General features: G+C 63.4%; 54 protein-coding genes. 36 read left to right on the forward strand and 18 right to left on the reverse strand.

Annotation, left to right across the window (positions count from 1 at the left end):
* A partial coding sequence (locus tag CCR94_RS23290) for a transposase domain-containing protein (RefSeq protein WP_146089881.1) occupies positions 1 to 173 on the forward strand: 173 nt, incomplete at its 5' end.
* Between the two features lie 12 nt (positions 174 to 185).
* Here the strand turns inward: CCR94_RS23290 and CCR94_RS26750 are convergent.
* Positions 186 to 464 (reverse strand): transposase, encoded by a 279-nt coding sequence (locus CCR94_RS26750; protein WP_104510671.1) that lies wholly within the window; start codon positions 462 to 464, stop codon positions 186 to 188.
* A gap of 532 nt (positions 465 to 996) precedes the next feature.
* Between CCR94_RS26750 and CCR94_RS23300 the strand changes: the two genes are divergently transcribed.
* The 3 genes from CCR94_RS23300 to CCR94_RS23310 all read left to right on the forward strand — a co-directional run bounded on the left by CCR94_RS23300 (position 997) and on the right by CCR94_RS23310 (position 5,417).
* Complete coding sequence (locus tag CCR94_RS23300) at positions 997 to 2,409, forward strand: mannose-1-phosphate guanylyltransferase/mannose-6-phosphate isomerase (protein ID WP_104510672.1); 1,413 nt, start codon at positions 997 to 999, stop codon at positions 2,407 to 2,409.
* Positions 2,410 to 2,470: 61 nt separating this feature from the next.
* Positions 2,471 to 3,970 (forward strand): phosphomannomutase/phosphoglucomutase, encoded by a 1,500-nt coding sequence (locus CCR94_RS23305; RefSeq protein ID WP_104510673.1) that lies wholly within the window; start codon positions 2,471 to 2,473, stop codon positions 3,968 to 3,970.
* 142 nt (positions 3,971 to 4,112) lie between these two features.
* A complete protein-coding gene (locus tag CCR94_RS23310; RefSeq protein ID WP_104510756.1) occupies positions 4,113 to 5,417 on the forward strand; it encodes an Nramp family divalent metal transporter in 1,305 nt (434 codons plus the stop codon).
* A 7-nt stretch (positions 5,418 to 5,424) separates the two neighbouring features.
* Here the strand turns inward: CCR94_RS23310 and gor are convergent, their stop codons facing one another.
* From gor to CCR94_RS23335, 5 genes are all read right to left on the reverse strand, one after another.
* Positions 5,425 to 6,801: a glutathione-disulfide reductase gene (gene gor / locus CCR94_RS23315; protein ID WP_104510674.1), complete on the reverse strand. Its 1,377-nt coding sequence runs from the start codon at positions 6,799 to 6,801 to the stop codon at positions 5,425 to 5,427.
* 1 nt (position 6,802) lies between these two features.
* The gene (locus CCR94_RS23320) at positions 6,803 to 7,282 is read right to left on the reverse strand and encodes a DUF2059 domain-containing protein (protein ID WP_104510675.1); all 480 of its coding nucleotides are present in this window, start codon (positions 7,280 to 7,282) and stop codon (positions 6,803 to 6,805) included.
* 22 nt (positions 7,283 to 7,304) lie between these two features.
* Positions 7,305 to 8,018: a ribose-5-phosphate isomerase RpiA gene (gene rpiA / locus CCR94_RS23325; protein ID WP_104510757.1), complete on the reverse strand. Its 714-nt coding sequence runs from the start codon at positions 8,016 to 8,018 to the stop codon at positions 7,305 to 7,307.
* A gap of 62 nt (positions 8,019 to 8,080) precedes the next feature.
* The gene (locus tag CCR94_RS23330; RefSeq protein ID WP_244594205.1) at positions 8,081 to 9,970 is read right to left on the reverse strand and encodes an ABCB family ABC transporter ATP-binding protein/permease; all 1,890 of its coding nucleotides are present in this window, start codon (positions 9,968 to 9,970) and stop codon (positions 8,081 to 8,083) included.
* A 57-nt stretch (positions 9,971 to 10,027) separates the two neighbouring features.
* Positions 10,028 to 10,510 (reverse strand): hypothetical protein, encoded by a 483-nt coding sequence (locus CCR94_RS23335; RefSeq protein WP_104510676.1) that lies wholly within the window; start codon positions 10,508 to 10,510, stop codon positions 10,028 to 10,030.
* A gap of 217 nt (positions 10,511 to 10,727) precedes the next feature.
* Between CCR94_RS23335 and CCR94_RS23340 the strand changes: the two genes are divergently transcribed.
* The 3 genes from CCR94_RS23340 (at position 10,728) to ppa (ending at position 13,361) form a co-directional block, all read left to right on the forward strand.
* The gene (locus CCR94_RS23340) at positions 10,728 to 12,062 is read left to right on the forward strand and encodes a carbohydrate porin (RefSeq protein WP_146090169.1); all 1,335 of its coding nucleotides are present in this window, start codon (positions 10,728 to 10,730) and stop codon (positions 12,060 to 12,062) included.
* 162 nt (positions 12,063 to 12,224) lie between these two features.
* Positions 12,225 to 12,740 (forward strand): GNAT family N-acetyltransferase, encoded by a 516-nt coding sequence (locus CCR94_RS23345; protein ID WP_104510678.1) that lies wholly within the window; start codon positions 12,225 to 12,227, stop codon positions 12,738 to 12,740.
* An 84-nt stretch (positions 12,741 to 12,824) separates the two neighbouring features.
* Positions 12,825 to 13,361 carry an inorganic diphosphatase gene (gene ppa / locus CCR94_RS23350; RefSeq protein ID WP_104510679.1) on the forward strand — a complete coding sequence of 179 codons (537 nt, stop codon included), beginning with the start codon at positions 12,825 to 12,827 and terminating at the stop codon, positions 13,359 to 13,361.
* A gap of 57 nt (positions 13,362 to 13,418) precedes the next feature.
* Here the strand turns inward: ppa and glk are convergent, their stop codons facing one another.
* A complete protein-coding gene (gene glk, locus CCR94_RS23355) occupies positions 13,419 to 14,390 on the reverse strand; it encodes a glucokinase (protein WP_104510680.1) in 972 nt (323 codons plus the stop codon).
* Between the two features lie 160 nt (positions 14,391 to 14,550).
* On the opposite strand from glk, the gene CCR94_RS23360 reads away from it, so the two are divergent.
* The 3 genes from CCR94_RS23360 (at position 14,551) to leuB (ending at position 19,359) form a co-directional block, all read left to right on the forward strand.
* Positions 14,551 to 16,275, forward strand: coding sequence for a SulP family inorganic anion transporter (locus CCR94_RS23360; RefSeq protein ID WP_244594207.1), 1,725 nt, complete (start codon positions 14,551 to 14,553; stop codon positions 16,273 to 16,275).
* 284 nt (positions 16,276 to 16,559) lie between these two features.
* Entirely contained in the window at positions 16,560 to 18,098 is a 1,539-nt protein-coding gene (locus CCR94_RS23365; RefSeq protein ID WP_104510681.1) for a porin, read from the forward strand.
* Positions 18,099 to 18,252: 154 nt separating this feature from the next.
* Positions 18,253 to 19,359: a 3-isopropylmalate dehydrogenase gene (gene leuB / locus CCR94_RS23370; protein WP_104510760.1), complete on the forward strand. Its 1,107-nt coding sequence runs from the start codon at positions 18,253 to 18,255 to the stop codon at positions 19,357 to 19,359.
* 29 nt (positions 19,360 to 19,388) lie between these two features.
* On the opposite strand, the gene CCR94_RS23375 is transcribed toward leuB, so the two are convergent.
* Positions 19,389 to 20,036: a GyrI-like domain-containing protein gene (locus tag CCR94_RS23375; RefSeq protein WP_104510682.1), complete on the reverse strand. Its 648-nt coding sequence runs from the start codon at positions 20,034 to 20,036 to the stop codon at positions 19,389 to 19,391.
* Between the two features lie 106 nt (positions 20,037 to 20,142).
* Here CCR94_RS23375 and dapF point away from each other — a divergent pair, with 106 nt between their 5' ends.
* The 17 genes from dapF (at position 20,143) to trmB (ending at position 35,995) form a co-directional block, all read left to right on the forward strand.
* Positions 20,143 to 21,030, forward strand: a complete 888-nt coding sequence (gene dapF / locus CCR94_RS23380) for a diaminopimelate epimerase (RefSeq protein WP_244594208.1) — start codon at positions 20,143 to 20,145, stop codon at positions 21,028 to 21,030.
* The gene (mtaB, locus tag CCR94_RS23385) at positions 21,020 to 22,285 is read left to right on the forward strand and encodes a tRNA (N(6)-L-threonylcarbamoyladenosine(37)-C(2))-methylthiotransferase MtaB (protein ID WP_104510684.1); all 1,266 of its coding nucleotides are present in this window, start codon (positions 21,020 to 21,022) and stop codon (positions 22,283 to 22,285) included. The genes dapF and mtaB overlap by 11 nt, the downstream gene beginning before the upstream one ends.
* Positions 22,286 to 22,375: 90 nt before the next feature.
* Positions 22,376 to 23,503 (forward strand): hypothetical protein, encoded by a 1,128-nt coding sequence (locus CCR94_RS23390; RefSeq protein ID WP_104510685.1) that lies wholly within the window; start codon positions 22,376 to 22,378, stop codon positions 23,501 to 23,503.
* A gap of 67 nt (positions 23,504 to 23,570) precedes the next feature.
* Entirely contained in the window at positions 23,571 to 23,840 is a 270-nt protein-coding gene (locus CCR94_RS23395; RefSeq protein ID WP_104510686.1) for a hypothetical protein, read from the forward strand.
* A gap of 223 nt (positions 23,841 to 24,063) precedes the next feature.
* Positions 24,064 to 25,098 (forward strand): tryptophan--tRNA ligase, encoded by a 1,035-nt coding sequence (gene trpS / locus CCR94_RS23400; protein ID WP_104510687.1) that lies wholly within the window; start codon positions 24,064 to 24,066, stop codon positions 25,096 to 25,098.
* Positions 25,099 to 25,201: 103 nt separating this feature from the next.
* Complete coding sequence (locus tag CCR94_RS23405; protein ID WP_104510688.1) at positions 25,202 to 25,762, forward strand: NifU family protein; 561 nt, start codon at positions 25,202 to 25,204, stop codon at positions 25,760 to 25,762.
* A gap of 34 nt (positions 25,763 to 25,796) precedes the next feature.
* Complete coding sequence (gene tsaB, locus CCR94_RS23410) at positions 25,797 to 26,489, forward strand: tRNA (adenosine(37)-N6)-threonylcarbamoyltransferase complex dimerization subunit type 1 TsaB (protein WP_104510689.1); 693 nt, start codon at positions 25,797 to 25,799, stop codon at positions 26,487 to 26,489.
* Positions 26,486 to 26,971: a ribosomal protein S18-alanine N-acetyltransferase gene (gene rimI, locus CCR94_RS23415; RefSeq protein ID WP_104510690.1), complete on the forward strand. Its 486-nt coding sequence runs from the start codon at positions 26,486 to 26,488 to the stop codon at positions 26,969 to 26,971. The genes tsaB and rimI overlap by 4 nt, the downstream gene beginning before the upstream one ends.
* Before the next feature lie 75 nt (positions 26,972 to 27,046).
* Positions 27,047 to 27,802 carry a lysophospholipid acyltransferase family protein gene (locus CCR94_RS26250; protein ID WP_158254887.1) on the forward strand — a complete coding sequence of 252 codons (756 nt, stop codon included), beginning with the start codon at positions 27,047 to 27,049 and terminating at the stop codon, positions 27,800 to 27,802.
* A gap of 130 nt (positions 27,803 to 27,932) precedes the next feature.
* A complete protein-coding gene (miaB, locus tag CCR94_RS23425; RefSeq protein ID WP_275112841.1) occupies positions 27,933 to 29,303 on the forward strand; it encodes a tRNA (N6-isopentenyl adenosine(37)-C2)-methylthiotransferase MiaB in 1,371 nt (456 codons plus the stop codon).
* Complete coding sequence (locus tag CCR94_RS23430; RefSeq protein WP_104510693.1) at positions 29,304 to 30,332, forward strand: PhoH family protein; 1,029 nt, start codon at positions 29,304 to 29,306, stop codon at positions 30,330 to 30,332.
* On the forward strand, positions 30,329 to 30,817 hold the full coding sequence (ybeY, locus tag CCR94_RS23435) for an rRNA maturation RNase YbeY (RefSeq protein ID WP_184421370.1): 489 nt from the start codon (positions 30,329 to 30,331) through the stop codon (positions 30,815 to 30,817). Before CCR94_RS23430 ends, ybeY begins: the two co-directional genes overlap by 4 nt.
* 2 nt (positions 30,818 to 30,819) lie before the next feature.
* The gene (locus CCR94_RS23440; protein WP_104510694.1) at positions 30,820 to 31,830 is read left to right on the forward strand and encodes a hemolysin family protein; all 1,011 of its coding nucleotides are present in this window, start codon (positions 30,820 to 30,822) and stop codon (positions 31,828 to 31,830) included.
* Positions 31,831 to 31,903: 73 nt separating this feature from the next.
* Entirely contained in the window at positions 31,904 to 33,472 is a 1,569-nt protein-coding gene (gene lnt / locus CCR94_RS23445; RefSeq protein WP_104510695.1) for an apolipoprotein N-acyltransferase, read from the forward strand.
* Positions 33,473 to 33,526: 54 nt separating this feature from the next.
* Positions 33,527 to 33,937: a helix-turn-helix domain-containing protein gene (locus tag CCR94_RS23450; protein WP_104510696.1), complete on the forward strand. Its 411-nt coding sequence runs from the start codon at positions 33,527 to 33,529 to the stop codon at positions 33,935 to 33,937.
* 148 nt (positions 33,938 to 34,085) lie between these two features.
* Positions 34,086 to 35,282, forward strand: a complete 1,197-nt coding sequence (metK, locus tag CCR94_RS23455) for a methionine adenosyltransferase (protein WP_104510697.1) — start codon at positions 34,086 to 34,088, stop codon at positions 35,280 to 35,282.
* Between the two features lie 14 nt (positions 35,283 to 35,296).
* Positions 35,297 to 35,995 (forward strand): tRNA (guanine(46)-N(7))-methyltransferase TrmB, encoded by a 699-nt coding sequence (trmB, locus tag CCR94_RS23460; RefSeq protein WP_184421359.1) that lies wholly within the window; start codon positions 35,297 to 35,299, stop codon positions 35,993 to 35,995.
* 17 nt (positions 35,996 to 36,012) lie between these two features.
* Here the strand turns inward: trmB and CCR94_RS23465 are convergent, their stop codons facing one another.
* Both CCR94_RS23465 and mutM read right to left on the reverse strand, forming a co-directional pair.
* A complete protein-coding gene (locus CCR94_RS23465; RefSeq protein WP_104510762.1) occupies positions 36,013 to 36,816 on the reverse strand; it encodes a M48 family metallopeptidase in 804 nt (267 codons plus the stop codon).
* Positions 36,817 to 36,842: 26 nt separating this feature from the next.
* On the reverse strand, positions 36,843 to 37,691 hold the full coding sequence (gene mutM / locus CCR94_RS23470) for a bifunctional DNA-formamidopyrimidine glycosylase/DNA-(apurinic or apyrimidinic site) lyase (RefSeq protein ID WP_104510699.1): 849 nt from the start codon (positions 37,689 to 37,691) through the stop codon (positions 36,843 to 36,845).
* A gap of 87 nt (positions 37,692 to 37,778) precedes the next feature.
* Here mutM and ubiE point away from each other — a divergent pair, with 87 nt between their 5' ends.
* The 7 genes from ubiE (at position 37,779) to CCR94_RS23505 (ending at position 44,256) form a co-directional block, all read left to right on the forward strand.
* Positions 37,779 to 38,561 carry a bifunctional demethylmenaquinone methyltransferase/2-methoxy-6-polyprenyl-1,4-benzoquinol methylase UbiE gene (ubiE, locus tag CCR94_RS23475; RefSeq protein WP_104510700.1) on the forward strand — a complete coding sequence of 261 codons (783 nt, stop codon included), beginning with the start codon at positions 37,779 to 37,781 and terminating at the stop codon, positions 38,559 to 38,561.
* 13 nt (positions 38,562 to 38,574) lie between these two features.
* The gene (gene ubiB, locus CCR94_RS23480; protein WP_104510701.1) at positions 38,575 to 40,134 is read left to right on the forward strand and encodes a 2-polyprenylphenol 6-hydroxylase; all 1,560 of its coding nucleotides are present in this window, start codon (positions 38,575 to 38,577) and stop codon (positions 40,132 to 40,134) included.
* A 7-nt stretch (positions 40,135 to 40,141) separates the two neighbouring features.
* Complete coding sequence (gene coaBC / locus CCR94_RS23485; protein WP_104510702.1) at positions 40,142 to 41,374, forward strand: bifunctional phosphopantothenoylcysteine decarboxylase/phosphopantothenate--cysteine ligase CoaBC; 1,233 nt, start codon at positions 40,142 to 40,144, stop codon at positions 41,372 to 41,374.
* 130 nt (positions 41,375 to 41,504) lie between these two features.
* Positions 41,505 to 42,800, forward strand: a complete 1,296-nt coding sequence (gene hisD / locus CCR94_RS23490) for a histidinol dehydrogenase (protein WP_104510703.1) — start codon at positions 41,505 to 41,507, stop codon at positions 42,798 to 42,800.
* Positions 42,797 to 43,288 carry a UPF0262 family protein gene (locus tag CCR94_RS23495; protein ID WP_104510704.1) on the forward strand — a complete coding sequence of 164 codons (492 nt, stop codon included), beginning with the start codon at positions 42,797 to 42,799 and terminating at the stop codon, positions 43,286 to 43,288. Before hisD ends, CCR94_RS23495 begins: the two co-directional genes overlap by 4 nt.
* On the forward strand, positions 43,285 to 43,710 hold the full coding sequence (locus CCR94_RS23500) for an arsenate reductase ArsC (protein ID WP_275112839.1): 426 nt from the start codon (positions 43,285 to 43,287) through the stop codon (positions 43,708 to 43,710). Before CCR94_RS23495 ends, CCR94_RS23500 begins: the two co-directional genes overlap by 4 nt.
* A complete protein-coding gene (locus CCR94_RS23505; RefSeq protein ID WP_104510705.1) occupies positions 43,711 to 44,256 on the forward strand; it encodes a 4'-phosphopantetheinyl transferase family protein in 546 nt (181 codons plus the stop codon).
* On the opposite strand, the gene mtnA is transcribed toward CCR94_RS23505, so the two are convergent.
* From mtnA to CCR94_RS23520, 3 genes are all read right to left on the reverse strand, one after another.
* Positions 44,246 to 45,325 carry an S-methyl-5-thioribose-1-phosphate isomerase gene (gene mtnA / locus CCR94_RS23510; RefSeq protein WP_104510706.1) on the reverse strand — a complete coding sequence of 360 codons (1,080 nt, stop codon included), beginning with the start codon at positions 45,323 to 45,325 and terminating at the stop codon, positions 44,246 to 44,248. The genes CCR94_RS23505 and mtnA overlap by 11 nt on opposite strands.
* Entirely contained in the window at positions 45,319 to 46,140 is an 822-nt protein-coding gene (locus tag CCR94_RS23515) for a class II glutamine amidotransferase (RefSeq protein ID WP_104510707.1), read from the reverse strand. Before CCR94_RS23515 ends, mtnA begins: the two co-directional genes overlap by 7 nt.
* Positions 46,141 to 46,245: 105 nt before the next feature.
* Positions 46,246 to 48,051 carry an ABC-F family ATP-binding cassette domain-containing protein gene (locus CCR94_RS23520; RefSeq protein ID WP_104510708.1) on the reverse strand — a complete coding sequence of 602 codons (1,806 nt, stop codon included), beginning with the start codon at positions 48,049 to 48,051 and terminating at the stop codon, positions 46,246 to 46,248.
* A 119-nt stretch (positions 48,052 to 48,170) separates the two neighbouring features.
* Between CCR94_RS23520 and pgi the strand changes: the two genes are divergently transcribed.
* Positions 48,171 to 49,814 carry a glucose-6-phosphate isomerase gene (pgi, locus tag CCR94_RS23525; protein WP_104510709.1) on the forward strand — a complete coding sequence of 548 codons (1,644 nt, stop codon included), beginning with the start codon at positions 48,171 to 48,173 and terminating at the stop codon, positions 49,812 to 49,814.
* Here pgi and CCR94_RS23530 read toward each other — a convergent pair whose 3' ends face one another.
* The 5 genes from CCR94_RS23530 to CCR94_RS23550 form a co-directional block, all read right to left on the reverse strand.
* Positions 49,815 to 50,138 (reverse strand): HPr family phosphocarrier protein, encoded by a 324-nt coding sequence (locus CCR94_RS23530; RefSeq protein WP_104510710.1) that lies wholly within the window; start codon positions 50,136 to 50,138, stop codon positions 49,815 to 49,817.
* 5 nt (positions 50,139 to 50,143) lie between these two features.
* Positions 50,144 to 50,545, reverse strand: coding sequence for a PTS sugar transporter subunit IIA (locus CCR94_RS23535; RefSeq protein WP_104510711.1), 402 nt, complete (start codon positions 50,543 to 50,545; stop codon positions 50,144 to 50,146).
* 151 nt (positions 50,546 to 50,696) lie between these two features.
* The gene (locus CCR94_RS23540; protein WP_104510712.1) at positions 50,697 to 51,176 is read right to left on the reverse strand and encodes an HPr kinase/phosphorylase; all 480 of its coding nucleotides are present in this window, start codon (positions 51,174 to 51,176) and stop codon (positions 50,697 to 50,699) included.
* 3 nt (positions 51,177 to 51,179) lie between these two features.
* On the reverse strand, positions 51,180 to 52,952 hold the full coding sequence (locus CCR94_RS23545) for a stimulus-sensing domain-containing protein (RefSeq protein ID WP_104510764.1): 1,773 nt from the start codon (positions 52,950 to 52,952) through the stop codon (positions 51,180 to 51,182).
* A 55-nt stretch (positions 52,953 to 53,007) separates the two neighbouring features.
* Complete coding sequence (locus tag CCR94_RS23550) at positions 53,008 to 53,706, reverse strand: response regulator transcription factor (RefSeq protein ID WP_104510765.1); 699 nt, start codon at positions 53,704 to 53,706, stop codon at positions 53,008 to 53,010.
* Between the two features lie 491 nt (positions 53,707 to 54,197).
* On the opposite strand from CCR94_RS23550, the gene CCR94_RS23555 reads away from it, so the two are divergent.
* On the forward strand, positions 54,198 to 56,048 hold the full coding sequence (locus tag CCR94_RS23555; protein WP_104510713.1) for a phosphoenolpyruvate carboxykinase (GTP): 1,851 nt from the start codon (positions 54,198 to 54,200) through the stop codon (positions 56,046 to 56,048).
* Positions 56,049 to 56,548: the final 500 nt, after the last annotated feature.

Genomic DNA, 56,548 nt, shown 5'->3' on the forward strand with positions numbered 1-56,548 from the left:
GAGCCGCCGCCGTCTACACACTGGTCGAAACCTGCAAGCTCAACGATATTGACCCGCAGGCTTGGCTCGCCGATCTCCTCGCGCGCCTGCCGGATCATCCCGCCAAACAGATCGACGACCTGTTGCCTTGGAAGTGGAGAGAGCGCCAGCTCGCCGCCACTGTCGCCGCCTGATCGCTGAAGCGGTCAAATCCGAGGCTGCCTGCGGCGCCGGTCGGATGCGTACAAATCCGCCAAAGTCTTGGCGTTCATTCCGACCCCGCCGCACAGCCATTGAAACGCGACATGCTCCTCGCACAATCGCGCCACTTGCCGTGCGCTCGCCACGCCCTCGACCGTCGCGTAAAGCCACAGCGCCAAAAGAATGCGTGGATCGGCCGGCGGATGGCCGGGGCGGCCTTCCACAGCCTTTATGCCTGCAAGCAGCGACGTCAGGTCGAGCCCTTCGACAAATCGCCAGACCATGCGGACCCGATGGTCGTGCTGCACGAGTTCATCGAGACAGACAGCCCGCAAGGCTACCTGCCGTCGCTCCGCCGTGCGAAGCCGCGCCGCCGCCGCGCCGCCGCCGCGTTGGTGCGCTCCGGCGCAGTCTGATGCGGCAGACCGTCAAAAAGTTCTCTCTCGTCGGGTTCTGTCATCGGCCATGCCCGCAAAAATCTCGATCTCGGCGCCGATTCTAACCTCCGAGAGCCTTGGCGACTCCCTGATTGAACCAGAAATCGAAAGATTTTCAGCCTCTCAGGCCCCGTCTCCTGCCGTGGGCATCCCGAAGATCAGCGTCCCGGCCAAACCAGTGCGATCTCCTGTGCTCAAAATGGTTGACTGCGAACATGAGAACAGCCCATGTCCGCCGGAAGCCTTCGGCGGTCAATTGGCTGTGTGTCGGCATGATCGCAGCAGGTGCGACGCTGGTGGTGTACGTTAATGGTTCGGCGTATTTTGCCGGCCAATGGTGAGGCCGGATTAGAGACATGCAGACCGAGCTGAGGAGAGCATGAAGAAAATCATTCCTGTGATCATGTGCGGCGGCTCGGGTACCCGCGTTTGGCCTGCCTCGCGCGAGACCATGCCCAAGCAGTTCATCGCTTTGCTCGGCGAGCGGTCCACCTTTCAGAACACGCTGCTGCGGCTGAACGCCGCAATTTTCGACGAACCGGTGATTGTCACCAACCACGATTACCGTTTTCTCGTGCAGGAACAGATGGAGGAGATCGGCGTTCACGGCCAGATCGTGCTTGAGCCGGAGCGCCGCGATTCCGCCGCCGCCGTCGCCATCGCCTGCGAAATCGCCGCCGCCCGCGCGCCCGACGCATTGGTCGCGGTCTTCGCGGCTGACCATGTCGTGCAAAAGGTCGAGGCGTTCCGGGCTTTGTGCATCAAGGCGGGCGAGGCGGCGGCGCTGGGCCATATCGTCACGCTCGGCATCACGCCCACCGGACCGGCGACGGGTTACGGCTACATCCGGCCGGGCGCCATCGCCGTGGCGGAGTCCGGCGTCGCCAAGGTCGAGGCTTTCGTCGAAAAGCCCGACGCCGAGACCGCCGAAAGATATATCGCGCAGGGCTATCTCTGGAACTCCGGCAATTTCTTCTTCCGCGCCGACGTGATGCGCGGCGAACTCGCCGCCTTCGAGCCGGAAATCGCCGCAGCGGCCGCTGAAGCCTTCGCCAGCGCCAGGACGGACCTCGGCTTCCTCGCGTTGGACAAGGCGGCTTTCGGCAAGGCGCCGAAAACCTCCATCGACTATGCGGTGATGGAGCGCACCTCGCACGCCGCCGTCATCCCCGCCGACATCGGCTGGTCGGACGTCGGCAACTGGCAGGCGGTGTGGGAGCTGTCGGACAAGGACGACCATGGCAACGCCATTCGCGGCCATGGCGTCGTGGTCGATGGCGAGAATTGCTACGTTCGCGCCGATGACACGCTGACCGCCGTGCTCGGCGTGAAGGACGTGATCGTCGTCACCACCGACGACGCCGTGCTGGTGGTCGGCGCGCAATATGGCGACAGGGTCAAGAATCTTGTCGATGAGCTGAAACGCCGCAAGCGCAAGGAAGCGCGGGAGCATCGCCGCGTCTATCGCCCCTGGGGTTATTACCAGTCCATCGACAGCGGCGAGCGGCACCAGGTCAAGCGCATCGTGGTCAAGCCCGGCCACAAGCTGTCGCTGCAAAAGCATCATCACCGCGCCGAGCATTGGATCGTCGTGTGCGGCGCGGCGGAAGTCACCCGCGACGCCGAAACCGTGATGGTGCACGAGAATGAGTCCATCTACCTGCCGATCGGCAGCGTCCACCGTCTGGTCAATCCCGGCAAGATCGATCTGGAACTCATCGAGGTGCAGACCGGCTCCTATCTCGGCGAGGACGACATCGTCCGCATCGAGGACGTCTATCACCGCGCGTGATCTTCTCTTCCTCTCGGCCCCCGGCGCCTGTGCATGGCGGCCTTTTCCTTGCGAGTCCAACATGCTGCCCAAGCCCGTCGCCGTCCTTGAGCCCAACACGTTCGAATATGAGCGCCTGCCTCTGGTGAAGCCGACCGGCTTTCGCGAGTATGACGCGCGCTGGCTGTTCGGCGCGGAGCTGAACCTGATGGGCGTGCAGGCGCTCGGTCTCGGCCTCGCCACGCTGCTGCACGAAATGGGGGTCAAGCCGCGCCTCGCCACCGGGCATGATTTCCGCTCCTATTCGGCCTCGATCAAGCAGGCTTTGATGTGCGGCCTGATGGCTGGCGGCGTCGAGGTGGTGGATATCGGTCTGGCCCTGTCGCCCATGGCCTATTTCGCCCAATTCGCGCTGGATTGCCCGGCCGTGGCCATGGTCACGGCGTCGCACAACGACAATGGCTGGACCGGCGTCAAAATGGGCGCGCAGCGTCCGGTGACCTTTGGCCCGGATGAAATGGGGCGGCTGCGCGACATCGTGCTGGAAGGCCGGTTCCAGAGCCGCTCAGGCGGCGGCTACGAATATGTCGAGAACTTCGGCCGGATCTATCTGGACGATCTCGCGTCGGGCAAGAAACTGAACCGCAAGCTCAAGGTGGTCGCCGCCTGCGGCAATGGCACGGCGGGCGCCTTCGCCCCGCAACTCCTGGAGCGTCTCGGCTGCGAAATGGTTCCGCTCGACGTGACGCCGGACTACACGTTCCCGCGCTATAACCCCAATCCCGAAGACATGGCGATGCTGCACGCCATGGCCGCCAAGGTGCGCGAAACCGGCGCCGACGTCGGCCTGGGTTTCGATGGCGACGGCGACCGCTGCGGCGTGGTGGACAATCACGGCGACGAGATTTTCGCCGACAAGATCGGCGTCATGCTCGCCCGCGACCTGTCAAAACTTCATCGCGGCGCAACCTTCGTGGTCGATGTGAAATCCACCGGCCTGTTCGCCAGCGATCCCGTTTTGAAGGCGCACGGGGTCAAGGCCGACTACTGGAAGACCGGGCACAGCCACATCAAGCGCCGCGTCAACGAGTTGAATGCGCTGGCGGGGTTTGAAAAATCCGGCCATTTCTTCTTCAACACGCCGGTCGGGCGCGGCTATGACGATGGCCTGCTGACGGCGGTTCATGTGCTGGAAATGCTCGACCGCAATCCGGACAAGAGCATGGCCGACCTTTATGCCGACCTGCCGATGACCTGGGGTTCCCCGACCATGTCGCCGCATTGCGCCGACGAGGTGAAATATGGCGTGGTGGACAAGGTGATCGCGCGGTTCGAGGCCATGCAGGCGGCAGGCGACCGGATCATCGGCCAGAACATCGAAAGCCTCGTCACGGTCAATGGGGTGCGCGTCACCGTCGAGGACGGCACCTGGGGGCTGGTGCGCGCCTCCTCCAACAAGCCCGAACTGGTCGTGGTGATCGAAAGCCCCGCCTCCAAGGAAAATCTCTACGCCATGTTCAAGGCGGTGGACGCCGTGCTGCGCGAAAATCCGGAAGTCGGCGCGTACAACCAGACCATCTGATCCTGAGGCCCGGAACCATCCGGGTCTTCTGTTCTTTATTATCGAAAAAAACGATCACAAAAACGTGTTTTGTTCGTTTGCGCCAAACCAACTGTTTGGCGCATTGTTGTGCGTGACACCAGCAATCTGTTTGGATCGCGCCATGAACACACGCGTTGTCGCCGACCCCCGGAGTCTGACCGAACAATCGCAGGCCGCCACGCGCGCGGTCCTGAACGGCGAGCGCAAGGATTGGCGCGCGGCGCTGGCTTTCGCGGGGCCGGCGGTCATCGCCTCCATCGCCTATATGGACCCCGGCAATTTCGCGACCAACATCCAGGCCGGCGCCAAATACGGTTACGGTTTGTTGTGGGTCGTGCTTCTGGCCAATGGCGTCGCCATGGTTTTCCAGGCGCTGTCGGCCAGGCTGGGCATAGTCACCGGCAGGAATCTCGCGGAATTATGCCGCGACCATTTCTCGAAACCCGTGGTCTACCTGTTGTGGGGCGTGAGCGAAATCGCCGCCATGGCGACGGATCTGGCGGAATTCCTGGGCGGGGCGATCGGCTTTTCCCTGCTGCTCAATGTGCCGCTGATGGTGGGCATGGCCATTACCGCGATTCTGTCCTACGGCCTGCTCAGCTTCGAGCGCTTCGGCTTCCGCCCGCTGGAACTGGCGATCGGCTTGCTGGTCGCGATCATCGGCGCGTCTTACATCATTGAACTTTGTGTCGCGTCGGTCGACTGGGCGGGCGCCGCCGGCGGACTGCTCACGCCAAGAATCGTCGACTCGGGCGCGCTGACCATCGCCGTCGGGATCATCGGCGCCACAATCATGCCGCACGCCTTGTTTCTGCACTCCGCGCTGACGCAAAACCGCACGCCTTCGCACGGCGCGGCGGAAAAGCGCATGCTGATCCGCTTCTCCAACCGGGAAACTTTTGTCGCGCTGGCCTTCGCGGGTTTCGTCAATATGGCGATGGTCGCGGTGGCCGCCGCCGCCTTTCATGCCGGCGCCAGCGACGTCGCGGAGATCGAGACCGCCTACAAGACGTTGACGCCTTTGTTGGGCGGCGCGGCGGCGAGCGTGTTCCTGCTGGCGCTGATCGCCTCCGGCTTGTCCTCCTCGACGGTCGGAACCATGGCCGGGCAAATGATCATGCAGGGTTTTGTCGGTTTTCGCATCCCGGTACTGCTGCGCCGCCTGATCACCATGATTCCCGCCTTTGTCGTCGTCGCGCTGGGCTGCGACGCCACCCATGCGCTGGTCGCAAGTCAGGTGGTGCTGAGCGTGGCGCTGCCCGCGCCGATGATCGCGCTGCTGATCTTCACCGGGCGGGCGGACATTATGGGGCCGTTCGTCAATGGCAGAGCCGTGCAATGGGGCGGCGGTCTGGCGGCGGCGGCGATTCTGGCGTTGAACGCGGTGCTGATCGCGCAAAGTCTGGGTTACGAAATCGTCTCCTGACAAAAGGTTAACGCGTGTAACGCGCCGTTCGCGTCCGCAGCGTGACCAGTTCTTCGGACGCGGAAGGGTGCAGCGCCATGGTCGCGTCGAAATCGGCCTTTTTCGCGCCCAGACGCAGCGAGATGGCCAGCACTTGAACCATTTCCGCGGCGGCGTCGCCGAGAATGTGAACGCCGAGCACGCGATCGCTGTCGCCATCGACGACAATCTTCATCCGCACCCGGTCGGCGCCGCCGGCAATGGTCGCCCGCATCGGGCGGAAGGAGGTTTGGTAAATATCCAAGGTCGCGCAACGTTCCCGCGCCTCGGCCTCGGTCAGGCCGACCACGCCAATTTCCGGCGTGGTGAAGACCGCGCTGGGAATGCAGTCGTAATCGACCGTCTGCGTCCCCCCGCCGAACAGACGTTCCGCCAGCAGATGGCCTTCGCGAATCGCCACCGGGGTCAGATTGACCCGGTTGGTGACATCGCCCACCGCGTGGATCGACGGGATAGTCGTGCGGTTTTCGGCATCGACAGCGATCGCGCCGTCTCGATCCGTGGCGACGCCGGTCTTCTCCAGCCCCAGCCCTTGGGTGTGCGGCGCGCGGCCGGTCGCCACCAGAATCTGGTCGGCCACCAGCGACTGGCCGTTCGACAGTTTCACGCACAGACCGGCGGCGGTCTTTTCCAGCGCCGTCGGCAGGACGCCTGGCATTTGCCGCACCCCGGTCGCTGTCAGGGCCTCGCTCAGACCCTCGCGCATAAAATCGTCGAAGCCGCGCAAAATCCGGTCGGCGCGGAAGAGAAGCGTGACCTCCGCGCCGAGGCGGGCGAAAATGCTGGCGAATTCGACGGCGATATAGCCGCTGCCGACAATGACCAGTCGGCGGGGAAACTCGGGAAGGTCGAAAACTTCGTTCGAGGAAATGGCGTGTTCGATCCCCGGTATAACCGGATGCATCCGCGGCGCGCCGCCGGTGGCGACGAGGATGTGTCGCGCTGTGACCCGGCGCCCGGAAGCGACCAGCCGCACCGCGTTCGGCCCCTCGATTTCGGCGCGCTGCTGGACGATTTCGACATTGACCTTGGCGAGATTGGCTTGGTAGAGGCCTGACAGACGGCTGATTTCGGCCTCTTTCGCAGCGACGAGCTTGCGCCAGTCGAATTCGGGTTTGCCGGGCAGGCGCCAGCCAAAACTTTCGGCCGCCGCGAAATCGTCGGCGAAGCGCGAGGCGTAAACATAGAGTTTTTTCGGCACGCAGCCGCGAATGACGCAGGTTCCGCCAATGCGGAACTCCTCGGCGATCATGACGCGCGCGCCATGGCCCGCCGCGATGCGCGCCGCGCGCACGCCGCCGGACCCGGCGCCGATGACGAAGAGATCGACGTCGAAGGCGGTCATGTCAAAAATCCTTGCCTTTGGCGCGCAGTTTTTCGCGCAATCGGGTCATCAGCGTCACGGAAGCCGCGCGCCGCCAGTCCGTCACCGCCGCGCCCAGATCGCCCATCAGCGCCGGCTGCGCCGCGACATAGGCCTTGCCGGACGCTCCGGCGAAGAACACGGCGCAATCCGCCAGTTCGCGGCGCGAGAGTTTTTGCGCATAGAGCGCGGCGGCCTTGGCCGTCATGGCGTCCGCCTGGGCGTCGAAATCCGGCTGAATGTCGGCAAGCGCGGCGTTGAGGTCGGTGGCGAGGTCCGGCCGCGTCGTCGCAACGCGCGACATGTCCTGGCGCATGGCTTCCGTCAGGCCGTGGAACGAGCGCGCGAGGCCCGAGCTTTCGACGACAAGCCGCGCCAGCCGAAGGGAATCCGGGTCCACGTCCTCGGCATGGACGGGAAAGGCGAGGGCGGCGATCAGCAGCGAGGCGAACAGACGGCGCATGGAGCTTCTCAGACTTTACCTCTCAGGCCTGGAGATCGCCAAGCACGCGAATGCCGGCGGGATCGGCGATGATCACGGCGGTGGCCATGCCGATGAACAGGCCGTGTTCGATCACGCCGGGGATGGCGTTGAGGGCCGCGGCGAGCGCGTCGGCGTCGGGAATGGAGCCGAAATCGCAATCGAAAATGGCGTTGCCGCCATCGGTGAGAAAGCGCTCGCCGCTCGTCGTCTTGCGCAGGACGACGGGGCCGGAGCAGCCATGCGCCTTCGCCGCGCGCGCGATCTTGTGGGCGGTCGCGGTGAGGCCAAACAGATCGGCCTCGACGGGCAGCTTGAATTTGCCGAGACGCGCCACTTCCTTGGAGGGGTCCGTGATCACCACCATGCGCTTCGAGGACGCCGCAACGATCTTCTCGCGCAAAAGGGCGCCGCCGCCGCCCTTGATCATCCGCAGCGCGGGATCGAATTCGTCGGCGCCGTCCACGGTGAGATCAAGTTCAGGGATTTCGTCGAGCGTCGTGAGTCTTATGGCCCAGCCCTCCGCCTGGAGGCGGGTGCGTTCCGACGTCGGCACGCAGACCACATCAAGCCCGTCCCGGACCTTTTCGCCGAGGCAATCGACGAAATGGGCCGCCGTCGAACCCGTGCCGAGGCCAAGCTTCATTCCGGAACGCACCAGAGCGCCGGCGCGTTCGGCGGCCTGCCGTTTCAATTGTTCGACTGGAGAAAGAGACAAGGGCGCGACCTCCTGCTGGAATTTTACGCCTAAAGGCTCGGGGCGCGAAAGGCAATCGGCGCTCAAATTTCCGCCGCGCCGAACAGCAGTTCGTCGTCGCGTTTTTCCCTCGGGGTTTCCGTTTCAGGCTGGTCCGGCGTCTCCGCGTGTTGTTCCGCGCGCTGGCGGTTCCACAGCGCGGCATAAACCCCGCCCTGGGCGAGCAGGCTATCGTGATCGCCGCGCTCGACGATCGCCCCGTTGTCGATCACCAGGATTTCATCGGCCTTGACGATGGTGGACAGGCGGTGGGCGATGACGATGGTGGCGCCTTTGCGCGGCAGGTCTTCCAGCGTCTCCTGGATTTCGCGCTCGGTCAGCGTGTCGAGCGCGCTGGTGGCCTCGTCGAGCACCAGAATGGAAGGATTTTTCAGCAGGGTCCGCGCGATGGCGACGCGCTGCTTCTCGCCGCCGGACAATTTCAGGCCGCGTTCGCCGACCTGCGCTTCAAAACCGCCGGGCGCCACCTCCACGAATTTGTCGATCCGCGCCAGAGCCGCCGCCGCCCGCATTTCGTCTTCGGTCGCATCGGGGCGGCCATAGAGGATGTTGTAGCGGATGGTGTCGTTGAACAGCACATTGTCCTGCGCCGCCATGCCGAGACAGGCGCGCAGGGACACCAGCGAGACTTTCGAGATGTCTTGCCCGTCGATGAGGATGCGGCCCTGCTGCGGCTGGTAGAAGCGGAAGATCAGCCTCGATATGGTGGATTTGCCGGCCCCGGACGGCCCGACGATCGCCAGCGTTTTCCCGGCGGGCGCCTCGAAACTCAAGCCGCGCAGGATCGGGCGCGCCGGGTCATAGGCGAAATGGACGTCGTCGAACCGCAAGGCGCCCGCGCTCACGATCAGGGCCGGGGCGTCCGGCGCATCCGAGATTTCGTTCGGCTGTTTCAGGATATCGAACATGGCGCTGATGTCGATCAGCGCCTGCTTGATCTCGCGATAGACCATGCCCATGAAATTCAGCGGCTGGTAAAGCTGGATCATCATGGCGTTGAGCAGCACGAAATCGCCGACGCTGTTGCGTCCGGCCTGAATTCCGGTGACGCACAATGTCATCAGCGCGATCATGCCGATGGTGAAGATCACGGCCTGGCCGAAGTTCAGCACGGTGAGCGACACATAGCTCTTGACGCTGTTTTGCTCGTAGCGCGCCATGGTGCGGTCGTAACGCTCGGCCTCGCGTTTTTCCGCGCCGAAATATTTGACCGTTTCGTAATTGAACAGCGAGTCGATGGCCTTGGCGTTGGCGTCGGAATCGCTCTCGTTCATCGAGCGGCGAATGGCGATGCGCCAGTTGGTGGCGACATAGGTGTAGCCGAGATAGACGATCACCGTGATCACCACGATGGCCACGTAGCGCGCGTCGAACTGGAACAACAGCACGCCGAGGACAAGAGCCAGTTCGAAGATGGTGGGAACGCCGGTGAGCATGATCAGGCGGGTCAACGTCTCGATGGCGTTGCGGCCGCGCTCCAGCACGCGCGTCAGCGCGCCGGTCTTGCGCTCGAGATGGAAGCGTAGCGGCAGGGCGTGCAGATGAACGAACACGTCGAGCGCGAGCCGGCGCACCGCGTTCATCGCCACTTCGGCGAACAGCGCGTCGCGCGCCTGGGTGAAGCCGACCATGGCGACCCGCAGCGCGCCATAAAGCGCGGTGAGCGCGATGGGGCCGGCAAACATTGCCGCAGCGGGAGCCTCGCCCTTGGAAATGTCGGTCAGGGCGTCGGTCGCCCATTTGAACGCATAGGGCATGGCGACCGTCGCCAGCTTGGCGAAAATCAGCAGGGCGAAGGAGATGACGATGCGAAATTTGAGATCGCCGCGCCGGCTTGGCCAGACATAGGGCGAAAGTTCCAGCAGGACGGACCACAGGGGGGCCGGCCGGCGATCGGGGATTTGTTGGTTCAAGGCGTTGCTCGCTTGTGTCAGCCGTGGATATGGGGGCGACGGAGTCGGCGACAAGCTTTACACATGCAATCCCACCTCTTCGCCGCGCTCGGGCACGCGTTGCGCGCGAGGTTTTCGCCGACCGAATTGTCCCTTGAAAGCGGCTTTCCAGATCGCAACCGCCTCATCCTCGCTGGCGGCGGTGACGAATTGCGGCGGCGTGGCTGGCCGACCGTCGCGTTCGCAACATGCGACCATGAACAGGGCCAAATGTTTGGGATTGTTCGACTTGGCCTGTTTGAGCAGGTCGCCGGCGTCGCAGATGGCGTCCTGCAACTGGATCAGTTCCTCGCGAACTTCGGGCGCGGCGGCTTCGATCGCTTCCGCCCACAGGCGCAATCCCGCCGCCTGGTGGAGGTCGCTGGCGAGTTTTCGCGCGCGTGACAGCGGCAGGGTCAGCGCCAGCTTGCTGGAGACGCGCTTTTTCTGTTTTATGACGACGACAGGCTTGTCGGAAGTTGCGGGCGCGACAGGCGCCCGAGTCTTGCTTTTCTTGGCCATTGCTAAAAGCGTGCTTTCATTTCGGCGGTTCCGCGCACCTTAACGGAAAATCGACGCCGTGGAATGATCGGTGTCCGAGTTGCGTCGGGCGCGCGCAAGCTTGATCGGTTATCATAGATCGGAATCGATCCAAATCGCAGCCTTGAACCTTGCCAAATCGGCCGGGATTGTCGATTCCAAGGCGACGATTGCTCCCGGTGAATCAGAGAGGGACAAGATGGAAAACGCCTATCGGAAATCCGGTCTTGTGGCCTTCGCTCTCGCCGCCTCCGCGATTTGCGCGGGTTCGGCGCGCGCCGACGACGCGCCGCCTTCCATCATCGATTCGGTCCCGGCGCTGGCGCCGATCGGCGATTTCAAGAAGTCGCTGGCCGATCATGGTCTGACCTTGCAGATGACCTATATCGGCGAAGTCTTGGGCAATCCGACCGGCGGCGCGCGCCAGGGCGTGGTTTACGACGGGCGTCTCGACGCCGTGCTCGAAGCGGACATGGGCAAGGTCGCCAATCTGGACGGCGGGACCATCCATGTCGAAGGGTTTTGGACGCATGGGACCAGCCTGTCGCACAATTATCTGACCAATCTGCTGGCCGAGAGCTACATCGAGGCCCTTCCCACCATCCGCCTCTATGAGCTTTGGTACGAGCAGAAACTGTTCAACGACAAGCTGTCGGTGCGGTTCGGCCAACTCGGCGCCGACACCGATTTCGTCGCCTCGAAATATGCGGCGCTGTTCGCGAATTCGACCACGGGATGGCCTGGCGTTCTCGTCTCGGACCTTCCAAGCGGCGGTCCCGCCTATCCCTTCGCCTCGCCCGGCATGCGCGCCAAATATGACTTCAACGACAATTTCACTTACGTCATCGGCATTTATGACGGCGATCCGGCCGGCCCCGGCAGCAACGATCCGCAGCTTCGCAACCGCTACGGCGTCAACTTCCGCCTGAGCGATCCGCCGCTGATCATGCAGGAAGCGCAGATCAAGTACAATCAGGACAAGGACTCGCCCGGCCTTGCCGGAACGGTCAAGCTCGGCGCCTGGCAGCATGTCGGCGCGTTCAAGGATTTGCGTTACGACGTGACCGGCCAGCCCTTGACGAGCGGCTTGCCGGCGGCGCTGCATGGCGGCGATTATGGCTTTTATGGCATGATCGACCAGCAGTTGGTGAAGGCGCCAAGCGATCCGACCAAAGGCCTGGGCGCTTTCCTGCGCGTGTTCGGCGCGCCGGGCGATCGCAACGTTTCGGATTTCTACTTCGACACGGGCCTCAATCTCTCGGGTTTCGTTCCAGGCCGGGCCAATGACGTTGCGGGCGTCTCATTCGCTTACATGCACATCTCCGACAGCGCGGCGGCGGCGGCGATCGACGCGGGGTCGCCGGTGCGACCGGACTACGAAGCCTTGCTCGAAGCGACCTATCAGACGCAGATCGCTCCCGGCTTCGGCGTGCAGCCGGTGCTGGAATATGTCTTCCATCCGGGCGCGCGGCTGAACGGCGCGGCGACGCGCAACGCCCTGGTGCTCGGCGTCCGCAGCACGATCAATTTCTAGCATGATCCCAAAGCGGGGATCGCCGAACCGGGCGACGTCGTAAAGCATTCCGGTCTCATATCTGTTTTGTGACAAACAGGTGAAGCGCTGGCGGCGGCGCAATAAGCCTTTCGCGCGGAACCTTCTTGCCAGCTGGCGACGCTTGGTCGTAACATCTCGCTCATGTCGCAGGCGCTCATCACCATCAGACGCGCAATGCCCGGCGATGCCGACCAGATCGCCGCCGTGCATGACTCGGCTTGGCGCGAGGCCTATCGCGGCCTGATCCCCGGCCGGGAGCTGGAGCGGCTGATCGCGCGGCGTGGCCCGGAGTGGTGGCGACGCGCGGTGTTGCAGGGCAGCCGTCTGCTGGTGCTGTCCATGCGCGGGCGGGTGGGCGGCTATGTGTCCTATGGGCGCAACCGGGCGCCGTCGCTCGAATACGAAGGCGAGATTTTCGAACTCTATCTCGCGCCGGAATATCAGGGGCTTGGCTTTGGGCGGCGTCTGTTCCTGGGCGGTCGCGAAGATTTGGCCGCCAACGGCATCGACCGGGTTCTGATCTGGTCGCTCGCCGACAACGCGCGCGCGATCGACTTCTACCGGGGGCTCGGCGGCAAGGAAATTCGTCGGGCGAGCGAACTGTTCGGCGGAGTCCGGCTGGGACGCATCGCCTTCGGTTTCGAGGGCGTCGCCTGATCGGAAAGGGTAGCGGAAAGTTCCGGTTGCGATTGTCGAGGCAATGACTAAACAAGGGCCTCAGTTCAATCATTGGAGAGCCCAATGCGTCTCGACGCCATAAGTATCGGCCGGAATTGCCCGGAAGACATCAATGTCGTGGTCGAAGTTCCGATTGGCGGCGAGCCGATCAAATATGAAATGGACAAGCCGTCCGGCGCGCTGATGGTGGACCGTTTCCTCTACACGCCCATGCGATATCCCGGCAATTACGGCTTCATCCCGCACACGCTCTCGGAAGACGGCGATCCCTGCGACGTGCTGGTGGCCAACACCCGCCCGATCATTCCCGGCGCCATCATCAACGTCCGCCCGATCGGCGTGCTGAAAATGACCGACGAAGGCGGGGGCGACGAGAAAATCCTGGCCGTGCCGAGCCCCAAGCTCACACAGCGTTATGAGAAGGTGCTGAACTATACCGATCTGCCGGAGATCACGTGGAGGCAGATCGAGCATTTCTTCTGCCATTACAAGGATCTGGAACCCGGCAAGTGGGTCAAGTTCGCCGGCTGGGGCGACGCGGCGGAGGCCAAGCGCGTCATCCTGGAAGCCGTCGAGCGCGCCAAGATCGAGAAAAAGTAAACGTCTTTACGGGCAATGGAGAGGGCGCGGGCCAAAAGAAAAGGCCACGCCCTTTTTTTACGGCTGGAAGGCCGCCGCCGCCCCGAACAGGCCGGGTTGCGGGTGAGCGATCATCCAGACGGGGATGTTGGTCATCATCTCGCGATAGCGGCCCTTGGCCCGGAACCTGTCGGCGAAGCCGAGGGCGGTGAGCATGGACGCGATGCGCGGCGCCAGGCCGCCGGCGAGGATCACCGCTTCGGCGCCGTGGACGAGAGCGAGGTCGCCCGCGACCGCGCCCAGGCAGAGGCAGAATTTTTGCAGCGCCGCGCGCGCGAGCGCGTCGGCTCCGGAGATGGCCGCCGCCCACAGCGCGGGATCCGCCGGCCGTTGCGCGGGCGCGCCCGGAAGCGCCAACAGGATTTCCGCGAGGCCCGGTCCCGACAGCACGCGCTCGACCGAGACGCGGCCGAATTTCTCGCGCAGCCGCGCCAGCAGTCCGTCCTCGAAAGCGTCGTGCGGCGCGAAGTCGATATGGCCGCCCTCGGTCTCGACCACTCGATAGGCGGCGCCGTCCCGGATCAGTTGCACGACGCCCAGGCCGGTGCCCGGACCCAGGATCGAAATCACGCCGGCGCGCGGCGGCGGGCGATTCGGCCCGCAGATATGCGTGAAATTCGACAGGTCGGCCTTGGCGGCGGCATGCGCCACGGCGCCGAAATCGTTGAGCAGCCGAACTTCATCGAGCCCGAGGTCCGCCGCGAGCGTCGCCGGCCGCAAGGTCCAGGGATTGTTGGTGAATTTCAGTGTTTCGCCGCGAATCGGGCAGGCCAGGGCGAAGCTGCCGCGCTTGGGGCGCGCGCCGTCGAGGCCGCCGATAAAAGCGGCAAAAGCGGAGGCGAGATCGGGAAAATCGGCGGTGCGCAGCACGACGGGTTGACCGAGTTCCGGGCTGGCGTCGCGCCCAACACGGGCCAGCGCGAAGCGCGCATTGGTTCCGCCAATATCGGCGACGGCGATGATTTCTTCGTTTGAGCCGTTGGCGATCATGTGAAGTCCTCCAATGAGCCCGAGCCGGCATAATGCTAGCGCAAATCGGGCAAAGTGGCTCCCTCGGATTGGATCATGATCAAAACAGCGCGGGAGATCGCCGAACGCGCTCTTCCCTTGGCGTGCGGCGTCGGACAAATTGCGTCCGGAGGAAGCGCGCATGAACGGGATGGGAAATAGCCGGTTGGTCTTTGGCGCCTTGCGCGGGGCCGCGCTGACGTGGCGCGCCGATCTGCTGGCGGGCCTGACCCTCGCCGCAATCGCCGCGCCGGAGCAGATGGCGACGGCGCGTCTGGGCGGATTCGCGCCCTCCATCGGGTTCTATGCGTTCATCGCGGGCGCGCTGGGTTTCGCCTTGCTCGGCGCCAACCGCCAGATGTCGGTTGGGGCGGATTCGACGATCACGCCGATCTTCGCGGCTTCGCTGGCCTTGATCGCGCCCGTGGGCGGCCCGCAATATGCGGCGCTCGCCGCCCTGCTGGCGCTTCTCGTCGGCCTGTTCATGTCCGGGGCCGGGCTGTTTCGCGCCGGCTGGGTCGCCAATCTGCTGTCCACGCCCGTGCTGACCGGCTTTCTCGCGGGCATAGCCGTCCACATCGCCCTGTCGCAACTGCCGGCGCTGTTGGGGCTGCCGGCCGGTTCTGGAGATACTTTGCAGCGCGTGGCCCAGATCGCGGCGCAGATCGGCGAAATCAAGGCGCTGGCCCTGTCCGTCGGCCTGGTTTGCCTGGTCTCGATCCTGGTGATCGAGACCTATGCGCCCCGGCTGCCAGGGGCGCTGCTGGCGGTCGGCGGCGCCACTTTGGGCGCGCTGCTGCTCAAGGTCGATCCGTCGGCGCTTCCCGTCATCGGCGCCTTTCCCGTCGAATGGCCGCAATTGGCCGCGCCCGAAGCCAGCGTCGAGCAAGTCTTCAAGCTTGTGGGTCTGGCGGTGATCCTCACGCTGGTGATCATGGTGCAGAGCGCCGCCACCTCGCGCGCCTATCCCGGTTCGTCGGGCGAGGAGCCCGACATCAACCGCGATTTCCTTGGCGTCGGCGCCGGCGGCGTGCTGGCGGGGCTGTTTGGAGCCTTTCCCGTCAACGCCAGTCCGCCAAGAACGGCCATGGTCGCGGCCAGCGGCGGCAAGACCCAGATTTCAGGATTGACGGCGGCTTTGGCTCTGGGGCTTCTCGCCGCATTCGGCGAAAATTTCTTGAGTCACGCGCCGGAGACCTCGCTGGCGGCGACTTTGTTGTTTGTCGCCGGCCGCATTTTCAGGCTGGGCGACATGCGGGACATCTGTCGGCGTTCGCGGCCGGAATTCCTGCTGATGGCGATCACGACAGCCGCCGTGGTGCTGCTCCCGGTGCAAACCGGCGTGACCTTGGCGATCATACTGTCGCTGATCCACGGCGCCTGGGCCACGACGCAGACCGATTTGCAGACCTTGGAGCGGCTGCCGGGCGAAACCGTCTGGTGGCCGCGCAATCCCCTGGTTGAGGGCGAAACCCTGGCGGGCGTCGCCGTGGTCAGTTTTCAGGCGCCGCTGTCGTTTCTCAACGCCGACCGGTGCCGGCTACAGTTGCAGCGCGCCGCCGAGCAACCGCAAATGCGACTCATCGTGCTTGAAGCATCGGCGGTCGTCTCGATCGATTACACGGCGGCGCGGGCGTTGGCTGCCGCAATAGATCATTGTCATGCGCGCGGCTGCGATTTCGCGATCGCGCGGCTGGAATCCGTTCGGGCCCAAGCAGCCATGAAGACTTTCGGCGTGCTCGACGCCCTCGGCGCGACCGATTCTATTGGGGAGCGATTGTTCTACAGTGTGGACGACGCTTTGCGACGTCTCGGAGCGCAAGCATTCGTGAGGACGGGTGCGGCTGCGGATGGAAACGTTTCGTGACGCTTTTATGAATAAATCCAGATGCGGCGCCGCATAACGTCATCGCGGCGGCTCAACTATAGTCTAGCAGCGCCAGGACGCTGCCGTTGAGCTATGGTAGAAAAGCAACACCGCGTGTCTTTCGCTGGCCGGGCCGGCTGAAACACGTCTGTGGCGATTGTAAAAAATCAAGGCGCAATTTAAGCATTTAGGTGTCGGGAGGGGGGCTTCGCTCTCCATCGGAAATTCTTAAGGCGGTTCGGTGAGACGCCTATGGCCTGAAGGCCAAAAATCTGGAGTGTGGGATGAAGACCAAGTTCATGACCGCCGTGGCGCTCGTCGCCCTGGCCACCGCCGCCGGCGCCGTGTCCGCCGAAGCGAAGACCAAGAAGGTCAAGCACGTCAAGGCGCATCATGCCGACGTCGCCGGTCCGGCCGTCAAGGGCCCGGCCGTTGAGGGGCCGAGCCGCTTCAACAACCTTCTCGCCATCCTCGGCGGAGGGATCAGCAACGACGCCGTGGTGGGCTTTCTCTCCGATCCGCGCGACATCTCCTACATGGGCTTGACCGTTTTCGGCGCCGTGGACCTCGGCGCCGGCTGGCAGTCGCACGGCTCGCAGATTGACGGCGGCTACCCCTATGGCGTGCCTTACGGCATCCAGAAATTCTCCAACCACCCCCACCTCGGCGCCGCTCCGGGCGGCCTCGGCTACAGCAATGTCGGCATCAAGGGGTCTTGGGATACGGGATTTTATGGCTTCAAAGTGGTCGCCGACGCCGAGACCAACTTCGACGTCGCGACGGCCTCGCTGCTCGACGGCCCGAACTCGCTCTACCGCATGGCTGGCAAGACGGCCGCCTACCAGGGCGCCAACGGCGATTCCTCGCGTGGCGGTCAGGCCTTCAACAACCAGTACTGGGGTGGTTTCAAGCATGACGTCCTCGGTCAGTTGACCTACGGTCGTCACACCACCTTCATCACCGACGAACTCAGCGCTTTCGACCCGCTCAAGGGCGCGCCGGCCTTCTCGCTGCTCGGCTTCTCCGGTTCGCTCGCGGGCGGCACCACCGAGGCCGGTCGTCTGGACAACAGCTTGAAGTACAAGGTCGCCTACGGCCCGATCTACGGCGGCGCCATCGTCAAGCTCGCCGACTCGCAGGGCGTCATGGCCGGCAAGGGTGAGTCCTACGGCTTCAACCTCGGCGGCACCTATGCCGGCTTCACGTTGGACGGCACCTATCATTACACCAAGGACGCGATCTCCCTCGGCGGCCTCAGCTCGATCACCGGCATCTATACGACGGCCTACAACAATGGCTGGCGCACCGTCGCGACTCTTTCGAACAACGAGGAAATCTCTGTCGCCGGCAAGTACGTCTGGAACCAGTTCACCTTCGCCGGCGGTTACGAACACATCCGCATGACCAATGCTTCGGATATGCCGACGGCCGGTTATTCCGCCGCGAACCTGGTGTCCTACTACGATCCGAACGACTATCGTTACATCGTGACCAACACCAACCCGTTCCCGAATCAGAAAATCCTCGAGGTGTTCTGGGGCGGCGCGGCCTGGGCCTACAACGACAAGCTGACCCTCTCCGGCTCGTATTACCACCTCGAACAGAATTCTTTCGCCACCGCCGCGAGGAAGTGCTCGAACGCCTCCAATTCGAACTGTTCCGGACAGGAAGATGCTTTCGGCGTGATGGCCCAGTATGCTTTCAACAAGCGCTTCCAGGTTTACGGTGGCGTGCAATACACGGTCGTCACCAATGGCCTGGCGAACGGCTATCTCTATACCGTCAACTGGGCTCCGTCCGTCGGCGCCCGTTGGACCTTCTGATCTCGCTTCAAGCGAATTCGGGAAAATTCCTGTCCCGCGAGCCTCGGCTCGCGGGATTTTCTTTTGCGCGGCGCGCCAAAGCCATTCTTGCCAAGCGGGGCGCGCGGGTTTAGCAAGGCCGCCAATCCCCAAACGATCCGCAAAGAGGCTTATGATGGCGAGCTATAATATCTTCCTGCTTCCCGGCGATGGCATCGGGCCGGAAGTGACGGCGGAAGTGGAAAAGGTCGCTCACGTCATCTCCGGCGCGGGTCTCGCCAAGTTCGAGTTCGAAAAGGGTCTGGTTGGCGGTTCGGCCTATGACGCGCACGGACAAGCCATTTCCGAGGCGGATATGGCGCGCGCGCAGGCCGCCGACGCCGTGCTGCTCGCCGCCGTGGGCGGCCCCAAATGGGCCGATGTCCCCTACGAGGTGCGCCCGGAAGCGGGCCTGCTGCGGTTGCGAAAAGATTTGGGGCTGTTCGCCAATCTGCGGCCCGCGCTGTGCTATCGGGCGCTCGCCGAGGCCTCCTCGCTCAAGCGCGAGTTGGTCGAAGGCCTCGACATCATGATCGTGCGCGAACTGACCGGCGGCGTCTATTTCGGCGAGCCGAAGGAGATCACCAATCTGCCCAACGGCCAGAAGCGCGCCGTCGACACCCAGGTCTACGAGACCTACGAGATCGAACGCATCGCGGCGGTCGCTTTCGAAATGGCGCGCAAGCGCGGCAACAAGGTCACGTCCTCCGAAAAGAACAATGTGATGAAGTCCGGCGTGCTGTGGAAGGAAGTGGTCACCGACGTCCACAAGAAATCCTACCCCGACGTGCAACTCGAACACATGCTGGCGGATGCGCTGGGCATGCAGCTCGTGCGCTACCCCAAGCAGTTCGACGTGATCGTCACCGACAATCTGTTCGGCGACCTGCTGTCGGATGTCGCCTCCATGCTCACGGGATCGCTGGGCATGCTGCCCTCGGCCTCGCTGGGCGCGGCCGACGCCAGCGGCAAGCGCAAGGCGATGTATGAGCCCGTGCACGGCTCGGCCCCGGATATCGCCGGGAAGGGGATCGCCAACCCGATCGCCATGATCGGCTCGTTCGGCATGGCGCTGCGTTATTCCTTCGGCCTGATCGAAGCCGCCGACCTCATCGAAAAAGCCATTTCCGATGTGCTCGCCGCCGGCCTGCGCACCGCCGACATCAAGGGCGACGCGACATCGAGTGTTTCAACCTCGGCGATGGGCGACGCGATCGCCAACGCGCTGAAAAAGGCGCTTTGAAAATCCGGCGGCGCGAAAGCGCCGCCTTTTTATTTCAGGAAAACGTAGATATCGACCTTGAGCGCCTGATCGCCGGCGTCCTTGCCTTCAGTCAGATAGTCCTCGAGATAGACGTTGGTCGCCTCCAGGCCCTTCTCGTCGAGATAGGCGGTGATGGCGTCGTAGGTGGTGTCGATGTCGTCATAGCTGCCGGTGTGGGTGAACTTGATCGCCTTTCCGGCCGGCGTTGCGCCGAGCAGCGCGCCATTTATCAGATCGGGCTTGCCCGATGGGGCCTCGACCGGCAGCAGCGCGTCGAACTTGAACCCGGCGTCGTCGGTTTCGGTGAAAGCGGCCATGGCGTGGTTAACGGGTTTCAACCCGGCCTTTTGCGCCGCCGCGCGCAGCTTTTCGAGGCCGTCCTTGATTTTGGCGTAGCCTTCCTCCCAATTCGCCGAACTGTGAAGCACCAGCGCGGGACGCGCCGCGATGTCGGAAGGTTTCAGCGATTCTTCGGGCGGGACGGCGGCGGGCGGCTCCGTGACCGCGGGTTTGGGGACTGAAGCGCCTGCGGGCGGCGTGGCTGGGGGCGTGGCCGGCGGCGTTGGCGTCTGCGCCGCGCTCGAAACGGTCGCGACGGCCAGCGCCAACATGCCGAACAGTGGCGCGCCGCAGAAACCAAAAAAGCCGTTCTTCATGGCAAGCTCCAACGGAAAAATCCAGATGGGTTCAGCAGGCCGCGGTGGCCCCGCGCCGGCTTTTCTCTTATATACCGCCTAAACCGGACATGAACGGCGGGCAAGCATGGACATGGGGCTCTCTGGCGCTTTTGCGCAAAATCCTTTGGTCGGGCGCGAGGTTCACAAGATGAACGGCGCTGGCAACGCCATCCTCGTGCTGGACTTGCGCGGCGCCGGTTTCCTGCCCCGGCCGGAGGACGCCCGCGCCCTGGCGCGCGCGCCGGGTCTCGCCTATGACCAGTTGATGGTGCTCGGCGACGCCGCCGCGCGCGACGAGACCGCGTTCATGACCATTTTCAACCAGGACGGTTCGCGGTCGGCGTCCTGCGGCAATGGCACGCGCTGCGTCGCGCATTATCTTGCGGAGCAAACCGGCGCCACCGAGTTGCGGCTCGCCACCTCCGCCGGCAAGCTGAAAGTGTCGCGCGAAGGACCGCTGGCCTATACGGTCGACATGGGTCCGCCGCGTCTCGGCTGGCGCGACATTCCGCTGGCGCGCGAGGTCGACACGGCCTCGGTCGAACTTGGCCATTTCGGCCTGCCGTCGGCGTCTTGCGTCAGCATGGGCAATCCCCATGCGATCTTCTTCGTCGAGGAAATCGACGCCTTCAATCTGGAAGTGATCGGCCCGAAACTCGAATTCGATCCGATGTTTCCGCAACGGGCCAACATCTCGCTGGCGCAGCCTCTGGCGTCGGACCATATCCGGCTGAAAGTTTGGGAGCGGGGGACGGGCCTGACTCTGGCTTGCGGCACCGCCGCCTGCGCCACCGGCGTCGCCGCCGCGCGCGCGGGGCTGGCGGGGCGTTTCGCAAGGATTTCGCTGCCGGGCGGCGATCTGCTCATCCATTGGCGCGAGGCCGACGATCACGTCGAAATGACCGGCCCGGTCGAGGTGGAATTCAGCCGTGTGCTCGATGCGGCGGTTTTTTCGGGCCAAGATGAAAGCTGAACCCGACGCGAGTCCGGAAGTCGTCACGTTCGGCTGCCGGCTCAACATGGTCGAGTCGGAGGTGATGCGCGCCCTCGCCGAACAGGGGCTTGAAAAGAACCTGGTGATCGTCAACACCTGCGCCGTCACCGCCGAGGCGACGCGGCAGGCGCGGCAGGCGATCCGCCGCATCGCCCGCGAAAGACCGGAGAGCCGCATCGTCGTCACCGGCTGCGCGGCGCAGATCGCCCCGGAGACCTTTGTCGCCATGCCCGAAGTGGCGCATGTCCTGGGCAATGCCGAAAAGACCGTGGCCACGAGCTGGGACCATTTCGCCTCCCGGGAAAACGTCGCGCCTATCGCGCGGGCGCGGCGCGGCAATGCGCCGGCGCCGCTGCTTTCCGCGCTCGAAGGCCACACGCGCGCCTTCCTCGCTGTCCAGAATGGTTGCGACCATTGCTGCACCTTTTGCGTCATCCCTCAGGGGCGCGGCCCGTCGCGCTCCGTCGCGGAAGACGAAGTTCTGGCGCAGGCGCGCCGCTTCGTCGAGACAGGGCACAAGGAGCTTGTGCTCACCGGCGTCGATCTGACCTCGTGGGGCGGCGATCTCGTCGGGGCGCCGAGACTTGGCCGTCTCGTGCGGCTTCTGCTGCGCGAATTGCCGAAACTGCCGCGTCTGCGGCTGTCGTCGATCGACTGCATCGAGGCTGATGACGATCTGGTCGCCGCCTTCGCTCATGAAGAGCGATTGACGCCCTATCTGCACCTTTCGCTGCAATCGGGCGACGATCTCATTCTCAAGCGGATGAAACGGCGCCACAGCCGCGCCCAAGCGGTGGATTTCTGCGCGAGCTTGCGTGAAAAACGCCCGGACATGGCTTTCGGCGCCGATCTGATCGCCGGATTTCCCACGGAAGACGAGGAGGCCGCGGCGCGCAGCCGCGCATTGGTTAGGGAGTGCGGCCTCGCCTTTCTCCACGTATTCCCGTTTTCCGCGCGCCCGGAAACGCCGGCGGCGCGGATGAAGCCGGTCGCCGCCGCGACCGTCAAGGCGCGCGCCGCCGCCCTGCGCGCGGAGGGCGATCTGGCCCTGGAGCGCCATCTCGCCCGGCAGGTCGGGCGTCGCGTGCAAATCCTCGCCGAGCGTGGCGGCATGGGGCGATCGGCCGATTTCACGCCGGCGAAAACCTTTGGCTTTCCGCCCGGCGCCCTGTTCGAGGCCGATGTCTTGGGGGTTTCCGCCGGTTCGCTCGACATAACCGCCGATTCATCATGAATTCAAAAGCCTCGCGTTCGGTAACGTCGCCGCCGTCAATTTGAGGCAAATTGTCGGAGTTTCGGAGCGTGTCGGGGGAACGCGAGGGGAATGGCGGACAGCACGACATTTGACGGCGGGGGCGACGTCCCGCTTTTTGTCGCGGAGACGCCGCCGCGTCGCGTGTCCAATGAGCGCGCCAACATTGACGCGCTGCGCGAAAAGGTGCGCGAACTCGGCCTCGATCTCAAACGCAACTGGAGCGAGGCTTCCGAGCGTTCGGTGGAAGCTCCGTCTCCCGTCGCCGAACCGCCCGCCCAACAACCCGCGCGAACAGAGCCGGCCCGAAAAGAATGGCTTGACCGGCTCTCAGACGAATATCGTGAGGATTTTCTCGCCCAACCGCCTGCGAATCCCACGGCGGCGGTTTCGGAAGGCGAGGAGCGCCATCCCCTGGCCAATCGCGCCTATGCGTTGGGACGGCTGGCCTTCGCGCTGGAAAGCGCGATCAAACCCCCGGTCGCCGCTCTGTTCGGCTTTGCGTCCGCATATGGCGGCCTTGTGCTCAAGACCCTGCTCGGGGTCTTGCTGCTGCTGGCGGCGCAGGGCCTGTTGCGCGATTGGCCCAAACCCGTGCAGCCGGCGCCGCCGTCCGTCGCGCCCATCGCCTGGATCGAAATCGCCAAGCCCTATCCGCTGTTTGATCTGTCGGCGCCCATTCTTGGCCGCGCGCAGCCGCTTTACAGCGCGCGCCGTCACGTGGCGGGCGGCGGTCGCGAAGACGTGATGACCTTCGGTCAGTTCGCTGGCCCGAAGCCTTTCCTGCGTGTCGGCGTCTATCGTCACGGAACCGAGGACGCCTCCGATCCCGGCTATTTCGTCGATATGGCGCGGCGCGCCTCCGCGACCGGGCTTGGCGTTACCGAAGCCGATCTGCCGCAGGCGCTGCAAACGCGATTCGGCGATTTCGAGTCGGGGGCCTTGCAGCTTTCCGGCGCGGCCGGCGTCAAGCGTGGGAATTGTCGCGGCTTTCGGGTCGAGGTCGCGGCGCCGGCCCTGACGATGGGCGGCTTGATGTGCGGCGGCGGTGACGAAAAGGTCAGCGCGACCGACCTGGCCTGCGTCATCGATCGGCTGGACCTGCTTGCCGCCGGCCAGGATCGCGCGCTCAGCGATTTCTTCGGCGCGGCGGGGACCCGGAAAAGCCGGGCCTGCGCCGAGGCGACCCGAAGAAAATAGACGGGCGAGCGGCTATCGCGGACCCGTCCAAAGCGTTAGAATCGAAGAATCTCAGCAGGAGTGTCCCATGCGCCGCATTTCCGTTTTAATTCTGGCGATCGCCGCCGCTGGTCTGGGGGCTTCCTCCGCCTTTGCTCAAAGCCACGAAATCGAGGTCAAGAAGCATCGCAGCTTCCTGGACTCGGGCAATGTCGTTCCGGTGGGAACGGAGAATCGCTATGTGGTGGACAGCGCCCGGCTGAACTACGGCGCGCCCGGCGGCGCGGCGCGGCGCGACGATCTCCACCAGGGGCTTCTGCCCAGTCCAGGCGAACCCGTGGGCGAATCGCCCCGCTGACGCGGAAAAGAGATTTGGGTCGGGCTACGGATGTTCGACCGGGTTAGGGATGTTGGACGAGGAGTGGCGTGATCGCCGCTCCTCTGGCGTGCGCTTGAGCAATCGTTGAGGGTCGTCGGGGGCGTCCTAATCGGTTCGGCGGCGGGTTTTCAAACCAAGTCCCCCTTGCCAGCCGAGGCGCCGGAAGCCATAAGACCGCAAGTTAAAAACTGTGCGGTCTCCCATGACGAACTTTCCAGAACGCGTCTTTTCCGGCATCCAGCCGACCGGTAATCTGCATCTCGGCAATTATCTGGGCGCAATCGTCAAGTTCGTGGCCTTGCAGGAGACCCACGAGTGCCTGTTCTGCGTGGTCGATTTGCACGCGATCACCATGCCGCAGGCGCCCGACGAATTGCGCCAGGCCATACGCAGGATCGCCGCGGCCTATATCGCTTCGGGCATCGATCCCGTCAGGAACATCATCTTCAATCAGAGCCAGGTTTCGGAGCATTCGGAGCTTGCCTGGGTGTTCAATTGCGTCGCCCGCATGGGCTGGCTCAACCGCATGACCCAATTCAAGGACAAGGCCGGCAAGGACCGGGAGAACGTCTCCATCGGCCTGTTCGCCTACCCGACCCTGATGGCGGCGGACATCCTGCTCTATCGCGCCACGCATGTGCCGGTCGGCGAGGATCAGAAGCAGCATGTCGAACTCACGCGCGACGTCGCGCAGAAGTTCAACAATGACTACAGCGAGTCGATCGCGGCGCGTGGCCACACGGCGGGCTTCTTCCCTCTGCCCGAGCCGCTGATCCAGGGGCCGGCGGCGCGAGTCATGAGCCTGCGCGACGGCTCGAAGAAAATGTCGAAATCCGATGCTTCCGAGTTTTCGCGCCTCAATCTTTCCGACGACGCCGACGCGATCAACCAGAAGATCCGCAAGGCCAAGACCGACCCGGAACCGCTTCCCACCGAACTGGAAGGCTTGAAAGGCCGCCCCGAAGCGGAAAACCTGATCGGGATTTTTTCGGCGCTGTCCGGCGTCACGCCCGAAAAGGTGCTCGCCGATTTCGGCGGGGCGCAGTTTTCCTCCTTCAAGCAGTCGCTTGCCGATCTCGCCATTCACAAGCTCGGCCCGATCGGCGCGGAAATGCGGCGGCTGGAAGGCGATCCCGGCTATATCGATCAGATCCTGCGCGATGGCGCGGTGCGCGCGCGCGCGATCGCGCAGCCGATCATGAATGAGGTCAAGGACATCGTCGGCCTGCTGCGCTGACGTTGCGGCCAAACGAAATTTTCCCTTCCCTTGGCCTGCATTGCCCCTATCTTAGCAGCATCCCCATCGCCGGCCTTGAACCGGCTGATTTCGGAGTGACGACATGTTCATCCAGACCGAGTCTACCCCCAATCCCGCGACCTTGAAATTTCTGCCCGGCGCTTCCGTGGCGCAGGAGGGCGTGTGGGACCTGCGCTCGCCCGACGAGGCCAGCGTGTCGCCCCTGGCGCAGGCGATCTTCTCGATCGAGGGCGTGAGCGGCGTGTTTCTCGGTTCGGACTTCATTTCGGTCACCAAGGCCGATGGGGAGTGGCAGAACCTTAAGCCGGCCATTCTCGGCGCCATCATGGAGCACTTTATGTCCGGGCGGCCGGTTCTGTCCGCCGACGCCAACGCCTCCGGCCAGACGTCGCTGGAGCAGTTCGCGCCCGAGGACGCGGAGACCGTCGCGGCCATCAAGGATCTGCTGGAAACGCGCGTTCGTCCCGCCCTTGCGGGCGACGGCGGCGACATTGTGTTTCGCGGATTCAAGGACGGCATCGTCTATTTGCAGTTGAAGGGCGCCTGCTCCGGCTGTCCGTCCTCGACCGCGACCCTCAAGCGCGGCATTCAGAACCTGATCTGCCACTTCCTGCCGCAGGTCACGTCGGTCGAGGAAGTCTGATCATCCGCAATTTGCGAACTCCGGTCGCCCGATCATGCGCATACTCGCGATAGATACGTCGCTGCCGGCCGTCTCCGTCGGCGTTTTCGACAGCGAGGCGCAACAGGTGGTGGTCCGCGAGACCTTGCCCATGCAAAAGGGCCACGCGGAAGCCTTGATGCCGATGCTCGAACGCGTGGTCGCGCAGGTGAGCGGCGGCTTCGCCTCGCTCGACCGCGTCGCGGTGACGGTTGGTCCGGGGTCGTTCACCGGCATACGCATCGGCGTGGCCGCCGCGCGGGGTATCGCCCTGGCCCTCGGGATCGAGGCGGTTGGCGTTTCGACCCTTGCCGCCTTGGCGACGCCGCTGCTGTTTTCGCAGGACGCACAGGTCGTCGTCGCCGCAATCGACGCCCTGCACGGGAATATCTATTTCTCGGCTTGTGGCTCCAGCGGTCGAATCCTGACCTCGCCGCGAATCGCTCCGATTACCGAGGCATGCCGCCTGTTGGGCGCCGGGCGGGTCGTGGCCGTCGGCAGCGGCGCGGATGCGCTTAGCGAAGCGGCGAAGGCGTTGGGCCACGAAATTAGCGTTGCCGGACAGGAGCCTTGGCCGGATATCGTCGCTGTCGCCAAATTGGGGGTCGTCGCCGATCCCCAGACGGCTCCGGCGCGCCCCGTTTATCTCAAGGCGCCCGATGTCACTCTTCCCGCCAAGTCTTCGGGTCTTCCGCGCGCAGTCCAATGAAAATTCCAGAACTCTTGCGAAAAAAACCGGAGTTCAGTCTGCCGCGACTGCTGAAAGTCGGCGACGCCAGCGATTGTTCAAGTCTCCACGCAACCGGCTTCGCGCATCCGTGGAGCGCCAGCGAGTTTGAGGCGCTGCTGGCCGATCCGTCATGCCTGAGCGTGGGCGTGGCGTTGAAATCGGAACTCGCGGGTTATCTGATGTCGCGCGTCGCCAGCGACGAGGCCGAGGTCTTGACCATCGTCGTCGCTCCGACCCTGCGGACGTTTGGCTGCGCGCAGCGTTTGCTGCTGGATCATTTGTCACGTTTGGCGGCGCGCGGCGTCACCGTTGTGTTTCTTGAGGTCGACGCCGAGAACGAAGCCGCAATGGCCCTCTATCGGCGCAATGGTTTTGTCGAGGTTGGCCGACGCAAGGCCTATTACGCGCGAGCGGAAGGCGCCCGGGGCGATGCGCTGGTGATGCGAAGAAATCTGGGTTGATTCGGGCTGCTGTCATAAAATTGTGATCTTTGGCGCCTAACCGGCGCTATGCCCTATCTTCGCGCATTCCTTCTTGTGATCGCTCTCATCGGCTTCTACCTCCTGGCGACGCCGCTGCAACGGTTGGCGCGCCGTCGCGGATGGCGGCTGGCCGAGAAGATTCCTCCCTTTTTCGCCAGAACCGTCTGTTTTCTGCTTGGTCTGCGCGTCGTTTTCGATGGGGCGGCTCTCGGCCCAAAACCGCGCATGATCGTCTCCAACCATGTGTCCTGGAGCGACATTCTCGTTTTCGCCAGCCGCGAGACCCCCTGTTTCGTCGCCAAGAGCGAAGTGGCGGATTGGCCTGTCTTCGGCGCCTTCGCGCGCGCGCAGGATACGATTTTCGTGAAACGGGACAGCCGTTCCGACGTCGCGCGCGTCAATGCGGCCATGGCGGAAAAGATGCGGGCGGGCGAAGACGTCCTGCTCTACGGCGAAGGCACCTCCAGCGACGGCGCCGATGTTCTGGCGTTCAAGCCGTCGCTTTTCGCCGCCGCGCGCGACCTGTTGCGGCTCTATCCGGAGGTCGCGGCCGTCACCATCCAGCCGGCCGCCATCGCCTATGTCGCGTCGCGCGGCAAAAAGCTCGACGCGGAAGGTCGCCGCGTCCTGGCCTGGTTCGGCGACGCGGAGCTTGCGCCGCATATCTGGACCTTGCTCAAGCACGCGCCGGTCGATTGCCGCGTGCGCTTTGGCGAAGCTCTGGCATACGGCGCCGAGACCGACCGAAAGGCGATCGCGGCGGAGACGGAGGCGCGGGTCAGGCGTCTGGCCGCAGCGCTGGTCGCCTGAAACTCCAGCAACAAATTGCGTCGCGCTTCTTATCGGCAAACGCGAAATCGGCTATAAAGAGCCTACGTCTCCCTTCCGAGGACATTTCGCGATTTTGAAACCTGCATCCGAGCGCAACGAGTCCGCCGCAATCGAGGCGCGCGCGCCCAAAAAGCTGTTCATAAAGTCCTTCGGCTGCCAGATGAACGTCTACGACGCCACGCGCATGGCGGATGTCCTGGCGCCCGAGGGATATGAAGAGACCGCGCAGCCCGAGCAAGCCGATCTCATCGTCCTGAACACATGCCACATCCGCGAAAGGGCCTCCGAAAAGGTGTTTTCGGAACTCGGCAAGCTGCGCGAACTCAAGGAAGACCGCAAGGCTCGGGGACAAACCACGCGCATCGCCGTCGCCGGCTGCGTCGCCCAGGCGGAAGGCGCCGAGATCCTGCGCAAGCAGCGCGCCGTCGATCTGGTCGTCGGCCCTCAGAATTATCACCGCTTGCCCGATCTGGTGCGCGAAAGCTTTATGGCCCCCGTCGTCGACACGGAATTTCCAGTCGAGGACAAGTTTGATTATCTGACGCCCCCGAGCGAAGAAAAAATCCGTGAGCGCGGCGTCTCCGCCTTTCTGACGGTGCAGGAAGGTTGCGACAAATTCTGTACGTTCTGCGTGGTGCCTTACACGCGTGGCGCCGAGGTTTCGCGTCCGGCGGCGAAAATCGTGGCGGAAGCCGAGGCTTTGGCGCGCGCGGGCGTTCGCGAGATCACCCTGCTCGGACAGAATGTCGACGCCTATCATGGGATGGGGGAAGACGGCGCGACCTGGTCGCTGGCGCGACTGCTGCGGCGTCTCGCGCGGATCGAGGGCGTTTTGCGGCTGCGGTTTACCACCAGCCATCCCAATGACATGACGGATGACCTGATCGAGGCGTTCGCGGACCTGCCCGCCCTCATGCCGTTCCTGCATCTGCCGGTGCAGTCGGGATCGGATGCGATCCTCCGGGCGATGAATCGCGGCCACGGCGCCCGCGATTACACCAGCCTCATCGAAAAAATCCGCCGCGCGCGCCCGGATCTCGCCCTGTCCTCGGACTTCATCGTCGGCTTTCCCGGCGAGACGGAGGCCGATTTCCAGGCCACGCTCGATCTGATCGCCGAGGTTCGGTTCGCTTCGAATTTCTCATTCAAATATTCGCCTCGGCCGGGGACGCCGGGCGCCGAACTCGCGGACCAGGTGGACGAGGCCGTCAAGACCGAACGTCTGCATCGCCTTCAGGCGCTGGTCGAGAGCCAGCGTCAGCACTTCAACGCCAGTCTGGTCGGTCGGATCACGCCGGTGCTGTTCGAGAAGCCGGGGCGTCACGAGGGGCAGGTCGCCGGCAAGTCGCCTTACCTGCAACCGGTTCAAATCGATGGAAGCGTGGATTTGATCGGGCGGGAGGTTCTCGTCGAAATCATGCGGTGCGGGTCGAACTCCCTGTTTGGCCGCCTCGTCGAAACCCCGGAAAGGGCGATCTGAATGACGGCTTCGCCAGATCGGGTCGCGGAGGCCGAACAGACGGTTTCGCTGGACGACAACCGCACGGCGTCAATGGTGTTCGGCCATTACGATCAAAATCTCGCGCGCATCGAGCGGCGGTTGAACGTTTCCCTTAACGCCAACGGCAATCATGTCGTCATCAAGGGCGCGACCGAAGCGGTCGGTCACGCGCAGCGTGTGCTGCAAATTCTGTTCGAGCGCGCGCGCGCCGGGCAGCCGGCGACGCTTGGCGACGTTGACGGCGCGATGGAGGAATGCGCGTTGCAAGGTAGCCTGTTTCCCGGCGAAACGCCGGGGTCGCGCTCCAATTTCGAGCAGATCGCGACGCGCAAGAAAGGGGTGCGCGCGCGAACGAGCGCGCAGGATTTTTACATTCGCGAATTGAGACAACGCGAACTGGTGTTCGCGGCGGGGCCTGCCGGCACCGGGAAAACCTGGCTTGCGGTCGGACATGCGGTGTCCCTGCTCGAACAGGGCGCGGTGGAGCGCCTGATTCTGTCGCGTCCCGCCGTCGAGGCCGGCGAGAGGCTGGGCTTTCTTCCGGGCGACATGCGCGAAAAGGTCGATCCCTATCTGCGGCCGATCTACGACGCCCTGCAGGACTTCATGGACCCGCGCATGGTCGAGCGCGGCATGCAGACGGGCATGATCGAGGTCGCGCCGCTCGCCTTCATGCGTGGCCGCACTCTGTCCAACGCCTGCGTTCTGCTGGATGAGGCGCAAAATGCGACGACCATGCAGATGAAAATGTTCCTGACCCGCCTTGGCGAGGGGTCGCGCATGATCGTCACCGGCGATCCCAGCCAGACCGACCTGCCCGTGGGCCAGAAGTCCGGCTTGAGCGAGGCGATCACGCTGTTGTCGGGCCTTGAGGGCATTGGCCACGTGACCTTCACCGAGGCCGATGTGGTCCGCCATGATCTGGTGCGACGTATCGTCGCTGCTTACGAAGGCGCCGACCGGCAGGCGAAGACGCCAAATCGCGGCTCCAAGGATTGGTCGTTATGAACCTGTCCGTCGAAACCAGCGTGGAATGCGACAGTTGGCGGTCAATCGCCAATCTCGATGCGTTGATCGGGCAATGCCTCGCGGCGGCTCTGGCCGAAACCGATGAGCGCTTGCGCGAGGGCGCCGAGGTCAGCCTGCTGTTTTGCGACGATGCGCGAATCCGCGCGCTGAACGCCCAGTTCAGGGGAATGGACAAACCGACCAATGTCTTGTCCTTTCCCGGGCCTGAACCGCTGGAGACCGCGCATGTGCTGGGCGACATCGCCATCGCCTACGAGACGGTGGCGCGTGAGGCTGTGGAACAGGGCAAGGCGCTGCCGGACCACTTGTGTCATCTGATCGTTCACGGCTTTCTCCATCTTCTCGGCTACGACCACGAAACCGATGAGGAGGCCGAAGCCATGGAGGCCGATGAGGCGCGCGCGCTGCAAAGCATGGGAATCGCCGATCCTTACCGCGAACCTCCAACTCCTGAAGGCCATTGACCATGGGCGCGCCGGAACGCGACAGCGACGAATCCAATTTAGCCGAGCGAAGTTCGAGCCGCGGGTCGATTGTCGAACGCCTGCGCGCGATGTTCGGCCTTTCGGGCGCCTCCATCCGCGACGATATCGAGGACGCGTTGGAGGACGACGCGATTTCCGAGGATTTCAGCCCCTATGAACGGGAGATGCTGAAGAACGTCCTGGCGTTGCACGATCTCAAGGTCAGCGACGTCATGGTGCCGCGCGCGGACATTATTGCGATCCCCATCGAGTTGCAGTTGAGCGAGGTCCTCGCGACGTTTCGCACCGCCGGCCATTCCCGCCTGCCGGTTCATGGCGAAACGCTGGACGATCCGCGCGGCATGGTTCACATCCGCGATTTCGTGGATTTTGTCGCCTCTTCGGCGGAAAAGGCCCTGTTGGCGCCGCAGGGACAGGCGCAAGGCGAAGAGCGCGCCGCTTCCGGGCCGCGGTTCGTGCGCGTCGATCTTTCGGTTCGACTTGAGACCGCCGGAATCCTTCGGCCCGTTCTCTATGCGCCGCCCTCGATGCCCGCGCTCGACCTGCTCGTCAAGATGCAGGCGACGCGAACCCATATGGCCCTGGTCATCGACGAATACGGCGGCACCGACGGGCTGGTTTCCATTGAAGACATTGTCGAAATGATCGTCGGCGACATCGAGGACGAGCATGATCTCGACGAAAATCCAAAAATCGAATCTGTCGCGCCCGGCGTCTATGTCGCGGATGCGCGCGTTGGGCTGGAGGATGCGGCCGAGATCACGGGACTCGATCTCACCAGATATGGCGAACAGGAAGAGGTCGATACGATCGGCGGGTTGGCGACGGCTTTCGCCGGAAGGGTTCCCATCCGTGGGGAGGTTGTGGCCAGTCCGGACAAGTCGTTCGAATTCGACATTCTCGACGCCGACCCGCGCCGGCTGAAAAAGCTCAAGATCCGCGCCATCGTGATGGACGCCGCGCGAAACCAGAAGGGCGAGGGCGAATCGTAAAGCTCTTTTGCAAAACGCCCTGCTTTTTGCATTAGTGTCTCACCTGATTCGACCCCCTCGCCCCAGGAGCGCAATGCTCTCTCTCTCGCAAAAGGTCATCCTTGCCGAAGGTTGGACGCGACGTCTGATCGCCTTCTTCGGCGGCGCCATTGGCGTGCTGGCGTTGGCGCCTTTCTCATTTTTCCCGGCGTTCTTCGTTCCCATGACCTTGGCCGTCTGGCTGATCGACGGCTCCTCGGGCGAAAGCCTCTGGGCCAGCCTGCGCCGCGCGGCGGGAGCCGGATGGTGGCTGGGATTCGGATATTTCGTCGCCGGACTGTGGTGGCTTGGCGTCGCCTTCCTGACGGATGCGGACCGGTTCGCCTGGGCCTTGCCGCTGGGCGTCGTCGGCCTTCCCGCCGGTCTGGCGATTTTCACAGGCCTGGGTTTTGCGCTGGCGCGTCTGCTTTGGTCTCCCGGCGCGGCGCGGATTTTCGCCCTGGCCGCCGGACTGTCGGCCGCCGAATGGATCCGGGGTCACGTCCTGACGGGTTTTCCCTGGAACGACTTCGGCATGGCGCTCGGCGCCAACCCGGTGTTCGCGCAATTTGCGTCCGTCGGCGGGCTCTACAGCCTGACGGTCTTGTCCGTCCTGCTGTTTTCCACGCCAGCCCTGTTTGGCGCGGGCAAATCCAGTCGGCGCGTGTTGGTTGTGTCGCTGGCGGCGTTTCTCGCTCTCGCGCTCTTTGGCGCCGTGCGGTTGCAGGACAAGACCGATAGCGTGAAAGGCGTCAAGTTGCGGGTCATCCAGGCGAATGTCGCCAACGACGAGTTCCGCGTCGATCGCAAGGCGGAACTGCTGGAACGCTATCTGAAATTGTCGGATCGCTCCACGTCGCCACAAACCACGGGATTGTCCGACGTCACCCATGTGTTCTGGTCGGAATCGGTGTTTCCGTTTCTCCTGTCGCGCGATCCGGCTTCGCTCTCGACCATCGCTTCGCGGATGCAGAACGCCATTCTGTTCGCGGGCGCCGCGCGGGCCGAAAGCGCGGGAGGGCATACGAAATATTTCAATTCGCTGGCTGTCATCCAGCGGGGCGAAATCAAGGAATATTTCGACAAGATGCATCTCACGCCGTTTGGCGAGTATATGCCCTTCGCCAACGTGCTCGCGCGCGTCGGCCTCACGCAATTCGCCTGGAGTCCGGGGGCGTTCGACGCGGGGCAATATTCGCGTGTCCTGACCGCGCCCGGATTGCCGGCGGTTTTTCCATTGATTTGCTATGAATCGATATTTCCGGAGGAAGTCGCGGAACGTTTATCGGATCTCAACGCGCGCCCTGGAATGATGCTGAACGTCACGAACGACGGATGGTTTGGCGTCACGACGGGTCCATATCAGCATTTGTCGCAGGCGCGGCTTCGCGCGATCGAGCAAGGTTTGCCCATGGCGCGCGCCGCCAATACGGGGGTATCGGCGATTATCGATCCTTATGGACGACTGGTCGCCTCCACTTCCCTGGGCGTCGAAGCCGTGTTGGATGGAAGCTTGCCAAAAGCGCTTCCCGCGACTTTTTACTCGCAGCATTGGCGTCTTGCGCCTGCTGTTGCATGGTTGATTGTTTTGGTCGGTGCTTTGATTCGTCCACGGAAAATTTGACTTTAGGTAAACTATTATTGCAAATAGACCGAAACGCTAGGACGGAAAAAAGCTGTGACCAAAGTCCCTAATCCAATCGATCGTCATGTCGGGGCGCGTGTTCGCATGCGCCGGATGATGATCGGCATGAGCCAGGAAAAATTGGGCGAATCCTTGGGGCTGACTTTCCAGCAGGTGCAGAAATACGAAAAAGGCACCAATCGGATCAGCGCGAGCCGGCTACAGCAAATTTCCGAAACCTTGAACATCCCTCTGGCTTATTTCTTCAAGGGCGCTCCCGTTTCAGAAGGGTCCCCGAACGCAGGCTTCGCGGAAGGCAATCCGGAGGAGGGTTACGCCAGCGACTTCGTGATGACCGCCGAAGGTCTCAGCCTTAATCGCGCCTTCGCGCGCATCACCGATGCAAAAATCCGCAAGCGTATTGTCGATCTTATCGTCGCGCTCGCCGAGGGCGAGGGCGCATAAGCTGCTGCTGAGCTGTTCGTTTTATCGAACGAAAACGCGGCAAAGGCTTGACGAAAAGAACGCTCGGCTTATAGGTTCGATCGGACGAGAGCGACGAGCAATTCGGCGATCGGCCAGAGACCGGTCGTGCTTATCAAGGAGATGCGTTGTGGCGCGCAGCGATTATCTGTTCACGAGTGAATCTGTTTCCGAAGGACATCCGGACAAGGTCGCGGATCGTATTTCCGATGAAATCGTTGATCTGTTTTATCGCGAAGGCGCCAAGGCGGGACTCGACCCGTTTCAGATCCGCGTCGCCGCTGAAACCCTGGTGACGACCAACCGCGTCGTGATCGCCGGCGAGGTGCGCGGCCCCGAAATCTCGCACGCCCAGATCGAACAGGTCGTCCGCGACGCGATCAAGGATATCGGCTACGAACAGGCCGGCTTCCATTGGAAAAACGCGCAAATCGAAATTCTCCTCCATGCCCAGTCGGCCGATATCGCCCAGGGCGTGGACGCCGCCGGCAACAAGGACGAGGGCGCGGGCGACCAGGGCATCATGTTCGGTTACGCGACCAATGAAACCGAGTCGCTGATGCCGGCGCCGATTCATTATTCCCACAAGATTCTGGAAGTGCTGGCCGAGGCGCGCAAGGCCGGCAAGGGCGATGCGGCCAAACTCGGCCCGGACGCCAAGAGCCAGGTCACCGTCAAATATGTCGGCGGCAAGCCGGTCGGAGTCACGCAGATCGTTCTGTCGACGCAGCATGTCGATGAGGATCTGGACTCCGCGGACGTTCGTCGCATTGTCGAGCCCTATATCGTCGCCACTCTGCCCAAGGGCTGGATCACCGAGGCCACGGTCTGGCACGTCAATCCCACCGGCAAGTTCGTGATCGGCGGACCCGATGGCGACACGGGCCTCACCGGGCGCAAGATCATTGTGGACACTTACGGCGGAGCGGCGCCGCACGGCGGCGGCGCCTTCTCCGGCAAGGATCCGACCAAGGTGGACCGTTCGGCCGCCTATGCGGCGCGCTATCTCGCGAAAAACGTCGTCGCGGCCGGTCTTGCGGATCGCGTCACCATCCAGCTGTCCTATGCGATCGGCGTGGCCGAACCGCTGTCGATTTATGTCGATGCCCACGGCACCGGCAAGGTGGACGAAGCCAAGCTCGAAGAGGTTCTGTTCAAGATCGTGCGGCTGTCGCCGCGCGGCATCCGCGAACATCTCCAGTTGAACCGCCCGATCTACGCGCGCACCTCGGCTTACGGCCATTTTGGCCGCCAGCCCGACGCCGACGGCGGCTTCACCTGGGAAAAGACCGACCTCGTGGATCGCCTCAAGGCGCATTTCGCCTGAAGTCAGACTGAATCGTGATCGATCCGCCGGCCGCCGCAAGGCGCGAGTCCAGCTTTTTCGGGCGCCGCAAGGGCAAGACCTTGCGCGCCTATCAGGCGGGCTTGATGGAAACCTTGCTGCCGAACGTGCGGGTCGATCTCTCGGCTCCCGTCGCCAACCCATCCGCGCTGTTTTCCGGCGCTCCCGATGATTTGCGGCTGGAAGTCGGTTTTGGCGGCGGCGAGCATTTGGCCGCCGACGCCCTGTCGAACCCCGGCCGAGGCTATATTGGCTGCGAACCGTTCGTAAACGGCGTGGCCAAATTGATGGCCCAGATCGCGGCCCAGGATTTGCGCAACATTCGGGTCCACCCCGGCGACGCCGGAGACATGATCGACGCCTTGCCGGCGGCGAGCCTGTCCGGCGCCTGCATTCTCTATGCCGACCCCTGGCCGAAACGTCGCCACCGCGAGCGGCGCTTCGTGTCCGATCAAATGCTCACCCGCCTCGCCCGCGTCATGCGTTCCGGCGCGGAATTGCGTTTCGCATCGGATATCGACGATTATGTCGGCTGGACGCTCGCGCGCATCCTGCGATCGCCGGATTTTGTCTGGCCGGCGCAAAGCGAGGCCGAATGGCTGGCGCCATGGCCCGAATGGAGCGGCACGCGCTACGAGGCCAAGGCCTTGCTCGAAGGTCGGCGTCCCGTCTATCTCACCTTCATTCGGCGCTGACGCCAGAGTGTTTTATCTTAACGCGAACCGGTCTCCGCTTCGCTTGAAAACGCTTTGGATCCCTTGCGGCCGTAACGATGCAATTGCGCGCCATAAAGCTTGAGCCAGGCTTCGGCCTTGGCGGTCGCCGGACACAGGGTTTTCGTCAAGCTCCAGAATTGATCGGAATGGTTGTGGTGGCGCAAATGCGCCATTTCATGCGCGACCAGATAATCCAGCACGAAGGGCGGCGCCAGGATCAGGCGCCACGAGAAATTCAGCGCGCCCTTGGCGGAACACGATCCCCACCGACTCGTCGTGTCCTTCAAGCTGATGGAAATCGGCGCGCGTCCGACGGCGGCGACATGGCGGCGCGCCGCATCTTCGATCTCGCGCCGCGCTTCGCGTCGGAAAAAATCGGTGATTCGCCGTTCGAAATGCGCGGGGTCGCCGTTGGCGCAAATGGCGGCGGGCGTCCGCGACGCGTCGATCCAGACCGGACCGGCTCCGGCCATGGGTCTGGCGTGATCGCAGTGAACCAACATATGCGGCGCGCCGCGAAACGGGATCTCAACGTCCGGGTCAAAAGACTGGCGATCGGGCAGGCGCGCCAGCCTGTGCGCGATCCATTCGGCGTGGCGTTGCACAAAACCCTCGGCGTCGCGCAGGTTCGAGCGCGCCGGCATGGTCAAAACGACATCCCGCGTCGCCGCGCGCACGCGCAGCGTGAAGCGCCGCGCCGACGCCAATCTCTTGATGGCGACGCGAAAGCGACGGTCTTGATGAACGACGAACAGTTCATCGACGGGTTTGGCGCGAAGCCCGAATTTCAGATTCAGCATGGCCGCGGACTTGAGTCCCGATTCGATCAACCTTGGCAGTTTGGACAATAGAACGTCGAGCGCCCATTTTGCGCGCGTCGGATGATTGTTCCGCGACAATCGGGGTTGGCGCAAGCCTGACCTTCACGATCGTAGACACGAAAATTGTGTTGAAAATAGCCGAGCGCGCCATCGGCCTGGCGATGGTCGCGCAAGGAAGAGCCTCCGGCTTCGATCGCCTCGCGCAGCACCGCGCGCACCGTCCGGGCGAGTATTTCGCTGGCGGCGCCGGTCAAGCCGCCGGCCGCGCGCAAGGGGGAAAGCCCTGCGCGGTGCAGCGCCTCGCACACATAGATGTTGCCGAGGCCGGCGACATTGCGCTGGTCGAGCAACGCCGCTTTCAGCGAGGTCGTCTTGCCCGCGAACAGGCGCGCCAGCGTCTGTCCGCTGAAATCATTGGACAAGGGTTCGACGCCCAGACCGACAAAAAACGGATGTTCCGCCAATGTGTCGGTTGCGGCCAGCGTCATGAAGCCGAAACGACGGGGATCGTTGTAGGTGAGGCAGCCTGTTTCAAGGGAGATGACGACGTGATCGTGCGCCGGATTCTTGTCGCGCGGGAATTTGAAAGCCCCGATAGCTCCGGCTTCCATGCGAAAGGAACCGCTCATGCCCAGATGCGCGATGAGAACCTGATCGTCGTCGAGCATCGCCAGCAGATATTTGGCGCGGCGGTTGAGGGCGACAATTCGTCGCCCCTCGAGGCGGCCCGCGAAATGCTCGGGAAAGGGAAACCGCAAGTCCTTGCGCCGCAACTCGACCCGCACAATGCGCGAACCGACCAGAAACGGCGCCAGGCCCTGACGCACTGTTTCGACTTCGGGCAGTTCCGGCATCTCTTTCCCTTCAGTTTACGCGACAAACAGAATAAATAGCCAGTGAGCGAAGGGCGCGCTATGGTCCCGCGCGCAGAAGAGGTTCCTATGACTGACGTCAAATCGTCCAACAGCGAGACAAGCGACAAGCAGACCCATTTCGGGTTTTCCGAAGTTCCGCTCGATGAGAAACAGGGTCTGGTCGACGACGTCTTCCATAAGGTGGCGCAGCGTTACGACATCATGAACGACCTTATGTCGGGCGGACTCCACCGCATCTGGAAGGATATCTTCGTCTCGCGCGTGCATCCCTCGAAAAATGCGCCGTTCAACCATCTCGACGTCGCCGGCGGAACGGGCGATATCGCCTTTCGCGTCGTCCAGGCCGGCGGTCCCAAGACGAAAGTGACCGTGCTCGACATCAACGGCGACATGCTGGCCGTTGGACGCGAACGCGCGCAGGCCAAGGGTCTGGCGGATCGCCTGGACTTTGTCGAGGCCAATGCGGAATCCCTGCCGTTCGAGGACGGCGAATTCGACGCCTATACCATCGCCTTCGGCATCCGCAACGTGCCGCGCATCGACCGCGCGCTCGCCGAAGCCTATCGTGTGCTCAAGCGCGGCGGCAAGTTCCTTTGCCTGGAGTTCTCGCAGGTCGAGGCCCCCGCGCTCGCCAAGATCTACGAATCCTATTCCTTTTCCGTGATCCCCGCCATCGGGCGTCTGGTCACCGGCGACGGCGAACCCTATCGCTATCTGGTGGAATCGATCCGTCAGTTTCCCGCCGCCGAGGATTTCGCCGCCATGATCGAAACCGCCGGGTTCCAGCGCGTTTCCTTCACGCGGTTGACCGGCGGCGTCGTCGCGATCCATTCCGGCTGGAAGCTTTGAGGTCGAAATTTACGTGATTACCTCGATCGGCCATTTGGTCAGGCTCGCGCGCGCCGGGTTCATCCTTGCCCGTGAGGGCGTGTTTTCCGGCGTCGATACCGCCGGCATGCCCTGGGAAATGCGGGCGCCTCTGTTCCTGGCCGGGCTGATCGCCCGCCGGGACGGCGGCTTGCAGCGGATCGCGCCCGCCATCGCGCGGCTTGGCCCGTCCTATGTCAAGCTCGGGCAGACGCTGGCGACCCGGCCCGATGTGGTGGGCATCGCGGTGGCGCGCGAACTGGAGGCCTTGCAGGACAGAATGGCGCCCTTTCCGCGCGAGGTCGCGGTGGGGGTGATCGAAAAGGCGTTTGCGAAACCGCTCGACGAGATTTTCGCGGAGTTCAGCGAACCGGTGGCGGCGGCTTCGGTCGCGCAGGTGCATCGCGCGAAAATTGTCGTGGACGGCAAGGAGCGTTGGGTCGCCGTAAAAGTGCTGCGGCCGGGCATCGAGCGGCGGTTTCGCCGCGATCTCGGCGACATGTTCTTCGCCGCGCGGCTGGTTCAGAAATATTCGGTGGAGGCGCGCCGGCTAAAACCGGTGGAAGTGGTCGAGACGCTCGCGCGCTCGATGAAGATGGAGATGGATTTCCGTCTGGAGGCGGCGGCGGCGTCGGAATTTTCCGACAACACCCATGGCGACGATGATTTTCTCGTGCCAACGGTCCATTGGGATCTCTGCGCGCGTGAAATTCTCACCCTGCAATGGATCGATGGTATAGCCCTGTCAGACCTCGAAGCCCTGCGGCGTACGGGCGTCGATCTGCCGAAACTGGGCCGGACCATCATCCAGTCCTTCCTCAAACATGCGGTGCGCGACGGGTTTTTCCACGCGGACATGCACCAGGGCAATCTGTTCCTGACCCCGGAGGGACGGCTGGCCGCCGTGGATTTCGGCATTATGGGCCGTCTCGGCGTGAAGGAGCGCCGCTTCCTCGCCGAAATTCTCTACGGTTTCATCAGCCGCAACTACCAGCGCGTCGCGGAAGTGCATTTCGAGGCGGGCTATGTGCCGGCGTCCTATCGGATCGCCGATTTCGCCCAGGCGATCCGCGCCGTGGGCGAACCGATCCATTCGCGCCGCGCCGATGAAATCTCGATGGCCAAGCTGCTGTCGCTTTTGTTCGAAATCACGGCATTGTTCGACATGCAGACCCGGACCGAACTGGTGATGCTGCAAAAGACCATGGTGGTGGTCGAGGGCGTGGGGCGTTCGCTCGATCCGCATCTGGATATGTGGTCCACCGCCGAGCCCGTCGTGCGCGGCTGGATCGAGGACAATCTGGGGCCGCTGGGAAAACTCTCCGACGCCGGCGAGGGCCTCGCCGCCGTGGCCGCGCTCGCGGTGCAGGCGCCGGCGATCCTGTCGCGCGGCGCGCGCATAGCGGAACAGTTGGAAACCTGGACCTCCGAAGGCCTGACGCTGGCTCCCGCCACCGTCGAGGCGCTGGCGCGGGCGAATGCGGGGCGCAACCGGTTCTGGCGTTACGGCTTCGCGCTGGTTTTGGTGTTGGTCGTCGTTCGCTTCTGGCGCTGAGGTTTCCATGAACGTTGCGGAGAAGCCCCCGTCCATTCTGCTCATCGTCGGCGGCGGGATCGCGGCCTACAAAAGTCTGGAGCTTATCCGCTTGCTGCGCGGCGCGGGCATGGAGGTGCGGGTCGTCCTGACCAAGGCGGGCGCCCAGTTCGTTACGCCGCTGTCGCTCGCCAGCCTAAGCGGCAACAAGGTTTTTGAAGACCTGTTCTCCCTGACCGACGAAACCGAAATGGGTCATATCGAGCTGAGCCGTCAGGCCGACGCCATCGTCATCGCGCCCGCGACGGCCGATCTGCTCGCCAAGGCGGCCAACGGCCTCGCCAACGATCTCGCCTCCACGCTGCTGCTAGCGTCGGACAAGGCGGCGCTCGCCGCGCCGACCATGAACTGGCGGATGTGGACGCATCCCGCCACGCGGCGGAATGTCGAGACGCTGAAGCGCGACGGCATGGCTTTCGTCGGGCCAAACGTCGGCGCCATGGCCTGCGGCGAATCCGGCCCCGGCCGCATGGCGGAGCCGGAGGAAATCTTCGCGGCGTTGCGCGTAAAACTCGCGGGCGCGGCCCAGACGCTGGCGGGGCGCCGGGTGGTGATCACCGCCGGCCCCACCCACGAACCGATCGATCCCGTGCGCTATATCGCCAATCGCTCGTCCGGGAAGCAAGGCTATGCGCTGGCCGAGGCCGCGCGCGACGCCGGCGCGGACGTTGTTCTGATCTCCGGGCCGGTAAACCTGGCGCCGCCGCCGGGCATCCGTCTGGTTTGCGTCGAAACCGCCCGCGAAATGGCCGAGGCCGTCGAGACCGCGCTGCCCTGCGACATTTTCATCGCCGCCGCCGCCGTGGCGGACTGGCGAACGCGGACCGACGCCGCGCAAAAGATCAAAAAAGGCGGGGACGGTCCGCCCGTGCTCACCATGGTCGAGAATCCCGACATTCTGGCCAGCGTGGCGCGGCGGGTGGCAAATCGTCCGCCTGTGGTGGTCGGCTTCGCGGCGGAGACAGAGACGGTCATCGCCCACGCCCGCGCCAAACTGGCGAAAAAAGGCTGCGACCTGATCGTGGCCAATGATGTCGGCGAGGGGTCGGAGGTCATGGGTGGATCGGACAATGCGGTTGTCCTCGTCTCCCCGGAGGGAGAGCAGGCTTGGCCGAGACTGCCGAAGGACGAGGTCGCGCGGCGCCTGATCGCTCACATCGCGCAAATGCGCCCGGTTGGGGAGTCTCACCCCGGAGTTTAATCGTTCGGAAACCGGACCATTCCAATTTCGCCCTTGGTTCACTCACTTGCAATAGCTGTTGCAAAGCCCGAAAAGCTTGACAAAGTCCGCCCGCGCGCCCAATTCGCTGCTTTGCACTGGGAGCCGAAAAATGCCGTTCAGGCTTGACGCCGCCGCCGAGGATTTTGCCAAAAAATTCGAGGCGCTGCTGCACATGAAGCGCGAGACCTCGGAGGACGTCGACCATACCGTGCGCGACATCATCGCCGATGTCATCGCGCGTGGCGATGAGGCTCTCATCGACTATTCGAAGAAATTCGACAGGATCGACCTGACGCCGGAAACCCTGCGCTTTTCACGGGCGGAGATCGAAGCCGCCGTCGCCGCCTGCCCGAAGGAGCAGATCGACGCGCTGAAGCTGGCGCGCGACCGCATTTCTTTCTTCCACGACAAGCAGAAGCCGGAAAATCTGCGCTTCACCGATTCCGCCGGCGTCGAGCTGGGATGGCGCTGGAGCGCGGTCGACTCCGCCGGCCTCTATGTGCCCGGCGGCACCGCCTCCTATCCGTCCTCGGTGCTGATGAACGCCCTGCCGGCAAAGGTGGCGGGGGTCGAGCGGCTTGTCATGGTCGCGCCGGCGCCGGACGGCAAGATTTCGCCGCTGGTGCTGGCCGCCGCCGATCTCGCCGGCGTCGATGAAATCTATCGCGTGGGCGGCGCGCAGGCCGTGGCCGCGCTGGCCTACGGCACCAAAACCATCGCGCCGGTGGCGAAAATCGTCGGGCCGGGCAACGCCTATGTCGCCGCCGCCAAGCGTCGCGTGTTCGGGCAATGCGGCATCGACATGATCGCCGGCCCTTCTGAAGTCTTGATCCTCGCCGACAAGACGGCGAATCCGGAATGGATCGCCATCGACCTGCTGGCGCAGGCTGAGCACGACACGGCGGCGCAGAGCATATTGATCACCGACGACAAGGCTTTGGCGGATGCGGTCGAGGCGGCGGTCGAGCGGCGGCTGCAAACCCTGCCGCGCAAAAAGATCGCCGAAAAGAGCTGGCGCGAGCTTGGCGCGATCATTCTCGTCGAAAAGCTCGCCGATTCCATTGCGCTGGCCGACCGTATCGCCGCTGAACATCTGGAGATCATGGCGGCGGACGCCGAAGCGCTCGCGGCGCGCGTGAAAAACGCCGGCGCGCTGTTCATCGGCGCGCATACGCCGGAGGCCATCGGCGATTATGTCGGCGGCAGCAATCACGTCCTGCCCACCGCCCGCTCCGCGCGCTTTTCCTCCGGCCTCAACGTGCTGGATTTCATGAAGCGCACCTCGATCTTAAAATGCTCGGCGGAGTCGCTGAAAAAAATCGGCCCCGCCGCCGTCACGCTCGGCAAGGCCGAACATCTCGACGCCCACGCGCTTTCAGTGGCGCTGCGGCTGGAAGAACGATGACGGGCGAACCGGCTCGCCGCAATCGTCTGATCGCGGTGACGCTTGACGAGGCCTCGATCGGCCGCGGCGCCCCCGACCAGGAGCATGAGCGCGCCATAGCGATCTATGACCTGATCGAGGACAATTCATTCGGGCTGCCGGGTCATGACGGCGGCCCTTATCGGTTGTGCATCGGCCTGCTCGACGGCAAACTCGCGCTCAATGTTTCCGGCGACGCGGACGAACCGATTTACACGCATATTCTGTCGCTGCGGCCATTCCGCCGCATCCTCAAGGATTACTTCCTGATCTGCGAAAGCTATTTCGCCGCCATTCGCACGGCGAGCCCGGCCCAGATCGAGGCCATCGACATGGGACGGCGCGGCCTGCACAATGAAGGCGCGCAATTGCTGCTGGATCGGCTGCGCGGCAAGATAGATACCGATTTCGACACGGCGCGGCGCCTGTTCACGCTGGTCACCGCGCTGCACTGGAAGGGCGATGCGTGACGCCCGCCCGGCCGCTGTCCGTCCTGTTCGTCTGCACGCTCAACGCCGTGCGCTCGCCCATGGCGGAAGCGCTCACCAAGAAATATTACGGCGGGGACATGCGGGTCGAATCGGCCGGGCTGCGCGCCGGCGAGACGGACGGGTTCGCCATGGCGGTGATGAATGAAATCGGCCTGGACATCACGCGCCATTGGCCGCGCACGTTCGAGGAACTGGAATTCACCGATTTCGAGCTGGTGATCGCCCTGTCCGCTTCAGCCCGGCGCAAGGCCGAGGAATTCTTCCACCCGACCGGCGGCGCGGTCGAATTCTGGCCGATCGAGGACGCCACCATGGTCGAGGGATCGCGCGACCAGAAGCTCGAAGCTTTTCGCGAGGTGCGCGACGGTCTGCTCCGGCGCATCAGGCAGCGGTTCGGCTGAATGTTCACACGGCTCGGCCTGTTCGACGGCAAGCCGGCAAGCCGCCGCGCCGCCTTACTGGATTTTTGCGCGGAGACGCTTGGGGTGGCGCGCCGCCGGGTGGCGCTGGCGCATGATGGGATGGGCGCGCCGCTGCTGTTGGTGGACGGGGCGAGCGGGGACTGGAACGTTTCCTCCTCGTCGCGCGAAAATGTCTGGCTGTTCGGCCTCGCGCGGGGGGCGCGGATCGGCGTCGATGTTGAAATCTTTCGCTCGATCGAACCGCCCGACATTGCCCTGCACCCGGACGAGCGGCGGCGTCTGGCGACGCTGCCGGCCGCAAAAGCCGCCGACGCCTTCTATGATCTTTGGACGGTCAAGGAAGCCTATATCAAGGCGCTCGGCGTGGGGCTGCGCCGCGATCTGACGCAAATCCGCGTGACCACGGGCGCGGCCCTCGAAATCGAGGACCAGCGCCGACCGGTCGCGCTCGGCTCCGCCCGAACCTGGCGCGAAAGTCTTGAGGACAAACAGGCTGTCTGCGCCGCCTTGACCCTCAGGGCCTGAGCGCCGCCAGAGCCTGAGTCTCCGCCGCGAACACGCCCTGTTCGGTGATGATCCCGCTCACCAGACGCGCCGGGGTCACGTCGAAACCGGGATTGCGCGCCGTCGTGGTTTTCGGCGCCACGCGCACTTTCAGCACTTCGCCGTTGTCCGCCTCGCCGGAAATATGCGTGACCTCGTCCTGCGCCCGTTCCTCGATGGGAATCAGGCTGCCGCTCTCCAAAGCGAAATCGAAGGTCGAGACCGGCGCCGCCACATAGAAGGGCACGCTGCAATCCTTGGCGGCAAGCGCCTTGAGATAGGTGCCGATCTTGTTGCAGGCGTCGCCGTTGGCCGCGATGCGGTCGGCGCCGACGATGACGACATCGACCTCGCCATGCTGCATCAGGTGCCCACCGGCATTGTCCACGATCAAATCATGCGACACGCCCTGCTGGCCCAGCTCGAAGGCGGTGAGGAAAGCGCCCTGGTTGCGCGGCCGGGTTTCGTCCACGAACACATGCAGCGGAATGCCGGCGGCTTGCGCCTTGTAGATCGGCGCGGTGGCGGTGCCCCAATCGACCGTCGCCAGCCAGCCGGCGTTGCAATGGGTGAGGATGCGCAGCGGTTTTCCAGCCCGCTTTTGCGCGAGATCGCGGAAAAGCGCGAGGCCGTTGTCGCCGATGGCCGAATTGCAGGCGATGTCTTTTTCCGCGAGATGTTTGGCGAAGGCGAAGGCGGCGTCGCGGCGCAATTCCTCGGGCATCTGCCCAAGGAACTTTCCGATCTGCTCCAGCGCCCAGGCGAGATTGACGGCGGTCGGGCGGGTTTTGCGCAAGGTTTCGCGGGACTGCGCCAGGCCGGCGTCGGAGGCGTCGGTTCGCATGGCCAGCGCCACGCCGTAAGCCGCGGTGACGCCGATCAGCGGCGCGCCGCGCACCAGCATGTCTCTTATCGCCCGCGCGGCGTCTTCGAGGTTGCGCAGCAGCACGGTCTCGATGCGATGCGGCAGCCGCGTCTGGTCGAGGATCAACACGCCCTGTCCCTCGGCGTCCGGCCAGATGGTGGTGCGTTTCTCTCCGGCGATCAGCATGTCAGGACTCCTTTCGCCGCGCCTTTTCGGGTCGGCGGCTTCAAACAAACGGAATTGGCGATTTGGCCGTCGCGCAGCGCCAGCAGCGTGCCGGGCTCGATGACGGTCCAGTCTTCATCTGAGGTCAGCGGTCCCGTGGCGACCACGGTGACGCAATCGTCCGGTCCGGTTTCCTCGGCGAAATTCACCGAGCGGTCCTCGTCGATCAACGTGGCCTTTCCGAACGGGGCGCAGCGGGTGAGGCAGGAGAGCTTTTTTCCGCAAAAGGCGTAGAGCGTGCGCCCATCCGACAGCAGCATGTTGAACACGCCCATCCGCGCCAGTTGGGCGCTCAGCCTGTGCACCTCGCGGTCGAGTCGCGCCGGCGAGGGCAGGGCGTCGAAGCGCGCGCGCAACTGGTCGAGCATCCAGCAGAAGGCGTGCTCGCTGTCGGTCGTGCCGACCGGCGCATAGAAATTCAAGGGAATCTTCTTCACCCCGCGCAACTGGCCGTTATGCGCGTAGGTCCACACCCTTCCCCACAACTCCCTGGTGAAGGGATGGGTGTTGGCCAGCGACACCGCGCCGCTGTTGGCCTGGCGGATATGGGCGATGACGGTGAGGCTCTTGATCGCATGCGCGCCGAGGAAGCGGGCGATCTCGGAATGGGCGGCCGGTTCGGGATCGTGGAAGAAGCGGGCGGCCCTGCCGTCATAGAAGGCGATGCCGAATCCGTCACGGTGCGGCCCGGCGCCGCCGCCGCGCCGTGCGAGACCGGAGAAGGAAAAGCGGATGTCGGTGGGGACATTCGCGTTCATGCCCAACAATTCACACATGCCGAGCCCGCAGGGGAAAGAGACAAATCCGGAATAACGGACCTTGCCCCCGCCGCCAAGACAAAAGAGCCGGCAACCGCCCAGGTTCCCAAGTGGCGTCAGCCGTCACCCGTTGAGTTCCTCGCGAAGAATTTCAAGTTCCAGCCACCGATCTTCCGCGGCGGCGAATTCCGCCTCGACCTTGGCGAGCAGCGCCGTCGCGTCAGCGAAACGCTTGGGATCGCGGGCGTAAAGGTCGTGGTCGTGCAGGATCTCATGCAGCTTGGCCGCCTTTGCGCGCAAGTGCTCGATCTGGGCCGGCAGGGTTTCGAGCGCGTGCTTTTCACTGAAGGACAAACGGCGTTTCACCTCCGCCGCCGGCCGCGGATCAGCCCGCCGCAGCTTTTTCTCGGGCGTATTTCGCGCGGGCGTCAATGTCAGGCCCGCGCCGCGTTGCCGCAACATGTCGGAATATCCGCCCGCATATTCAACCCAGGCGCCATCGCCCTCGCTGGCGATCACAGATCCCGCGACGCGGTCGATGAAATCGCGGTCATGGCTCACCAGCAGCAGCGTGCCGGGATAATCGCTCAGGGTTTCCTGAAGGAGATCAAGCGTTTCCAGATCGAGATCGTTGGTCGGCTCGTCGAGAACGAGAAAGTTGGAGGGTTGCGCGAGCGCGCGCGCCAGGAGCAGGCGGGCGCGTTCTCCGCCCGACAGGTTCTTGGTTGGGGTGCGCGCCTGTTCCGGAGGGAACAAAAAGTCCTTCATGTAGCCGATGACATGCTTGCGTTCGCCGTTGATCTCCACCCAGTCGGAGCCGCCGCCCGTGAGCGTATCGGCCAGGGTCGCGTTGGGATCGAGCGCGGCGCGGCGCTGGTCGAGCGTCGCCATCTGCAAATTCGCGCCGAGCCGCACCGATCCCGAATCCGGAGGAAGCACGCCGGTGAGCAGGTTGATCAAGGTTGTCTTGCCCGCGCCGTTCGGGCCGACGAGGGCCAGTCGGTCGCCCCGCAGCATTCTCAACGACAGCCCCTTGACGATCGGACGGTCGTCGTAAGATTTGGCGATTTTTTCCGCTTCAACCACAAGCTTTCCGGAAACCAGACCTTCCGCAACGGAAATCTTGACTTCGCCGACAGCTTTCGTGGCGGTCCGTCTTGCTTCGCGCAAGGCCCCCAGTTCGCTCATTCTGCGAACATTGCGCTTGCGTCGGGCGGTGACGCCGTAACGCACCCAATGTTCTTCCGCCACGATCTTGCGGTCGAGTTTTTGGGCGTCGCGCTCCTCTTGCTCAAGCACGGCGTCGCGCCAGCTTTCGAACTCGCCAAAGCCGCGATCGAGCCGTTTCGTCGCGCCCCGGTCGAGCCAGACGGCGCTGCGCGACAGGTTTTGCAGGAAGCGGCGATCATGACTGATGATCACGAGCGCGGAGCGCAATCCGGCCAGCTCGCTCTCCAGCCACTCGATCGCCGGAAGGTCCAGGTGATTGGTCGGCTCGTCCAGCAGCAGAATATCGGGCTGGGGCGCCAGCGCGCGCGCCAGCGCCGCGCGGCGCGCCTCGCCCCCCGAAAGGTTTTTGGGGTTTTCCGATCCGGTCAGACCCAGCGCGTCAAGAAGATAATGGGCGCGGTAATCGGCGTCGCTCGGCCCCAGGCCGGCGACGACGAACGAATGGACGTCGGGAAATCCCGATAGATCCGGCTCCTGCGGCAGGTAGCGCACCGTCGCGTCGGGTTGAAAGAATCTCGCGCCGCCATCGGGCTCGATTTCTCCCGCCGCGATTTTCAGCAAGGTCGATTTGCCCGAACCGTTGCGACCGACCAGACAGATGCGGTCGCCCCGCTCGACCGAAAGGTCGGCCGAGCTGATCAGGGGTTTGCCGCCGAGCGTCAGGGCGACATTTTGGAGCGTGAGAAGCGGAGGAGCCATGGTGTTTAGTCAAGGAAAAGAGAGACGCTGGCAAGTCGTGAATCGCCGCGCAGGGAACGCTGTTGTTTTCGCGCTGACCGGCGTAAGCTCCGGCGTCGTTCGCCAGTATAGAGGCCGAAATGAATCGCCCGGAAGTCGCCGCCGCCATGGCCGTCCTGGAGGCGCACCGCGTCGAAATCTCCAGGAAACGCACCTTGGATCTGTTTTCCGAGGATCCCCGCCGTTTTGAGGATTTTTCGCTGCGGCTTGACGATCTGCTCTACGACTATTCCAAGAACCGCCTCACGCGAACGACGCTGCATCATCTGTTCGATCTCGCTCGTGTCCGCCAGCTCGAAAAGCGCCGCGAGGCCCTGTTCTCGGGCGAAAAGGTCAATGTGACGGAAAAGCGCGCGGCGCTTCACATGGCTCTGCGCAATTTTTCCGGACGGGCGATTTATGTCGACGGTCGCAACGTCATGCCGGACGTAGTGGATGAGCGCGGAAAGTTTCTGGCTTTTGCCCAAGCGATTCGCTCGGGAGAGTTTGTTGGCGCCACGGGCGAAAGACTGACGGATATCGTCAATATCGGCATCGGCGGCTCCGATCTTGGCCCGGCCATGGCGGCGCGCGCGCTGTCCCCCTTTGGCGCCGCAGGGCTATCAGCGCATTTCGTTTCGAACGTCGATGGCTCCGACCTTGCGGATACGCTCAAGCGCCTCGATCCGGCCCGCACGCTTTTCATCGTCGCGTCCAAGACTTTCACCACCCAGGAGACGATCAAGAACGCGCAGAGCGCGCGCAACTGGCTCGTCGCCGCGCTCGGCGAAGCGGCGGTGCCGCATCACTTCGCGGCCGTTTCGACCCGGCTCGACAAGGTCGCCGCCTTTGGCATCCTGCCCGACCGCGTCTTCGGGTTCTGGGATTGGGTGGGCGGTCGCTATTCCATGTGGTCGGCGATCGGCCTCAGCCTGGCCATATTGATCGGGCCAGAGCATTTCGAAGAGTTCTTGCGCGGCGGGTTCGATATCGACGAACATTTCCGCACCGCGCCCCTGTCGGAAAACATTCCCGCGCTGATGGGTTTGATCGGCGTCTGGCATCGGAACATCTGGGGTTATCCGGCGCAAGCCGTCATTCCCTACGATCAGCGCCTTGCGAGATTTCCGGCCTATCTGCAACAGTTGGACATGGAATCGAACGGAAAAAGCGTGCAGCTCGATGGCGACGCCGTCACCCGGGCGACGGGACCGATCGTTTTCGGAGAACCCGGAACCAACGGACAGCACGCCTTTTTCCAATTGCTGCATCAGGGCACGGAGGTGACGCCCGTCGACTTCATCGTCGCGGCGGAGCCGAACCAGGCGGATGCCGGACATCATGCCCTGCTGTTCGCCAACTGCATCGCGCAAAGCGAGGCGCTCATGCGCGGACGCTCCCAAGACGAAGTGCGAAAAATCTTGCAGGCCCAGGGCATGGCGGGCGCCGAGATCGACGCCTTGGCGCCGCACAAGGTGTTCTCGGGCGACCGCCCCTCGTCCACATTCATCTATCGCCAGCTGACGCCCAGGACTCTGGGGCGGCTGGTCGCGCTTTACGAGCACAAGGTTTTCGTCCAGTCGGTGATCTGGAACATCAACCCCTTCGATCAATGGGGGGTCGAATTGGGCAAAGAGCTTTGCAATCGTCTGGCGCCGCTGGTTTCCGATGCGGGCGCCGATCTTGCTGGTCTTGACGGGTCCACCGCCGGCCTCATTGCGGCGCGGCGGAGGCTCGCAAGCTGATCATTCCTCTTCGCCGAACCTGTTGGCGACCAGCGCATCAATGGCGTCGATCGCCTCGCGCGCCTGCGGGCCAGTCGCCGACACGACGATCGAGGAGCCGATCCCGGCCCCGAGCGTCAAAATGCCCATGATCGACTGACCGCCGACGGTCTCGCCGCCTCGGGAAACCGTGATTTCCGCATCGAATTGTTCCACGCAATGAACGAACTTGGCGGTCGCGCGGGCGTGCAAGCCCTTGCGATTGATGATCGCAAGCTCGCGGGTCACCGCGCCATCCGACGAAGCGGACGGAGGATCGCTCGGGTTGGAGTCGGGGTCGCTCAATTGACTCACTTTCCACACAAAATCTTGCTGGCGATGTAGATATATTTGCGGCCGGCTTCGGCGGCTTGCGTGACGGCTTGATCGAGTGTCGCTTCGCAGCGCACGGAAGCAAGTTTGATCAGCATCGGTAAATTAATGCCTGCGACGACCTCGACTTTGGCGCCGTTCATGACGGAGATCGCGAGATTGGACGGCGTGCCGCCGAACATGTCGGTCAGAATCACCACGCCGGCGCCGGTTTCGACGGATTTTACCGCGTCAATGATGTCCCGTCGCCGGGTTTCCATATCATCGTCGGGACCGATCGTGATTGTCGCCAATTGCGATTGAGGGCCGCATACATGTTCCAACGCCGCTCGAAACTCGGTCGCCAGATGGCCATGCGTCACCAGCACCATGCCGATCATTGATGCCAACCGTCCTGTTCCCGTTCAGCCAGAAAAGTGGCGCCGGGCGCCAGACCGCATTTCTGCCGACAGCGATCTGAAAACCGCCGAAATTTAGGAGGGTCATTTTGGTGCTTGCCGACGACTTGGCAAGCAAAATGAGCGCAAACAATCATTTTGTTGAAAGCTTATGTAAAAATGCCATGATCGTGGACACGGAACGGTACGTATCGCGGCCGGGCAATGGCAAGCGCGGCAGGTTTTGTAATCCATTGAAATCACAAAGCAACGCGTTGCGCTCCGGCAAGCGCGGCGTTCCTCCGCCGGGCGGATCCGTTTCCAGATCGACGATGAGCTTGAGGACTGCCTTGGATTCATATTGATGTGACATAAGACCCAACCCCCGCCACTCCGCCAAGCCCGCTATCACGCGATGAGGACTGAGCAAGGCCTGTCCATTGAGGATCTGAAACGCCACGCGGTCGTCACTGACCAATCGGGCGAATGCGCCGTCAATGCGCCACGCATCGATCAACGCCAAGGCCAGGCTGGACTTGCCCGCTCCGGAAGCTCCGCGGATGAGCACGCCTGATTCGCCCAGGACCACGGCGCTGGCGTGAATGAAGATTGGCGCGCCGCTGCTCTTTGTCACGAGTCACTCGATCGCGACGGGCAGGAACACGGTGAAACGCGCGCCCGTTATATTGCCTGCGGCGTCGGTTCGGTTGTCCGCGCGAATCGTTCCCCCGTGGGCTTCGACAATCTGCCGCGAAATGGAGAGACCGAGCCCCGAATTGTTGCCAAAACTCTGATTGGGCCGATCCGTGTAGAAACGCTCGAATATCCGCTCGAAAGCGTGCGCGGGAATGCCAGGGCCGTCGTCGTCGACGATGATATTGTATCCTGGCGTGCGTCTTTGGCCCTCGGTGACCAGTTCCGTGCGCGTAACCGAAACCCTGATCAGACCGCCTTCCGACGAAAAGCTGCGCGCGTTATCGATGAGATTGTTGAACACCTGACCCAGGCGTGATTCGTGACCCTCTATCGACACGCCTTCACACGCCGGCGAGACGGAAAGCGCGACTTTGATTCTGTCGCCCCGATCGACCTGGTTCACAACTTCGACAATCGCGCGCAGCAGCCTGGAAATATTGATGCGTTCGAGGTCGTCTCGCGCCAGTTCCGCATCGAGGCGCGAGGCGTCGGAAATATCGGAGATCAGCCGGTCAAGTCGTTTGACATCATGCTGAATGACCTCCAGCAGACGATCGCGCGAGGTTTCCGTCTTGGCGATCGGAAGCGTTTCGACCGCGCTGCGGAGCGACGTGAGCGGATTCTTCAATTCGTGCGCGACATCGGCGGCAAAGCGCTCGATCGCCTCCATGCGGTTGAGGAGCGCGATCGTCATGTCGCGCAACGCTCCCGACAGAAGGCCGATTTCGTCATCGCGCGCGGTGAAATCCGGAATCTGGGCGCGGGAGGTGACGCCCCGTCTCACACCTTCGGCCGCGGTCACCAGCTTGCGGATCGGTTCCGCGATGGCGCCGGCCAGCGCCGCCGACAGGAGAACCATCACCGCCGCCGACACGAGGAAGATCCGGAAAATGGCCCGACGTTCCGATGCGATGATGCCATCTATGTCGCCGCCCTGCGTCGACAACAGCAGCACCCCACGAATGGTTCGAAACCTTTGGATCGGCGTCGCCACGGAGATGACCGTTTCGCCTTGCGTGTTCCGCCTGACGATGGTTTGGGGTTTTCCTTCGAGGGCGTTGGCGACCTCGGCATAGCCCTTGCCGTTGGCGGCGCCGATGTCCTGATAGAGCGGCAGACGAGCAAAATTGAAGCCGCCACTCAGAAAATCCTGGATATCCCTCCACCATCGCGGCTTGTCCGTTTGACCCTGGGGGGGAAGATCGAAGCGCAAGATGTTTGACCGCGCGGCCAGCGAGCGCGAATCCATCAACATGTATCCGTCCCGGTCGTAAATTCGCGCGCGTGTCCGCGTCGGCGAGACGAGGCGACGCAAAAGTGGGCCAACCCGATCCGGATTGATCGAAAACTCCAGGGCTGGCGAGGTTTCGTCGTTGACGCCGTAGCTCTGCCCCGGCGCCAGTTTCAAAAGCTTTTCCGGATCGATGGTAATGGCGTCGGCGTCAACGGTGGCGGATGCGGCGATCGCCGCCGCGATGATCTCGCTTTGCGTTTGCAGGCTTTGGACGCGCGCATCAATGAGCCCTTGGCGAAACTGGTTCAGGTAAAGAAATCCGAGCAGAAGCGCGACCAGGCCGCCAAGGTTGAGCAGAATGATTCTTCGCGTCAAGCGAGACGAAAAACGGGAGACAAATCCTCGCCATACCGAGCGCAACGCCACTGCGCGCCGTTTGGCCCGAGGCATCCCCGAAATTGTCGCGGCAAGTTTCCTCATGCGCAAACCGGCGCCGGCGGCCGCATCGGTGCTGTCGTCCAAATCTTGTCCCTGCTCAGCCTTCCTTGAAGCGGTACCCGACTCCGTACAAGGTTTCAATCATTTCGAAATCGTCGTCGGCTTGTTTGAACTTCTTCCGCAAACGCTTGATATGACTGTCTATCGTGCGGTCATCGACGTAAACTTGGTCGTCGTAGGCCGCGTCCATCAGGGCGTTGCGGCTTTTCACGACTCCAGGACGCGTCGCAAGAGCCTGAAGGATCAGGAATTCGGTGACAGTCAAGGTGACCGGTTCGCCTTTCCAGGTGCAGGCGTGCCTCTCCGGGTCCATTCTGAGGTGACCGCGCTCCAGCAGCTTTGCTTCGGTTTCCTTTTGCGCGGCGGCTTCCTTCGGATTGGCGCGCCGCAGGATGGCCTTGACGCGCTCGACCAACAGCCGCTGCGAGAACGGTTTCCGGATGAAATCGTCAGCCCCCATCTTCAAGCCGAACAATTCGTCGATTTCCTCGTCCTTGGACGTGAGGAAAATGACCGGCAGATCGGATTTCTGACGCAGGCGCCGCAGCAGCTCCATCCCGTCCATGCGCGGCATCTTGATGTCGAAGATCGCCATATCCGGCGGATTGTTCTTCAGTCCCTCAAGCGCGGCCATGCCATCGTTATAGGTCTGCACGCGATAGCCCTCGCCCTCCAGGGCAATGGAGACCGAAGTGAGAATATTGCGATCGTCGTCGACAAGCGCGATGGTCGGCATGACAGGCCTCTTTTCATCAACCTCGAACGCCCGTGTTTTGGCTTCGAGCAAATTATATAATAGCGCCGGATCGAAATTCACGCCAAATCGAGTGAACCCGCCGTGAACGCGGACGACGCCTTGGGACGCGGGCGCTCCGTAGCGGCCCGGTCGGCCTGCGATTGTCTTTTGTGCAAAGCCGCCGCCGGCCGTGTTGGTCGCGGCGCTTTTGAACAAGCTTCTCTTTTACTCGGAAAATTCCTTGTGCGAACCGGGCGGAGGCGGCTTTTTGCCTGTGACTTATCCGAAAGGATGCATGAGAGCCTGCTTGACGCCCACGGCCGCGTCATTCACCTGTGACACACACGCATGGCTGAAGCGCAGTGGCTGGAGCGTGTAAAGGCTTGGCGACGGCATCTATTCAATCTAAAGAAGCCGGGACAGGCGCCTCAAGGCCCCGGATGAAAAAAGCAGGGTTCTGTGAACGACTGCATGGATGGAGATGCACGAGGATGAACAAGATCGTGGTTGAGGGAGTGGCGACGACCAATCCCAAATTGCTCGCGTGGGTCGATGAAATCGCCCAGTTGTGCAAGCCGGCGCGCATCCATTGGTGTGACGGTTCGCAGGCCGAATACGACGCCCTCTGCCAGAAGATGGTGGACGCGGGAACGTTGATCCGGCTCAACGAAAAGAAGCGGCCCAACAGCTTCCTGTGCCGCTCCGATCCCGCCGACGTCGCGCGCGTGGAAGACCGCACCTTCATCTGTTCGAAGAGGAAGTCCGACGCCGGCCCGACCAACAATTGGGTCGATCCGCGCGAGATGAAGGCGACGCTGACGGAGCAATTCAACGGCTCCATGGCGGGCCGCACCATGTATGTCGTGCCGTTCAGCATGGGTCCGCTGGGCAGCCATATCGCCCAGATCGGCATCGAAATCAGCGACAGCCCCTATGTCGTCGCCAACATGCGCATCATGACCCGCATGGGCAAGGCTGTGCTCGATGTGCTCGGCGACAGGGAGGATTTCGTCCCCTGCCTGCATTCGGTCGGCAAGCCGCTGGCGCCGGGCGAGAAGGATGTCGCCTGGCCGTGCAATCCGAAGAACATCTATATCGCGCATTTCCCCGACGACCGTGCGATCTGGTCCTATGGCTCCGGCTACGGCGGCAACGCCCTGTTGGGCAAGAAATGCCTCGCGCTGCGCATCGCCTCGGTCATGGCCCGTGACGAAGGCTGGCTCGCCGAGCACATGCTGATCGTCGGCGTGGAAACCCCCGAGGGCGAGAAGACCTATGTCGCCGCCGCCTTCCCCTCCGCCTGCGGCAAGACCAATTTCGCCATGATGAAGCCGCCCGCCGGTTTCGAAGGCTGGAAGGTCTGGACCGTCGGCGACGACATCGCCTGGATCAAGCCGGGGCATGACGGCAACCTTTACGCCATCAATCCGGAAGCCGGCCTGTTCGGCGTGGCGCCCGGCACCGGCGCCTCGACCAACGCCAACGCCATCGCCGCCTGCCGCGCCAATTCCATCTTCACCAATGTGGCGCTGACGGACGACGGCGACATCTGGTGGGAGGGCCTGACCGACGAAAAGCCGGCCCATCTCATCGACTGGAAGGGTCGCGACTGGACGCCGGACTGCGGCCAACTGGCCGCGCATCCGAACGCCCGCTTCACCGCGCCGATGTCGCAGTGTCCTTCGGTGGACCCGGACTGGGAAAATCCCGACGGCGTGCAGATTTCGGCCTTCATCTTCGGCGGGCGCGTCTCGCGCGACATGCCGCTGGTGTTCCAGGCCTTCAATTGGTCCCATGGCGTCTATCTCGCGGCCACCATGGGGTCGGAAGCGACCGCGGCGGCGACCAACCAGTCGGGCATGCGCCGCGATCCCATGGCGATGCTGCCGTTCTGCGGCTACAACATGGCCGATTATTTCAGCCATTGGCTGTCGATCGGCAGAAAACTGTCGAATCCGCCGCGCATCTTCCGAGTCAACTGGTTCCGCAAGGACGCCAATGGCAAGTTCATGTGGCCGGGCTTCGGCGAGAACATGCGCGTGCTGAAGTGGGTGGTCGATCGCGCTCGCGGACGCGGCTACGGCGTCGAGAGCCCGCTGGGCTTCATGCCGCGCCACGAGGACATCGACTGGACCAAGCTCGATTTCCCGGCCGAGAAGTTCTACGAACTGATGACGGTTGATCGCGAAGCCGGCACCATCGAGGCGCGCGCGCATGAGGTGCATTTCGAGAAGTTCTTCGACCGCCTGCCCAAGGAGTTCATCTACGAGCGCGAACTGCTGAAGTCGCGTCTGTGGCGCTCGCCCGACGTCTGGGCGCTCAGCCCCTCCGAAGTGCCGTAACACCCCGCCTGGATTGGGCGGACGCCGAGCAAGGCGCCGCCCGATTCGTTCAGGAGTTGATGAAAGCCCGGCGTCGCCGGGCTTTCGCGTTCAGCGGAGTCGTCACCGCGTCTTGAAAGGGGCGGTTTCCAAGAGATCAGCGGCGCGGTCTGTTCTGGCGAGGCCTCTGCGACACGCTCGGCAAACCGGGCCTCCCAGTTTGTGCTCGCGGTTTGTCAGCAGCCTGAGCTTCGTCTTTCAAGGCGGAGCTTTCCTTTTAGGTATTAATGAAGATGAATATCTGTTTAGATATTGGGCAATTGCAGCAATATTTTTCTTAATGCCGTCGAGATTTAGCCTTTAAGACTTTTTAAAGCTCCCCACTGTTGAAGTCACTTGTCCATACGATGAGAAACAGTAGGAAGAGTTATGCGAATCGGCAACTCGAGCGACATAGACAAGAACCAGGCAACCCCCCTTGGAAGAATCAGCGCCGTTTCGGATTGGCTTGGCGGTGGCGA

The sequence above is a fragment of the Rhodoblastus sphagnicola genome, assembly GCF_002937075.1.
GTDB lineage: Bacteria > Pseudomonadota > Alphaproteobacteria > Rhizobiales > Beijerinckiaceae > Rhodoblastus > Rhodoblastus sphagnicola.

Coding starts and splice junctions, on each gene's coding strand:
- CCR94_RS23520 (WP_104510708.1), bottom strand. CDS start 48,051: ATGGCTCCTCCGCTTCTCACGCTCCAAAATGTCGCCCTGACGCTCGGC.
- gor (WP_104510674.1), bottom strand. CDS start 6,801: ATGACCGCCTTCGACGTCGATCTCTTCGTCATCGGCGCCGGGTCCGGC.
- CCR94_RS23335 (WP_104510676.1), bottom strand. CDS start 10,510: ATGGCCAAGAAAAGCAAGACTCGGGCGCCTGTCGCGCCCGCAACTTCC.
- CCR94_RS23360 (WP_244594207.1), top strand. CDS start 14,551: ATGAACGGGATGGGAAATAGCCGGTTGGTCTTTGGCGCCTTGCGCGGG.
- hisD (WP_104510703.1), top strand. CDS start 41,505: ATGCCGTTCAGGCTTGACGCCGCCGCCGAGGATTTTGCCAAAAAATTC.
- pgi (WP_104510709.1), top strand. CDS start 48,171: ATGAATCGCCCGGAAGTCGCCGCCGCCATGGCCGTCCTGGAGGCGCAC.
- tsaB (WP_104510689.1), top strand. CDS start 25,797: ATGCGCATACTCGCGATAGATACGTCGCTGCCGGCCGTCTCCGTCGGC.
- CCR94_RS23535 (WP_104510711.1), bottom strand. CDS start 50,545: ATGATCGGCATGGTGCTGGTGACGCATGGCCATCTGGCGACCGAGTTT.
- CCR94_RS23550 (WP_104510765.1), bottom strand. CDS start 53,706: ATGCCGACCATCGCGCTTGTCGACGACGATCGCAATATTCTCACTTCG.
- rimI (WP_104510690.1), top strand. CDS start 26,486: ATGAAAATTCCAGAACTCTTGCGAAAAAAACCGGAGTTCAGTCTGCCG.
- CCR94_RS23430 (WP_104510693.1), top strand. CDS start 29,304: ATGACGGCTTCGCCAGATCGGGTCGCGGAGGCCGAACAGACGGTTTCG.
- CCR94_RS23345 (WP_104510678.1), top strand. CDS start 12,225: ATGTCGCAGGCGCTCATCACCATCAGACGCGCAATGCCCGGCGATGCC.
- CCR94_RS23310 (WP_104510756.1), top strand. CDS start 4,113: ATGAACACACGCGTTGTCGCCGACCCCCGGAGTCTGACCGAACAATCG.
- leuB (WP_104510760.1), top strand. CDS start 18,253: ATGGCGAGCTATAATATCTTCCTGCTTCCCGGCGATGGCATCGGGCCG.
- CCR94_RS23300 (WP_104510672.1), top strand. CDS start 997: ATGAAGAAAATCATTCCTGTGATCATGTGCGGCGGCTCGGGTACCCGC.
- mtnA (WP_104510706.1), bottom strand. CDS start 45,325: ATGCTGATCGCCGGAGAGAAACGCACCACCATCTGGCCGGACGCCGAG.
- CCR94_RS23515 (WP_104510707.1), bottom strand. CDS start 46,140: ATGTGTGAATTGTTGGGCATGAACGCGAATGTCCCCACCGACATCCGC.
- CCR94_RS23505 (WP_104510705.1), top strand. CDS start 43,711: ATGTTCACACGGCTCGGCCTGTTCGACGGCAAGCCGGCAAGCCGCCGC.
- CCR94_RS23365 (WP_104510681.1), top strand. CDS start 16,560: ATGAAGACCAAGTTCATGACCGCCGTGGCGCTCGTCGCCCTGGCCACC.
- trpS (WP_104510687.1), top strand. CDS start 24,064: ATGACGAACTTTCCAGAACGCGTCTTTTCCGGCATCCAGCCGACCGGT.
- glk (WP_104510680.1), bottom strand. CDS start 14,390: ATGATCGCCAACGGCTCAAACGAAGAAATCATCGCCGTCGCCGATATT.
- CCR94_RS23340 (WP_146090169.1), top strand. CDS start 10,728: ATGGAAAACGCCTATCGGAAATCCGGTCTTGTGGCCTTCGCTCTCGCC.
- mutM (WP_104510699.1), bottom strand. CDS start 37,691: ATGCCGGAACTGCCCGAAGTCGAAACAGTGCGTCAGGGCCTGGCGCCG.
- coaBC (WP_104510702.1), top strand. CDS start 40,142: ATGAACGTTGCGGAGAAGCCCCCGTCCATTCTGCTCATCGTCGGCGGC.
- CCR94_RS23320 (WP_104510675.1), bottom strand. CDS start 7,282: ATGCGCCGTCTGTTCGCCTCGCTGCTGATCGCCGCCCTCGCCTTTCCC.
- mtaB (WP_104510684.1), top strand. CDS start 21,020: ATGAAAGCTGAACCCGACGCGAGTCCGGAAGTCGTCACGTTCGGCTGC.
- CCR94_RS26750 (WP_104510671.1), bottom strand. CDS start 464: ATGGTCTGGCGATTTGTCGAAGGGCTCGACCTGACGTCGCTGCTTGCA.
- ubiE (WP_104510700.1), top strand. CDS start 37,779: ATGACTGACGTCAAATCGTCCAACAGCGAGACAAGCGACAAGCAGACC.
- CCR94_RS23395 (WP_104510686.1), top strand. CDS start 23,571: ATGCGCCGCATTTCCGTTTTAATTCTGGCGATCGCCGCCGCTGGTCTG.
- CCR94_RS23390 (WP_104510685.1), top strand. CDS start 22,376: ATGGCGGACAGCACGACATTTGACGGCGGGGGCGACGTCCCGCTTTTT.
- CCR94_RS23495 (WP_104510704.1), top strand. CDS start 42,797: ATGACGGGCGAACCGGCTCGCCGCAATCGTCTGATCGCGGTGACGCTT.
- CCR94_RS23405 (WP_104510688.1), top strand. CDS start 25,202: ATGTTCATCCAGACCGAGTCTACCCCCAATCCCGCGACCTTGAAATTT.
- CCR94_RS23305 (WP_104510673.1), top strand. CDS start 2,471: ATGCTGCCCAAGCCCGTCGCCGTCCTTGAGCCCAACACGTTCGAATAT.
- lnt (WP_104510695.1), top strand. CDS start 31,904: ATGCTCTCTCTCTCGCAAAAGGTCATCCTTGCCGAAGGTTGGACGCGA.
- dapF (WP_244594208.1), top strand. CDS start 20,143: ATGGACATGGGGCTCTCTGGCGCTTTTGCGCAAAATCCTTTGGTCGGG.
- ybeY (WP_184421370.1), top strand. CDS start 30,329: ATGAACCTGTCCGTCGAAACCAGCGTGGAATGCGACAGTTGGCGGTCA.
- CCR94_RS23555 (WP_104510713.1), top strand. CDS start 54,198: ATGAACAAGATCGTGGTTGAGGGAGTGGCGACGACCAATCCCAAATTG.
- CCR94_RS23440 (WP_104510694.1), top strand. CDS start 30,820: ATGGGCGCGCCGGAACGCGACAGCGACGAATCCAATTTAGCCGAGCGA.
- CCR94_RS23465 (WP_104510762.1), bottom strand. CDS start 36,816: ATGCTGAATCTGAAATTCGGGCTTCGCGCCAAACCCGTCGATGAACTG.
- CCR94_RS23375 (WP_104510682.1), bottom strand. CDS start 20,036: ATGAAGAACGGCTTTTTTGGTTTCTGCGGCGCGCCACTGTTCGGCATG.
- CCR94_RS23545 (WP_104510764.1), bottom strand. CDS start 52,952: ATGAGGAAACTTGCCGCGACAATTTCGGGGATGCCTCGGGCCAAACGG.
- ppa (WP_104510679.1), top strand. CDS start 12,825: ATGCGTCTCGACGCCATAAGTATCGGCCGGAATTGCCCGGAAGACATC.